This window comes from Pseudomonas sp. NPDC098740 (genome assembly GCF_044760065.1).
In the GTDB taxonomy this organism is placed as follows: domain Bacteria; phylum Pseudomonadota; class Gammaproteobacteria; order Pseudomonadales; family Pseudomonadaceae; genus Aquipseudomonas; species Aquipseudomonas rossensis.
This window is the reverse complement of the sequence record NZ_JBIWAM010000036.1, coordinates 1-44712: the sequence shown is the minus strand read 5'-3', so window position 1 is coordinate 44712 and position 44712 is coordinate 1. Positions and strand designations below refer to the sequence as shown.

Below are 44712 nucleotides of genomic sequence, written 5' to 3'. Positions count from 1 at the left end.
GTTTCCAGAATTTTTTCAGTTTCCCGCGGCGCGACAAATCGCACCGAACTCATCTGCATTCAGGGACGCTCCACCAATGAGCCCCCCATCGATATCCGGCATGCCGAACAGTTCGACCGCATTGGCCGCCTTCACGCTGCCGCCGTATAGAAGCCGCACACCTTGCGCGACCTCAGAATTCTCTGCCGCCAACTGAGCGCGAATGGCTGCATGCACATCCTGCGCCTGTTGCGGCGAAGCAGTCAGCCCGGTACCAATAGCCCAGACCGGCTCGTAAGCGATTACTGCCTTTGCAAAAGCACCAACACCGAGCTCCTCTATAATACTGCCTAGCTGACGCCCGACAACCTCAAGAGTTTTTCCAGCTTCGCGCTCTTCAAGGGTTTCCCCTACGCACAACACCGGAATCAAGCCACATGCCTGTGCAGCCGCGAACTTGCGAATCAGCATTCCGTCCTGCTCACCCATTATCTGGCGGCGCTCGGAGTGCCCGACAAGCACAAAAGAACAGCCTGCATCCACCAACTGACTCGGCGCAACTTCACCGGTCAACGCACCTTGCATGGATTCCACCGCAGAGTTCTGCGCGCCGACCGAAATCGACTTTTCCTTCAAGCCATCAATCACTTGATTGATATGCAAGCAAGACGGGAATACCGCTACATCAACATCGCTCGGCAAGGCCAGATGACGAAGGCCATTGATCAGCTCAGCGACGCTGGCGCGGGTACCGTGCATCTTCCAGTTACCAGCTACCATAGGGCGACGCATGCTGTACCTCGTCGGTCAAAGTGGGCGCAGATGTTACCCAACACAATCATGGCTGGCAAGCCGAAATCAGGCAGAAACTTCAGTAACCAGTTTTGCCAGCTCTTCGGCGTAGCCGCGAACCTGTGTTTCGTCCTCGCCTTCGACCATGACCCGCACCAGCGGCTCCGTCCCGGACTTGCGCAACAGCACGCGCCCACGACCAGCCATAGCCTTGGTAACGCGCTCGCTTGCCTCCTTGACGGATGGATGATCAAGAGGGCTCGCACCACCGCCGAATCGTACATTGATCAACACCTGAGGGCACTTGCGCAGCGCCTGACGCGATTGCGCCAGCCCCTCGGAGCGGGTCTTCAGCGCCATCAATACCTGCAATGCGGCAATGATCGCGTCACCGGTGGTGGTGTGGTTGAAGCAGACAATGTGCCCCGAATTTTCACCACCCACCAGCCAATCGCGCTCCAGCAACTCGGAGATTACGTACCGGTCGCCAACATTGGCCCGCACAAAAGGAATTGCCAGATCCGCCAGGGCCAATTCCAACCCCAGGTTACTCATCAGCGTACCAACCACACCGCCTTGCAACTTACCCTGCTCATGCAGGTCGCGAGCAATGATAAACAGCAACTCATCACCGTCGACAACAGCACCGGTATGATCAACCATCTGAACCCGGTCACCATCACCGTCAAAGGCGATACCCAAATCAGCATGCTCGGCCAATACAGCGGCTTGCAGTGGCTCCATATGGGTCGAACCGCAATTTTCATTGATGTTCAGGCCGTTAGGATGAGCAGAAAGCACAACGACATCGGCCCCCAGCTCACGGAATACACTAGGCGCCACCTTGTAGGTCGCGCCGTGGGCGCAGTCGATCACGATCTTCAGGCCCGCGAAGCTGGTGCCCGTCGGGACGCTGCTTTTGCAGAATTCGATATAGCGGCCTGAAGCATCGTTGATGCGCGATACCTTGCCGATCTTGCTCGACTCAACCACCGTCATCGGGGTGTCGAGCAACTCTTCGATCATATGCTCGACTTCATCAGGAAGCTTGGTGCCCTTCCCGGAGAAAAACTTGATGCCATTGTCATCGTGAGGGTTGTGCGAGGCACTGATCACGATGCCCGCTTCGGCCTGGAAGGTACGCGTCAGGTAGGCGATGGCCGGTGTCGGCATCGGGCCCAGGAGCATGACATCGGCACCTGCCGAAGTAAGTCCGGCCTCGAGCGCAGATTCGAACATATAGCCGGAGATCCGAGTGTCTTTGCCCACCAATACCTTGCAAGCGCCCATTTTGCGGAACGCCATACCAGCAGCCCAGCCGAGCTTGAGCATGAAGTCAGGAGTAATCGGATATTCGCCGACCCGACCACGAATGCCGTCGGTGCCAAAGTATTTTTTAGTCATAAGTGCTCCATCATTCTTATTCGGCTGATTCCACTGCGGCGATCATCCGCACTACATCGACGGTTTCGGCCACATCATGGACGCGCAATATACGCGCCCCCTTGACCGAAGCCAGCGCTGCAAGCGCCAGTCCACCATACAGACGCTCGCCAACTGGACGATTCAATGCCTGACCTATCATGCTCTTTCGCGAGACCCCGACCAACAGGGGCCGCCCCAAGGCATGCAGGGCCTCCATATGCTTGAACAAGCTTAGATTGTGCTGCAAGGTTTTTGCAAAGCCAAAGCCCGGATCAAGGATGATCCGGTCCGCTGTAATTCCTACCGACGCACACTGAGCCATGCGCTCGGCGAGAAACTCGCCCACCTCTTTCGTGACGTCCTGATACTGCGGATTGTCCTGCATGTCGCCCGGTTCACCGAGCATATGCATCAGACAGATCGGCAGGCCAGTGGCCGCAGCCGCATCCAGAGCGCCATCGCGCCGCAGAGAGCGCACGTCATTGATCAACCCCGCGCCAAGTCGTGCGGCTTCGCGCATGACAGCTGGGGTGGATGTGTCGACCGAGATAATTACATCCAGCTCGCGGTATATTCGCTCGACGATCGGAGCTACGCGTTCAAGCTCTTCCAGCGGTGAAACAACCCTGGCACCCGGCCGGGTCGATTCGCCACCGACATCAATCAACGTCGCGCCGGCCGCCACCATGGCCTCAGCGTGGCGCAAGGCCGCATCGAGCTGGCTATATTGGCCGCCATCAGAGAAGGAATCGGGAGTGACATTGAGAATACCCATGACCTGCGTCAGGGCCAAATCAAGAACCCGATTGCCGCAAGGCAACCGGGTCGAAGACTGAACAGAAGTCATTTCAAACCTTAAACGTCAGCAGCCGGACCGCCGATCGGTGTTTCCGGGCGCGGATCCTGCGCCACCGGAGGAGTTCCGGAGGTACCGGTGCCGCCTGACCAGTCGCGAGGTTCACGAGGCGTACGACCCGCCATGATGTCGTCGATCTGATCAGCGTCGATCGTTTCGTACTTCATCAAGGCATCAGCCATGGCGTCGAGCTTGTCACGGTTATCGGTGAGGATCTGCTTGGCCGTGCCGTAGCACTGATCGATGATGCTGCGCACTTCGGAGTCGATCAACTTGGCTGTTTCACCGGAGAAACTTGCACCCTGACCGCCACCGCCGCGGCCGAGGAACACTTCGCCCTCTTCTTCTGCGTACATCAACGGGCCGAGTTTTTCCGACAAGCCCCACTTGGTTACCATGTTCCGTGCAATCTGGCTGGCACGCATGATGTCGTTTGACGCACCGGTGGTGACGCCGTCGAAGCCCAAGGTCATTTCTTCAGCAATACGGCCGCCGTACAACGAGCAGATTTGACTGATCAATGCACGCTTGGACAGGCTGTAGCGATCTTCTTCCGGCAGAAACATGGTCACACCCAGCGCACGACCGCGCGGGATGATCGACACCTTGTAGACCGGATCATGCTCAGGCACGACGCGCCCAACAATAGCGTGACCTGCCTCGTGGTAAGCGGTGTTCTGCTTCTCTTTTTCGGACATGACCATGGATTTGCGCTCGGCGCCCATCATGATCTTGTCTTTGGCCAATTCGAACTCTTTCATTTCGACGATGCGCTTGCCGGCACGGGCCGCGAACAACGACGCTTCGTTCACCAGGTTAGCCAGGTCGGCACCGGAGAAACCAGGGGTACCACGAGCGATCACAGCCGGAGCGACGTCGTCACCCATTGGCACTTTTCGCATGTGAACCTTGAGAATCTGCTCGCGACCACGGATATCCGGCAGACCGACGACAACCTGACGGTCGAAACGGCCCGGACGCAGCAACGCAGGGTCCAGTACGTCCGGACGGTTGGTTGCAGCAATGACGATAATGCCGTCATTCATTTCAAAGCCGTCCATCTCTACCAGCAACTGGTTGAGAGTCTGCTCGCGCTCGTCGTGACCGCCACCCATGCCGGCGCCACGGTGGCGACCGACGGCGTCGATTTCATCGATGAAGATGATGCATGGCGCGTGTTTCTTGGCCTGTTCAAACATGTCGCGAACACGGCTGGCACCGACACCGACGAACATTTCGACGAAGTCGGAACCGGAAATGGTGAAGAACGGCACTTTGGCTTCGCCGGCAATCGCCTTGGCCAGCAAGGTTTTACCGGTACCAGGAGGACCCACCATCAGCACGCCGCGAGGAATGCGACCGCCCAGACGCTGGAATTTGCCCGGATCACGCAGGAACTCGACCAACTCACCGACTTCTTCCTTGGCTTCGTCACAACCGGCAACGTCACCCAAGGTGGTTTTCACCTGATCCTCGGAGAGCAGGCGCGCCTTGCTCTTGCCGAAGCTCATTGGCCCGCCCTTACCACCGGCGCCGCCCTGCATCTGCCGCATGAAGAACATGAACACGGCGATGATCACCAGGATCGGGAAGCTTGCGACCAGGAGTTGAGTCCAGATGCTTTGCTGCTCAGGCTGCTTGCCTTCGACTACGACGTGGTTGTCCACGAGGTCGCCGATCAGACCGTTGTCCTGAATTGCCGGACGAATGGTCTTGAAGCTGTCGCCATCGTTGCGTTTGCCGGTAATCACGTAGCCGTCAACCGCTACGCGCTCGACCTTTCCATCCTTGACCTGCTGGATGAAGTCGGAATAGTTGAGGGTCTGCGGCAAGATATGCAAGAAGAAGATGAACATCACTGTAACAATCACAGCCCCCATTATCAAACACATGATCAGATTCTTTGCCATATCGATCAATTAACTACCCTCTGAAGCAAGCTCCGCTAATGGCGCGCGCTTCGCATGATATTCACCGGCCTAACTTACTACATTACAGACGGCTCTGGCAGGCGCCGTCTGTAACCCTTTGTGAAACACTTTCTACACAATATTCGCTAATGCTCACGGGGCGAAATACGAAAAACCTATCGCCCCGCAAAAAAACCTCGATTTACTCACTACGGCCGCGGTAGCCCCAAGCCAGCATGTATTGCTCGCGAGAACTGCCACGGGAAGAGTCCGGCTTGATCATCTGGACCTTGTCGAATTTCTGACGAGCGTCCTTCACGTAAGCATCAAACCCTTCGCCCTGAAACACCTTGATCACGAAATTACCACCCGTCTTGAGTATCCGAGCCGCCAGATCAAGAGCCAGCTCACATAGAAACATGGCTTTTGGCATGTCCACCTCAGGCGTACCACTCATATTGGGGGCCATATCGGAAATCACAAGGTCCACCTGCGAATTACCCACGGCTTCAAGGATCTGAGCGAGCACTTCGTCCTGGGTGAAGTCACCCTGGATGAAAGTCACGTCCGGAATGCTGTCCATTTCCAAGATGTCCGAGGCGATCAGACGCCCCTGACCACCGATCAGCCGACTAGTGACCTGCGACCAGCCGCCGGGCGCCGCACCCAGGTCGACAACGCTCATACCCGGACGGATCAGCTTGTATTTCTCCTGGACCTCCAGAAGCTTGTAACTCGCACGCGAGCGGTAACCATCCTTCTGCGCCTGCTTCACATATGGATCATTGACATGTCTTTTCAGCCAACCAAGGCTTGTCTTGGAACGCGCCATTGGGCACCTCGATGATAAGGGTCGTGATTAATTGGGCGGATCCACGAACCCTCGGGTAAAATGGCCGCCATTTTACAGAATCCAGACTAAAGGGTCAGATTATGCCGCTCACTCAAGAGCAGAAGAAACAGTACAAATCCATTGGCCACCATCTGAAACCAGTTTTGACTGTGGCTGACAACGGTTTGACTGAAGGTGTGTTAGCCGAACTTGAACGCGCTTTGGCGGATCACGAGCTGATTAAAATCAAGCTCAACATCCTCGATCGCGAGTCGCGCCTGGCGAACATTGCAGAACTGTGCAAGGTCGGCAAAGCGGACCTGGTTCAGATCATCGGCAAGATGGCACTGATTTACCGCAAGAACTTCAGCGTCAACAAGCAGCTGTCGAACGTTCATCGCTTCAAGTGATGACAAGGGTCAAGGGTGTGCTTCGCGCACCCTGCCACTCCATCCAGGCACCGGCTGCAACACCAGCACCAGCCCGGAAAAGCCCAGAACAAGATAGCTGAACACCTGCCAACGCACGGCATCCGGCCAGCCGATACGCACCGCGACATACATCGCACACGCATACAGCGCCATCATCAGCAGTTGCCCGCGAATATCGCGCCATAGACTGGCAAGGCCCTCGGCCTGAACCAGCACCAAAGCCTGAAAAATCACACACGCTGCGGCGAACCCCACCATCAGCGCATCAAGCATGCCTGCGATTTCGTCGATCAGCAGCGGTGCCAGGCCAATTTTGCCCAGCACCGGCAGCAGACCGATGTGCAACAGCCACAGACCACCAACCCACAACATCTGAGTCAGTTGCCAAAGCATGGCGCCCGCACGTAGCGGGCGCCTGCGCTTAGATGTGGCGAACTTCGACAATCTCGTACTCGATAACGCCGCCAGGCGTTTTCACGGCAACCACATCACCCTCTTCCTTGGCAATCAAGGCGCGGGCCAATGGCGAGCCGACCGAAATCTTACCGAGCTTGAAGTCAGCCTCATCCTCACCAACGATGTGGTAAGTGACGCTTTCATCCGTCTCGACGTTGGCGATTTCGACGGTGGTGCCGAAGATCACTTTGCCAGTGTGAGGAATGGTCGTGACATCGATGATCACCGCGTTTTGCATGCGGCCTTCGATGTCGCGGATCCGCGCCTCGACCATACCCTGCTGCTCGCGAGCAGCGTGGTATTCGGCGTTTTCTTTCAAGTCACCCAACTCGCGGGCCGTACCGATGTCCTGGCTGAGCTTCGGACGGACGACCTTGGTCAGGTGAGCGTGTTCTTCTTCCAGGGCTTTAGCGCCCTTGACGGTCATTGGGTATTTGATCATGCCTTCAATCCTGCGTGTAGATCCTGCAAGCGGCGCACGGTCTTCTCGGGACCGAACTTCAGTGCTTCGCAGATAGCTTCGCCAGCAGCAATGGTAGTGGTGCAGTAAATCTTGTGCTGCAAGGCATTACGACGAATGGAGTACGAATCAGCGATCGACTGACGACCTTCGGTGGTGTTGATGATCAGGGTGACTTCGTCATTCTTGATCATGTCGACCACGTGCGGACGCCCCTCGGTCACCTTGTTCACACGACGCACTTTCAGGCCTGCGGCTTCGATCAGCTTGGCAGTACCGGCAGTGGCGACCACTTCGAAGCCCAAGTTGATCAGATCACGGGCCACGCCTGCAACCAGTGGCTTGTCGTCATCACGCACGCTGATGAACGCGGTGCCGCCAGTCGGCAGCACTTCGCTGGCGCCCATTTGGGCTTTGGCAAACGCTTCACCGAAGGTGTCACCCACGCCCATCACTTCACCGGTGGACTTCATCTCTGGGCCCAGGATCGGGTCCACGCCAGGGAATTTGGCGAATGGGAACACCGCCTCTTTCACACTGTAGAAGTTCGGAATGATTTCTTTGGTGAAGCCGATTTCCTTCAGGGTTTTACCGGCCATCACGCGAGCCGCAATCATTGCCAGGGAAACACCAATGCACTTCGACACGAACGGTACGGTACGGGAAGCGCGCGGGTTGACTTCGATGACGTAGATGTCTTCGCCTTGCAGCGCCAACTGAACGTTCATCAGGCCGACAACACCCAGTTCCAGGGCCATTTTCTTGACCTGTTCGCGCATCTCGTCCTGGATGTGCGCAGGCAGCGAGTACGGTGGCAGGGAGCACGCGGAGTCACCGGAGTGAACGCCGGCCTGCTCGATGTGCTGCATGATCGCGCCGATCACCACGTCGGTGCCGTCGCAGACCGCATCCACGTCCATTTCGATGGCGCAGTTGAGGAAGTGGTCGAGCAGCACCGGGCTGTCGTTGGACACTTTCACCGCATCACGCAGGTAGCGCTTGAGCTCTTCTTCTTCGTAAACGATTTCCATCGCGCGGCCGCCCAGAACGTAGGACGGACGAACCACCAGCGGATAACCGATCTTGGCAGCGGCACGAATCGCTTCGTCTTCGCTGCGCACGGTGGCGTTTGGCGGCTGACGCAGGTTCAGGCGCTCGACCATTTGCTGGAAGCGCTCACGGTCTTCGGCACGGTCGATGGCGTCAGGGCTGGTGCCGATGATCGGCACGCCTGCTTCTTCCAGGGCACGAGCCAGTTTCAACGGGGTTTGGCCGCCGTACTGGACGATCACGCCTTTCGGCTTCTCGACGCGGACGATTTCCAGTACGTCTTCCAGGGTCACTGGCTCGAAGTACAGGCGATCAGAGGTGTCGTAGTCGGTGGAAACGGTTTCCGGGTTGCAGTTGACCATGATGGTCTCGTAACCGTCGGCACGCAGAGCCAGCGCCGCGTGTACGCAGCAGTAGTCGAACTCGATGCCCTGGCCGATACGGTTAGGACCGCCGCCGAGAATCATGATTTTGTCGCGGCCCGACGGCGCAGCTTCGCACTCTTCCTCGTACGTCGAGTAGAGGTAAGCGGTGTCGGTGGCGAACTCGGCCGCGCAGGTGTCAACGCGCTTGTAGACCGGGAAAATCTCAAGCTTGTGACGGTGGCGACGCAGAGCCTTCTCGGTCACGCCCAGCAGCTTGGCCAGACGCATGTCGGAGAAGCCTTTGCGCTTGAGACGGAACATCAAGTTGCGGTCGATGCTGGCCAGACCCAGGGTCTTGACCTTCTCTTCTTCCTTGATCAGATCTTCGATCTGCACCAGGAACCACGGGTCGATCATGTTCATGCCGAAGATGTCTTCGACCGACAGACCGGCGCGGAACGCGTCAGCCACGTACCAGATACGCTCGGCGCCCGGCACGGTCAGTTCACGCTTGAGAATGCTCATGCTTTCCGGATTGCTCAGGTCGAGCTTCTCGTCCAGGCCGCAAACGCCCACTTCCAGACCACGCAGGGCTTTCTGCAGGGATTCCTGGAAAGTCCGGCCGATGGCCATGACTTCACCGACCGACTTCATTTGAGTGGTCAGGCGTGCGTCGGCTTTCGGGAATTTCTCGAAGGCGAAGCGTGGCAGCTTGGTCACGACGTAGTCGATGGACGGCTCGAAGGATGCAGGAGTAGCGCCGCCGGTGATTTCGTTCTGCAGCTCATCCAGGGTGTAGCCGATCGCCAGCTTGGCAGCGATACGCGCAATCGGGAAACCAGTGGCTTTCGAGGCCAGTGCCGAAGAGCGGGATACACGCGGGTTCATCTCGATCACGACCATGCGGCCAGTGTCCGGGCAGATGCCGAACTGGACATTGGAGCCGCCGGTTTCCACGCCAATCTCACGCAGTACCGCCAGGGAGGCGTTACGCATGATCTGGTATTCCTTGTCGGTCAGGGTCTGTGCTGGCGCAACAGTGATCGAGTCACCGGTGTGCACGCCCATCGGGTCAAAGTTTTCGATAGAGCAGACGATGATGCAGTTGTCCTTCTTATCACGGACAACCTCCATCTCGTATTCTTTCCAGCCGATCAGGGATTCGTCGATCAGCAGCTCTTTGGTCGGCGACAGGTCGAGGCCGCGGGCGCAGATTTCTTCGAACTCTTCACGGTTGTAAGCGATACCGCCACCAGTGCCGCCCATGGTGAAGGACGGACGGATGATGCACGGGAAGCCAAGCTTCTCAAGGACCACGTTGGCCTCTTCCATGCTGTGGGCGATACCCGAACGCGGGCAGTCCAGACCGATGGATTTCATCGCCTTGTCGAAGCGCGAACGGTCTTCTGCCTTGTCGATGGTGTCAGCGTTGGCACCGATCATCTCTACGCCGAACTTCTCCAGAACGCCTTCGCGCTCCAGATCCAGTGCGCAGTTCAGAGCGGTCTGGCCACCCATGGTCGGCAGCAACGCGTCCGGACGCTCTTTCTCGATGATCTTGGCAACGGTTTGCCACTTGATCGGCTCGATGTACGTGGCGTCAGCCATGTCCGGGTCGGTCATGATGGTCGCTGGGTTGGAGTTCACCAGGATGACGCGGTAACCCTCCTCGCGCAGGGCTTTACAGGCCTGGGCGCCGGAGTAGTCGAATTCGCAAGCCTGGCCGATCACGATCGGGCCAGCGCCGAGAATCAGGATGCTTTTAATGTCTGTACGTTTTGGCATGGGTTTGTCACTCAAATCCGCAGGTCAGTCGGCAAGCCGTCTTGTTCAATCTTTGAAGACCTGAGGGGGCCACCGTGTGTCGGGACCGCCCTCAAGCTTTGCTACATCAAGGCGAGCGATTAGCGTCGCTTGGCCATTTCGTTGATGAAGCGATCAAACAGAGGCGCTACGTCGTTCGGGCCAGGGCTGGCTTCAGGGTGACCCTGGAAGCTGAAGGCGCTCTTGTCGGTACGCTCGATCCCTTGCAGGGTGCCGTCGAACAGCGATTTGTGGATCGCCCGGACGTTGACTGGCAGGGTCGCTTCGTCTACCGCAAAACCGTGGTTCTGGCTGGTGATCATCACAACGCCGGTGTCCAGGTCCTGGACCGGGTGGTTGGCACCGTGGTGGCCGTGACCCATTTTCAGGGTCTTGGCGCCGGAGGCCAGGGCCAGCAGCTGGTGACCGAGGCAGATGCCGAATACCGGAATCTCGGTTTCGAGCACGTCCTTGATCGCCTGGATCGCGTAGTCGCAAGGCTCCGGGTCACCAGGACCGTTGGACAGGAACACGCCGTCCGGCTTCATGGCCAGAACGTCAGCGGCTGGGGTCTGGGCCGGCACCACGGTTACGCGGCAGCCGCGCTCGACCAGCATGCGCAGGATGTTCAGCTTGACGCCGTAGTCGTAGGCCACCACGTGGTGTGGCAGCTCGGACGCTTCGAGGGTCGCGTGGCTGTCGGTTTTCAGGTCCCAGACAGTCGAGCGCCACTCGTACTTCTCTTTGGTGCTGACGACTTTCGCCAGGTCCATGCCTTTGAGGCCAGGGAAACCCTGGGCAGCGGCGATGGCGGCTGCTTCGGAGATGTTGTCGCCGGCCATGATGCAGCCGTTCTGCGCGCCTTTCTCACGCAGGATGCGCGTCAGGCGGCGAGTGTCGATACCGGCGATTGCCACAACGTTGTTGGCTTTCAGGTAGTCGGACAGGGACATCGTGTTACGCCAGTTGCTCGCAACCAGTGGCAGGTCGCGAATCACCAGACCTGCAGACCATACGCGGTCGGACTCGGCGTCTTCCGGCGTGGTGCCGGTGTTGCCGATGTGCGGGTAAGTCAGGGTAACGATCTGTTGGGCGTAGGAAGGATCGGTAAGGATTTCCTGATAGCCGGTCATGGCAGTGTTAAACACCACCTCACCAACGGTTTGACCGTCGGCTCCAATGGCTTCGCCGCGAAAAATGCTGCCATCAGCAAGGGCGAGTATGGCTGGCTTAGTCAAGAAGACCTCCCGTAAATAAAGCCTGAAGGGGCAATCGCAGGTTGTAAAAAAGCGGAGTGACGTATGGACACGTCACCCCGCTTCTTCACCGAATAATTCTGCGCGCTTTTAGTGGACACACTAAAGCTGTAGCTTACAGAAAAAGGAATTTTTGGTCTACCGCCAATGAGCCTTAAAGGCCGGGGAATGCGACAGGACGTCGCTTGGCGTAATAAAACCGGGCCCAAACACTGTGTTGGAGCCCGATTTCGGGGGCATCTTAACGCAAGTCGAGCACGTCTTGCATGTCGTAAAGACCCGGCTCACGGCTATCCAGCCACAACGCAGCACGCACAGCGCCCTTGGCGAAGGTCATGCGACTGGACGCCTTGTGAGTGATCTCCAGTCGCTCACCCTCACAGGCGAACAGCACCGTATGATCGCCAACCACATCACCACCGCGAACAGTGGCAAAGCCGATCGTTTCACGCTCGCGAGCGCCGGTATGGCCTTCCCGACCATAGACCGCAACCTTCTGCAGATCACGATCCAAGGCGCTCGCGATGACTTCACCCATGCGCAGAGCCGTACCTGAAGGCGCATCGATCTTGTGCCGATGATGAGCCTCGATGATTTCGATATCCGCCTCATCACCCAGCACACGAGCAGCCATGTCGAGCAGCTTCAGCGACAGGTTTACACCGACACTGAAATTGGCTGCGAACACGATCGGAATATCCTTGCTGGCCTCGGCCAGCAGCTGCTTCTGCGCGGCGTCCAGCCCTGTCGTGCCGATCACCATGGCCTTGCCCGCCTTACGGCAGAACGCCAGGTTTTTCAGCATGACTTCCGGGAGCGTGAAGTCGATCAACACGTCGAACTCATCAGCCACCGCGTCCAGATTGCCGGACAGCGGCACACCGATACGCCCCAGCGAGGCCAGCTCACCGGCATCCACGCCAATCAGCGTGCTGCCGGGGCGTACGATGGCTGCCGTCAGCCCGGTCAGCGGCGCGCGTTGCTGCACCGCCTCGACCAGAATCTTGCCCATGCGCCCGGCAGCGCCCATCACAGCTATACGTCGCATGCCGACTCCTTACAAATCGCCGAAGAAGCGCTTCACGCCTTCGAACCAACCAGTGGTTTTAGGCGAATGGCTGTTGTCATCTGCCAGCGAGCTACGGAACTCTTCCAACAGTTCGCGCTGACGACGTCCCAGATTGACAGGGGTTTCGACCGCCACCCGGCACATCAAGTCACCAGCACCGCCGCCGCGCACTGGCGCAACGCCCTTGCCGCGAACACGGAACTGCTTGCCGGTCTGAGTTCCTTCAGGGATTTTCAGTTTGACTCGACCATCAAGGGTCGGAATCTCCAGCTCACCACCCAGCGCAGCATCGACAAAGCTGATTGGCACTTCGCAGAACAGGTGCTTGCCGTCGCGCTGGAAGATCGCGTGCTCACGCACGTTGATCACCACGTACAGGTCGCCAGTCGGGCCACCCTGAGCCCCCGCCTCGCCTTCGCCGGACAGACGAATGCGGTCACCGGTATCAACACCGGCCGGCACTTTCACCGAGAGGGTTTTGTACTCTTCGACACGACCTTGACCGTCGCACGAGTCGCACGGATCGGAAATGATCTTGCCCTGGCCATGGCAGCGCGGACATGTCTGCTGCACCGAGAAAAAGCCCTGCTGCATACGGACTTGACCGATACCACCACACGTCGGGCAAGTGATCGGTGAGGAACCTTTCTTGGCACCCGAACCGTCGCACGGCTTGCAGTTGACCAATGTCGGAACACGGATATTCACGGTCGTACCGCGCACCGCTTCTTCCAGATTCAGTTCCAGGGTGTAACGCAGGTCGCTGCCGCGCTGAGCGCCGCCACGAGAACCGCCGCGACCGCCGCCGAAGAAGTCACTGAAGACATCACCAAAGATGTCGGAGAAGTTCTGACCGCCAAACCCGGCACCGCCGCCGCCCATGCTTGGGTCGACACCGGCATGACCGTACTGGTCGTACGCCGCGCGCTTGCTGGAATCGGACAGCACCTCGTAGGCCTCGTTGGCCTCCTTGAACATATCTTCCGACGCTTTGTCATCGGGATTACGGTCCGGGTGGTGCTTCATTGCCAGGCGACGGTAGGCCTTTTTCAGGTCTGCTTCGCTTGAGCCACGCTCAACACCCAATACTTCGTAATAGTCACGCTTTGCCATAAGTCTTTGCACTCTTAAGGACGTTCGGCAAACCTCTCCTGAGCCTTGCCAAACTCGTTGAGCCCCAATACAGGCCCGGACCCAACTCACGTCAATTCAACGATCCTGGTCTTTGATTCGATGCGGTACTTTCGGCTCGAAAAGCAGGAGCATTTCCGGCCATACCGCCAACACACGAACCTTGTCGCATGCTGTAAAAATTCGCTAACTCCAGACACGCCAACGCGGGAGCAAGCCCCCGCGCGGCGACATCCTACCAGTCACTGCCTAAAGGCAGTCAACCGGCCGACCAACAACTTACTTGTGGTCTTTGACTTCTTCGAACTCAGCGTCGACGACGTCGTCAGCCTTCTCGGCCGATTCGCCTTGCGGTGCAGCACCTTCAGCAGGTTGAGCCTGCTCGGCGTACATCTTCTGGGCTACTGGAGCGGAGACTTTCGACAGCTCTTCAACCTTGGCTTCGATCGCGGCCTTGTCGTCGCCTTTGACAGCGGCTTCCAGCGCAACAACAGCAGCTTCGATTGCAGTCTTCTCTTCAGCAGTCACTTTATCGCCAGCATCTGCGACCATTTTGCGAGTCGAGTGAACCAGCGCATCGCCCTGGTTGCGAGCGGTTGCCAGCTCTTCGAACTGGCGATCTGCGTCGACGTTGGCTTCAGCATCGCGAATCATCTGCTGAATCTCTTCCTCGGACAGACCGGAGTTGGCCTTGATCACGATCGACTGAGTCTTGCCGGTAGCCTTGTCTTTGGCGCCCACGTGCAGAATGCCGTTGGCGTCGATGTCGAAGGTCACTTCAATTTGTGGCACGCCACGTGGTGCTGGTGGAATCTCGGCCAGGTCGAACTTGCCCAAAGACTTGTTCTGAGCGGCTTGCTTACGCTCACCTTGCAGCACGTGAATGGTCACAGCGCCCTGGTTGTCGTCGGCAGTCGAGAACACTTGCGATTTCTTGGTAGGAATCGTGGTGTTTTTCTCGATCAGCGCGGTCATCACGCCACCCATGGTTTCGATACCCAGAGTCAGCGGGCTAACGTCCAGCAGCAGAACGTCTTTCACGTCACCGGCCAATACTGCGCCCTGGATAGCAGCACCCATGGCAACCGCTTCGTCCGGGTTCACATCTTTACGCGCTTCTTTACCGAAGAACTCGGTCACCAGCTTCTGAACCAGTGGCATACGGGTCTGACCGCCGACCAGGATCACGTCGTTGATGGCGCCAATGTCGATGCCCGAGTCTTTCAGAGCGATGCGGCAAGGTTCGATGGTGCGTTGAACCAGGTCTTCTACCAGCGCTTCGAGCTTGGCGCGGGAGATTTTCACGTTCAAGTGCTTAGGACCGGTGGCGTCTGCAGTGATGTACGGCAGGTTCACGTCGGTCGAATTGCTCGAAGACAGTTCGATCTTGGCTTTTTCAGCGGCTTCTTTCAGGCGCTGCATGGCCAGCGGGTCACCTTTAAGGTTCATGCCGCTTTCTTTCTTGAATTCATCAACGAGGTAGTCGATCAGACGAATGTCAAAGTCTTCACCGCCCAGGAACGTGTCACCGTTGGTGGCCAGTACTTCGAACTGGTGCTCGCCATCGACTTCAGCGATTTCGATCACGGAAACGTCGAAAGTACCGCCGCCCAAGTCGTAAACGATCACGGTGTGATCGCCCTTCGCCTTGTCCATACCGTAAGCCAGAGCGGCTGCGGTTGGTTCGTTGATGATACGTTTTACGTCCAGGCCCGCAATGCGGCCGGCGTCTTTGGTGGCTTGACGCTGGCTGTCGTTGAAGTAAGCCGGAACAGTGATCACCGCTTCGGTCACTGGCTCGCCGAGGTAGTCTTCGGCGGTCTTCTTCATTTTCTTCAGAATTTCAGCCGAGATTTGTGGCGGCGACATTTTCTGGCCGTTCACTTCAACCCACGCATCGCCGTTATCAGCCTTGGCGATTTTGTACGGGACCATCTTGATGTCTTTCTGTACGACTTCTTCGTCGAACTTACGACCGATCAGACGCTTCACCGCATACAGGGTGTTGTGCGGATTGGTCACAGCCTGACGCTTGGCCGATTGACCAACGAGGATTTCACCATCGTTGGCGTAAGCGATGATCGACGGCGTGGTACGCGTGCCTTCAGCGTTTTCAATAACTTTGGCTACGCCGTTTTCAAGCACGGAGACGCAGGAGTTGGTAGTCCCCAGGTCGATACCGATAATTTTGCCCATGTTCACTCTCCCGAAACTTTGGATTTGGTTGCCGCAGCAGTGGTGGCTAACTGCGGTAGCACTTAAACGCTTGACTTCTAAATGGGGGCCTTGCGGCTAATTTCAAGCCTGCTCGTCAATCGAAGGCGAAACCGGTGCCGGTGCCTTGCTGACCACGACCATGGCCGGGCGCAGCAGGCGACCGTTGAGCTGATAGCCCTTCTGGAACACCTTGAGCACGCTGTTCGGCTCGACGTCGGCGCTTTCCTGCATGGCCATTGCCTGATGCTGAACGGCGTTGAACGGTTCGCCATGCGGATCGATCGCTTCCAGCTGATAACGTTTCAGGGTGTCCTGGAACATTTTCAGGGTCAGCTCGATGCCTTCGCGCATTGGACGAATGCTTTCGTCGTCCGGGCTGGACAACTCCAGACCACGCTCCAGGCTGTCGATGATCGGCAACAAGTCACCGGCGAATTTCTCCAGTGCGAACTTGTGAGCCTTTTCTACATCCTGCTCGGCGCGACGGCGGACGTTCTGCAGATCAGCCGCTACACGCAAAGCCTGATCATGAGCGCCAGCCAATTGCTCTTCGAGCACTTGAACACGAGCCGCCAGTTCATCACCCGAATCCTGGGCAGCCTGATCGGCGTCTAGATTTTGCGTATCCACTGTCTGTTCGTCAGCCATAGATTTCTCCTTTCAATATCGTCCGCGAGCTCAACTCGCGCTTCTGCCCAGCTATATGGGGCCGCAAAATTCAGCTTCAAGGGGCGCTTATTTATTAACCCTACAAAAAACAGATGCATTGTCATTCCCAGGCGCATCTAGGATTTCGTCGGATCAAGCAAATCGAGCTAAGGGAGGGCATTGTCAGCCAGAAACAAAACACTGTATAAATAACCAGACCTAAAGCCTGGGAGCGGCCTTTATGCTGGTGCACCTGTCCGTACATAACTACGCCATCGTTGAACATCTCGATCTCGAACTCGATCGCGGGATGAGCGTGATCACTGGGGAAACCGGCGCCGGCAAGTCGATCATGCTCGACGCCCTCGGCCTGACCCTGGGCGATCGCGCCGACAGCGGCGTGGTCCGTCCCGGCGCTGACAAGGCCGATATCCTGGCAACCTTCGATCTGGTCGATATTCCAGAAGCCAGTGCTTGGCTGGCCGAGCGTGACCTGGAGAGCGACGGCCCGTGCATTCTGCGCCGGGTGATCACCGCCGAAGGGCGCTCGCGTGGCTACATCAACGGCACGCCCTGTCCCCTCGGCGACCTCAAAGCCCTGGGTGAACTGCTGATCGATATCCACAGCCAGCATGAACATCAATCCCTGCTAAAGACCGACACGCACCGTCGTCTACTCGACGAGTACGCCGGTGCAACGGACCTTGCCCGCCAGGTACACCTGGCCGCCCAACGCTGGCGCCAGACACGCCAGGAGCTGGAACGCCTTTCCAATTCCGGCGATGAGCAGCGCGCTCGCCATCAATTGCTCAGTTATCAACTCGAAGAGCTGGAAAACCTCGGCCTCGGCGAAAGTGAACTAGAGCAGCTGGAACAGGAACACAAGAACCTGACCAACGCCGAAACCCTGCTGGGCATTTGCCGGCAAGTGGTCGAACAATGCAGCGAAAGTGATTCCGGGAATGTGCTGAACGCCCTCACCGCCAGCCTCAATCGCCTTTCGAGCGTCAACAATTCGATTGGGGCCCTGGGTGAAGCCAGCAGCCTGCTGACCAGTGCACAGATCCAGGTCGAAGAAGCCGTGGGAGAACTGAACCGCTTCCTTGATAACTTCGATGCCGATCCAGCGCGCCTTCAGTACCTGGAGGAACGCCTTGATGCGATCTATACCATGGCGCGCAAACACCGCATCCAGCCGACCGAAGTGGCCGAGATGCAGCAGCGCTTGCTGGATGAAATCGAAACCCTGAATGCCAACGACGAATCCATCGAGCGACTGAGCGATGAACTGGCCTCCTATGCCCGTCATTATCAGGAGAAGGCTCGTGAGCTGAGCGATTTGCGCCATCAGGCGTCGAACAGCCTGGCCCGCGCCGTGGAGCAGGAAATCCAGCGACTGGGCATGCCCGGCGGTCGTTTCACCATCGAACTGCGCCCGAACGGCAGCGATGAACTCCTGCCAAATGGACTTGAGCAGGTAGAACTGCTCGTGAGCGCCAACCCAGGGCAACCGCTGAAAGCCCTGGCAAAAGTAGCATCCGGCGGCGAATTGTCACGGATCAGCCTGGCGATTCAAGTGATCACCGCGCAGACCTCCCGCGTACCGACCCTGGTGTTCGACGAAGTGGACGTGGGCATCGGTGGTCCGACCGCCGAAATCGTGGGCCAATTGCTGCGTCGACTTGGGGAGCGCGGGCAGGTATTGACGGTAACTCACTTGCCGCAAGTAGCAGCGCAGGGACATCAACATCTATTCGTACACAAAGTGCGCGGCGAAGATGCCACTCACACAGCCGTCTCCAAGCTGAGCAAGAACGATCGTGTCGAAGAAGTGGCGCGAATGCTGGGAGGCATCGACCTTACAAAGGAATCTCTGGCTCATGCCAGGAAAATGGTCGTCACCGCGAAAATTTAAGACCGGCAGAAAGCACGAAGGCGACCCTGGGGTCGCCTTCGCTCGTTTCGCGAACCTTAAGTTCGCGCGACATGCTTACTTTTTCTTGCGTACGTACAGCACAAGGTTGTGATCAACCATCTCGAAGCCATACTTGTCGACGATTGCCTTCTGCAGTCGCTCGATTTCTTCGTCGAAGAATTCGATCACTTCACTGGTTTCGACGTTGACCATATGGTCGTGATGCTTGCCGTCGTCCAGTTCGAAGACCGCATGGCCCCCGTCGAAGTTGTGCCGCACCACAAGGCCAGCTGCCTCGAACTGAGTCAGGACACGGTAAACCGTGGCCAGACCGACGTCCTCACCAGCCTCCATCAGCGCCTTGTAGACATCCTCGGCACTCATGTGGCGTTGCTCGGCGGAATCGAGCATTTGCAGAATTTTGACCCGTGGAAGGGTCACTTTGAGGCCGGCTTTGCGTAGTTCGCTATTTTCAACCATGGTCAGCTTTCTCGCGATGCTGCTTCGCAGCTTCTCTTAATGCGGGTATGATCGGCGTTTACGTTGTCCCAGCCAAGATAGTGGAAGTCGCCCACCGATGCAAAACACCAAGCTCTTGCTAAACAGTTTCACCGTTTTGGGAATGCTCCCAATCGCCGGTTGTTCATTCCCCGGGGTTTACAAAATCGACATCCAGCAGGGCAATGTCGTCACGCAGGACATGATAGACCAGTTACGCCCGGGAATGACCCGCAAGCAAGTACGGTTTATCATGGGCAACCCTCTGTTGACCGACACGTTCCATGCCGATCGCTGGGATTATCTGTACAGCCTGCAACCGGGTGGCGGTGAACGCCAACAGGAACGCATTAGCGTTATCTTCAACCCAAATGACCAACTTGTCAGCCTCTCTGGTGATTTCATGCCAGGCGTGAGCCGCGATGAAGCCATTCTCGGCAAGGACAGCGGCACTACAGTTGCTGCACCAGCAGAAAACGTCGAGAAGCCGAAACCAGAAAAACCGGTCAAGCCAGGTTCGTTGCTGGACCAGATCCAGAAGGACGTCGACGGTGTAGAAACCGTTCCAGTCCCGACTCCAGAACCTCTGGAAACCTCGCCGCAATAATTTGCGACGCAATAAAAAACCCGGCATGTCCGGGTTTTTTATTGTCTGGCGTTTAGTGATTCACTGATTCCGGGCTTTGGCCTCAGCAGCCTTGGCTGCGCGCAACCGACGAACTTCTTTCGGATCAGCCAGCAATGGCCGGTATATCTCGATGCGATCTCCAGCCTGGACAGGATGTTTGCCCGGATCAGCGATCAATTTACCGAAGATCCCCACCGGACAACTGGCCAGATCCAGCTCGGAAAACGCCTCGCCGATGCCCGACTTCAGCAAAACCGCCCGCACGGTTGTTCCTGCCGGTACCGATACCGATAGGAGCACCTGACGATCAATGGCGGCATACACCACCTCAACGTCGATCACGGCCTCAACCATGCATCTGCTTGGCGCGCTGGCAGAAGGCATCCATCAACGTATTGGCCGCCTGATTGAACAACGGCCCCAGGGTCGCGCGGACAATCGGCCCGGCGTAATCGAACGACAGGTCCAGGCTGATCTTGCAGGCTTTCTCGCCCAACGGCTTGAACACCCAGACGCCATGCAATTGATTGAACGGGCCTTCCTCGAGGTTCATCTCGATCGAATGCCCAGGTACCAGCGTATTGCGCGTTACGAAATGCTGGCTGAGACCGCCCTTGGCCACGCCGACGCTAGCGCGCATATGCTCAGGAGAATTCTCCAGGACTTCGGCCGATGAGCACCACGGCAGAAATTCCGGGTAACGCGCCACGTCATTGACCAGGTCATACAGCGCTTGTGCCGGATACGGCAGCAGGGCCGAACGTTGAATGTGTGTCGTCATGTCAGCGTCACTTCCACAGCTGGGCGGCAAACACTACGAGAATGCCGATGGGCGCCACATAGCGCATCAAGAACAAGGACAGGGCGAACAACGCAGGGTTGCGGATCGACAACTCGTCGCGTACCGCTTCACGCCCCATCACCCAGCCTGCAAACACCACGAAACACAAACCACCGAGTGGCAACATGATCCGCGAGGTGAAGAAATCGATCACACCAAAGAAGTCCAGGCCTCCGGCCGCACCCCATTGATAGAGATGGAACATCCCGCCTTCGTTCACGAAAAATTTGGCTTCCTTCCAGATATTGAAGGAAAACACCGTGCCCAGACCGACAAACCAGCAGATAAATGCCAGCCAGAAGGTGACCCACGCGCGGCTGACTTTCGTGCGTTCAACCAGGTAAGCCACCATCGGTTCGAGCAGGGAAATCGCCGAACTCCAGGCTGCGATCGCTACCAGCACGAAGAACACTACGCCCATCAACTGGCCAAACGCTACGTTACCAAAGGCAAATGGCAGGCTTACGAACATCAGGCCAGGGCCTTCGCTCGGGTTCAGGCCCGCGGCAAACACAATCGGAAACAATGCCAGACCAGCGACCAGGGAAACGAAGGTATCGAGCAGTGCCACACCGACGATGGTGCCGGAAATCGATGAGTTCTTTGGCATGTAGGCGCCGTAGATCATGATCGAACCGACGCCCACGCTCAGGGAAAAAAACGCGTGCCCCATGGCGGGCAGCAAGCCGTCGAGTACTTTTTCCGGGTGGAAGTCGAACATAAAATGCACGCCCTCCATGAAATGGCCGGTGGTCATGCTGTAGCCCAGCAGAACAATCACCATCACGAACAGCAGCGGCATCATGATCCGCAGGCTGCGCTCCAGGCCGGCGACCACGCCCTTGGCGATGACCACGGCCGACAGCAGCATGAAAATCGTGTGCCAAAGTGTCAGGCGCCATGGATCGGCGATCACATTGCCAAAGTAGGCGCCAACCTGGTCAGCCGTCACCCCCTGGAAGTCGCCACGGCCCATGTCGATGATGTAATCCAGCGACCAGCCGCCGACCACACTATAGAAAGACAGAATCAACAACGCCGTGATCATCCCGGCGAATGCGCCCCAGGACCATTTACCCGAATGCCCGGCTTCCAGCGCCAATACCTTCAGGGCGTTGGCCGGGCTCTGCCGTGCACGGCGGCCGATCAGGGTTTCGGCCAGCATGACCGGCACACCGATCAGCGCGATACAGGCCAGGAACATCAGCACGAAGGCGCCGCCGCCGTAGACACCGACCATGTACGGGAATTTCCAGATACTACCCAGGCCCACGGCCGAACCGGTCGCGGCGAGTATGAAGACCCAGCGGCTAGCCCAACTGCCGTGGACAGAAACCTTGTCTGTCGACATCGTTATCACGCCCAAGCGTTCAAAAAAGAGGCCGCATTGTCCGGGATTCAATCAACCTGCTCAAGCACGTAGCGATACCGTAGCCGACTCGCGTGCAACTCCCTATAATGCCGCCCCTATGGCTAAACAGAAGAAACACCCAACAGGGACCATCGCGCAAAACAAAAAGGCGCGACACGATTACTTCATCGAGCACAAGTTCGAGGCTGGCCTGGTCCTGGCCGGCTGGGAAGTAAAAAGTCTGCGGGCAAGCAAGCTACAACTGGTTGACAGTTACGTACTGCTCAAGGATGGCGAAGCCTGGCTGCTCGGCAGCCACATTACGCCGCTGATGACCGCCAGCACCCACGTCATCGCTGACCCGACCCGCACCCGAAAATTGCTGCTCAACCGCCGCGAGCTGGAAAAGCTGGCCACTGCCGTGCAGCAAAAAGGTTACGCCTGCGTGTGCCTGTCCTGGTACTGGAGCAAGCATATGGTCAAGTGCGAGATCGCTCTGGGCAAGGGCAAGAAGGAATACGACAAGCGTGATACCGAACGCGAACGCGACGCCGGTCGCGAATTGCAGCGTGCGGTGCGCAACAAGGGCAAGGAAGATTAATCTTTCGGCCTGAGTGTTGTGGCGCTTGCGAAAAGATCGCAGCCTGCGGCAGCTCCTACATAGATCGCGTATCCATGGAGCTGCCGCAGGCTGCGATCTTTTGCTTTAAATAATCACATTCCTTTGCGCCGCTCCGCCCGAGCCATGCGCTGCACTTCCTGACGCACTTCTTCCAGCACTTCCTGCACATACAAAATGTGTCGGCTGGAGACTTCCCGCGCCTGCTCGGCCCTTCCTTCAATAATCGCCAGGTACAACTCCCGGTGCTGCGTGATAAGCATGTCGCGGGTCTCCGTACGCTGCTTGTACATCCCGCCGATATTCGTCACCACGTTGCGTTTGAGCAGATCGAACAACCCGCGAATGGTGTGCAGCAACACCGCGTTGTGACTGGCTTCAGCAATTGCCAGGTGGAATTTCGCATCCGCCGCCCCCTCTTCCGCCCGACTTACCTCGTCGTGACGCGTATAGCAGTCCTGCAATTCATTGAAGGCCGCGGTCAATCGCTCGCGATCAACGTCCGTAGCACGCATGGCTGCGTAATAGGCGCAGGAGGCTTCCAGGGTGTGACGAAATTCCAGCAGATCGCGCTGCGCTTCAGGGTTGCTTTCCAGCAGATGCAGCAGCGGATCGCTGAAGGTTGACCCCAGCGACTCCACCACATAATTGCCGCCACCCTGGCGGCTGACCAGCAAGCCCTTGGCCGCCAGCTTCTGAATCGCTTCGCGCAACGAAGGGCGTGACACGCCGAACTGCTCGGCCAACGCACGTTCGGCCGGCAAGCGCTCACCCGCCTTCAGCGTGCCCTCGAGAATCATCCCCTCGAGCTGCTCGACAATATCGTCAGACAAACGGCGCTGACGAATCTGATCAAACCCCATAACTCATTTCTCCACGATCCCGACGGCTCGCCGGGGTCTCCATTCTGGCCTATCAGGGCTGTGTCAGCACCTGCCAGATGGCATTTGATCGAGCGGACCAGATGACCTCTGCACCGCGTATTCGACAAAAGTTTTAGGGCGGCAAATTGACACGCCGCCTACAAGGCTTTTACCCTAGCCAACAGCGATTGTAAATTGGTATTACCAATTATCCAAGAACGCTGACCAGTGCCTGACCAACAACAATTAGGGGCCACCCCATATGCAAACCTGGCAACAGCTCTATTCTCCGCTCGGTAGTCTCGGCGTGTCCGCGCTCGCGGCCGTTATCCCCATCGTGTTTTTCTTCCTGGCATTGGCCGTGTTCCGACTCAAAGGACACGTGGCCGGCAGCATCACGCTGGCCTTGTCCATTGCCGTGGCGATCTTCGCCTTCCAGATGCCCGTCGACATGGCCTTCGCCGCCGCCGGCTATGGTTTCGCCTACGGTCTGTGGCCGATTGCCTGGATCATCGTGGCGGCGGTATTCCTCTACAAACTGACGGTCAAGAGTGGACAGTTCGAAGTGATCCGCAGCTCGGTGCTGTCGATCACCGACGACCAGCGCCTGCAAGTGCTGCTGATCGGCTTCTGCTTCGGCGCCTTCCTGGAAGGTGCCGCCGGTTTCGGTGCGCCGGTCGCGATTACCGCCGCACTGTTGGTAGGACTGGGCTTCAACCCGTTGTACGCCGCGGGCCTGTGCTTGATCGCCAACACCGCACCGGTTGCCTTCGGCGCCCTGGGGATTCCGATCATCGTTGCCGGGCAAGTCACCGGTATCGACGCGTTCAAGATCGGCGCCATGACGGGTCGCCAACTGCCGCTGCTGTCGCTGTTCGTGCCGTTCTGGCTGGTGTTCATGATGGATGGCCTGCGCGGCGTGCGGGAAACCTGGCCGGCAGCACTGGTAGCCGGTTTGAGCTTTGCCATCACCCAATACTTCACGTCGAACTTCATCGGCCCGGAACTGCCGGACATTACCTCGGCCCTGGCCAGCCTGATTTCCCTGACGCTGTTCCTGAAAGTCTGGCAACCGAAACGCGCCGCAGGCCAACACATCGTCGGTGCCGTCTCGGCTTCCGTGGTGAGCGCCAGCGCTGGCGGTTTCGGCCTGCCGCGCAGCACCGTGGCTTCGCCCTACAGCTTCGGTGAAATTCTCAAAGCCTGGTCACCGTTCCTGATCCTCACCGTGCTGGTGACCATCTGGACCTTGAAACCCTTCAAGGCGATGTTTGCCGCTGGCGGGTCGATGTACAGCTGGGTGTTCAACTTCGCGATCCCGCACCTGGACCAAATGGTGATCAAGGTCGCACCGATCGTGGCCGCCCCGACCGCTATTCCGGCGGTGTTCAAACTCGACCCGATTTCCGCGACCGGCACGGCGATTTTCTTCTCTGCGCTGATCTCGATGCTGGTACTGAAGATCCATGTCAAAACTGGTCTGACCACTTTGAAAGAGACCTTCTACGAGCTGCGCTGGCCGATTCTGTCCATCGGTATGGTGCTCGCCTTTGCCTTCGTCACTAACTACTCGGGCATGTCCTCGACCATGGCGCTGGTTCTGGCAGGCACCGGTGCAGCATTCCCGTTCTTCTCGCCGTTCCTCGGCTGGCTGGGTGTGTTCCTGACCGGTTCCGATACCTCGTCCAACGCACTGTTCAGTTCGCTGCAAGCGACCACCGCACACCAGATCGGCGTCAGTGACGTGTTGCTGGTAGCGGCGAACACCAGCGGCGGAGTGACCGGCAAGATGATCTCGCCACAATCGATCGCCGTGGCCTGCGCCGCGACCGGACTGGTGGGCAAGGAATCGGATCTGTTCCGTTTCACCCTCAAGCACAGCCTATTCTTTGCAACAATCGTCGGCTTGATCACCCTGGCTCAGGCCTACTGGTTCACCGGAATGCTGGTGCACTAAGTACTAAACGATAAAAAGCAAAAACCGACGCCGGACCACGATTCCGGCGTCAGCTATTCACAACCCGGTCTGTAAGGCTGCTGAAAGCTTGCCTCTCTATATTCAGCAGCCTCAGCGGACGGATAACCGGCCGAGAGACACGCCTGATGAGCGAGCTTTTTTACAACGCTGTGCCGAATGCGACCCGCGTCGCCCCGCCACTGCCCGAGCCTCGGCAATACCCCAGCGAGAAACCGTCACGGGTCTACCTGTTCGGAACCTGCGTGGTGGATTTGTTCTACCCTGAAGCCGGGATGGACGCGATTCACTTGCTGGAACGCGAAGGCATTCGTGTCGAGTATCCGCAGGGGCAAAGCTGCTGCGGGCAACCGGCCTACACCTCGGGTTACACCGAGCAGGCGAGGAGCGTGGCACGCTCGCAACTGGCGCTGTTTGCCGGGGACTATCCGGTGGTGGTGCCATCGGGATCGTGTGCCGGGATGTTGCGCGAACACTACGCCGACTTGTTCAAGGACGAGCCGGACACGCTGAAACAGGTTCAGGCGCTGGCTGCCCGGACTTATGAACTGGCCGAGTTTTTGTTGTTTGTCTGCAAGGTGCAGCTCAAGGACAGTGGCGAGCCAGTCAAAGTAGCGTTGCACACGTCGTGCTCGGCACGCCGTGAGATGAACACCCACTTGCATGGCCGCGAGTTGTTGGCGCAACTCCGTAACGTGGAGCGAGTCGACCACAACCATGAAAGTGAATGCTGTGGCTTCGGTGGGACTTTCAGCGTCCGTATGCCAGACATTTCCGGCGCGATGGTGGCTGACAAGACGCGCTCGTTGAAGGAATCCGGCGCGCACAAGGTACTGAGTGCCGACTGCGGTTGTCTGATGAACATCAACGGCTCGCTGGAGAAACAGAAGGAAGCGTTGCGCGGCCAACACCTGGCCAGCTTCCTTTGGCAGCGAACGGGAGGTGTTCTATGAACGCTTCCGCGATTATTCCTACGGTCGCCGTAGAAGAAGATTTCCGCACCCGGGCTCATAAGGCGTTGGGTGACAAGCAGCTGCGAAACAACTTTCGCACTGCGATGGATTCATTGATGTCAAAACGGGCAGCGTCCTTCAGCGATGCCCACGAAAGAGAACATTTGCGAGCGCTGGGCAATGCTGTCCGTGCCCGTGCTTTATCCAAGTTGCCCGACCTGCTCGAGCAGCTTGAACAGAACCTGACCCGCAACGGTGTGACAGTGCACTGGGCGGAAACGGTGGACGAGGCCAATGGCATCGTCCTCTCGATCATCCGCGCTCACGAGGGGCGGCAAGTGATCAAGGGCAAATCGATGGTCAGCGAAGAGATGGAAATGAATCACTTCCTCGCTGAACAGGGCATTGAATGTCTGGAATCGGACATGGGCGAGTACATCGTCCAGCTCGACCACGAGAAGCCTTCACACATTATTATGCCGGCGATCCACAAGAATGCCGGTCAGGTCGCGTCCTTGTTTCACGACAAACTTGGCGTGGAATACACCAAGGACGTTGACCAACTCATTCAGATCGGTCGCAAAGTCTTGCGACAGAAATTCTTCGAAGCGGACATCGGCGTCTCCGGCGTCAACTTCGCCGTGGCCGAAACCGGCACCTTGCTGCTGGTGGAAAACGAAGGCAACGGGCGCATGACCACCACGGTGCCACCGGTGCACATCGCCGTCACCGGCATCGAAAAAGTCGTGGAAAACCTGCGCGATGTGGTGCCGCTGCTATCACTGCTGACCCGTTCAGCCCTCGGCCAGCCGATCACCACCTACGTCAACATGATCTCCAGCCCGCGCAAGGAACATGAACTCGACGGCCCTCAGGAAGTGCACCTGGTATTGCTCGACAACGGTCGCAGCCAGGCCTTCGCCGACAGCGAATTGCGCCAGACCCTGAACTGCATCCGCTGCGGCGCCTGTATGAATCATTGCCCGGTCTACACCCGAATCGGCGGCCACGCCTATGGGGAGGTTTACCCTGGACCTATCGGAAAAATCATCACCCCGCACATGGTCGGTCTGGCGAAAGTCCCGGACCACCCGAGTGCCTCGTCGCTGTGTGGCGCCTGCGGTGAAGTCTGTCCGGTAAAAATTCCGATTCCGGCGCTGCTGCGTCGCCTACGGGAAGAGAACGTCAAAGCCCCGGACAGCCCTCATCAAGTGATGCGCGGCCAGGGCAGCAAGTACTCGCGTAAAGAACGGTTTATCTGGAATGCCTGGGCGAAGCTCAACAGTTCACCCACGCTTTATCGACTGTTCGGCTTCTTTGCCACTCGCTTGCGCACGCTGGCGCCTAGCAACGTCGGCCCCTGGACGCAAAACCACAGCGCACCGAAACCCGCTGCCCGCTCACTGCATGACATGGCCCGCGAGCATCTGGCCAAACAGGGAGATCGTTGATGAGCGCCAAGCAAAATATCCTCGCCAAGTTACGGAAAAGTCTGACGGGTACCACGCCGGTGCCTGACGAATTTGACGTCGAACTGGTGACAGCGCCCTACACGTACACCGCCCAGCAACGCATCCCGCAGCTGCGCAAACTGATGGAAGCGGTGCACACCGAAATCCATCTGACGTCCGGCGAAGGTTGGCCTTCGTTGCTTGCTCAGTTGTTGCGGGACCGTCAGTTGCCGAGTTTGTTGATTGCACCGACTACGCCTCACGGGCAACGCGTCACTCAGCACTGGGCGAAAAATCCTGATCTGCCAACGCTCAAATCCTACGAACGTCCGGCTGAAGAATGGAAGACCGAATTGTTCAATGACACGCCGGCCAGCCTGACCGGCACCCTCGGTGCAATCGCTGCCACAGGTAGTCTGATTCTCTGGCCGATGCGGGAAGAACCGCGCCTGATGAGCCTGGTGCCGCCAGTGCATTTCGCCCTGCTCAAGGCCAGTGAAATCCGCGACAACTTCTATCAAGTGCAGCAGGAATTCGAGTGGGCCCAAGGCATGCCGACCAACGCGTTGCTGGTGTCCGGCCCTTCAAAAACTGCTGACATCGAGCAGGTCCTGGCTTACGGCGCTCACGGCCCGAAAGACCTCGTGGTCATGATCCTGGAGGACCAATGAATCTACCCGAGGCTTTCCTGCGAGATGCGCAGCAACTGATCCCCCAGGAGCGACGTTTCGACGACCCGCTGTCGACCTTGGCCTTCGGCACCGACGCCAGTTTCTACCGGCTAATTCCGAAACTGGTGATTCGTGTCGAGTCGGAAGATGAAGTAGTCGCGCTGCTGAAACTGGCGCAACGGGATCTAGTCCCGGTGACCTTCCGCGCCGCCGGCACCAGCCTGTCCGGCCAGGCCATCAGTGACTCGGTGTTGATCGTCCTGGGGGATAACTGGAACGGTCGCGAGATCCGTGGCCAAGGCACGCAAATCCGTCTGCAACCGGGCGTGATTGGCGCGCAGGCCAACGCGTGGCTGGCGCCGTTCGGGCGCAAGATAGGCCCGGACCCGGCCTCGATCAATGCCTGTAAAATCGGTGGCATCGTCGCCAACAATGCCAGCGGCATGTGCTGCGGCACGGCGCAAAATACCTATCACACGTTGGCTGGCATTCGTCTGGTGCTGGCCGACGGCAGCCGTCTCGATACCGAAAATGCGGCGAGTGTTGCGGCGTTTCGTGAGAGCCACGCTTCGCTGCTTGAACGCCTGGCAACGTTAGGCCGCGAAACCCGTGCCAATGCCGAACTGGCGGCGAGAATTCGCCACAAATACCGTCTGAAAAATACCACCGGGCTATCACTTAATGCGCTGGTGGATTTCGACGAGCCTGTGGATATCTTGAGCCACTTGCTGGTGGGCTCCGAAGGCACCCTCGGCTTCATCAGCGCGGTGACTTACGACACGGTGATCGATCATCCGAACAAGGCCTCGGCGCTGATCGTGTTTCCGGACGTGGAGACCTGCTGCAACGCCGTCACCGTGCTGAAAAGCCAACCGGTGTCGGCCGTGGAACTGCTGGACCGACGCAGTCTGCGTTCGGTGCAGGACAAACCCGGCATGCCCGCTTTCGTACAAAAGCTGTCGAACAATGCCTGCGCGCTGCTGATCGAGTCCCGCGCCGCATCGTCCACATTGCTGCAGGAACAACTGGCGCACATCACGGCGTCGTTGACTTCTTTCCCGGTGGAAAAACAAGTCGACTTCACCGAAGACCCGGTGGAAAACGCCCGGCTCTGGGCAATCCGCAAAGACACCTTCCCCGCTGTCGGCGCGGTGCGCAAAACCGGCACCACGGTGATCATCGAAGACGTGACCTTCCCGGTTGAACAACTGGCCATCGGCGTAAACCGCTTGATCGAGCTGTTCGACAAACATCACTACGACGAAGCGATCCTTTTCGGACACGCGCTGGAAGGCAATCTGCACTTCGTCTTCACCCAAGGCTTCAACAACCCGGAAGAAGTCGCACGCTATCAGGCGTTCATGGACGACGTGGCGCAACTGGTAGCGGTGGAGTTCGGCGGCTCGCTGAAAGCTGAACACGGCACCGGGCGCAACATGGCGCCCTTTGTCGAACTGGAATGGGGCAGCGATGCCTACCAGTTGATGTGGCAGCTTAAACGTCTGCTCGACCCTAATGGCATTCTCAACCCGGACGTGGTGCTCAGCGAGGATCCGCAGATCCACCTCAAGCACCTGAAGCCGTTGCCGGCCGCCGATGAGATTGTGGATAAGTGCATCGAGTGCGGCTTCTGCGAACCGGTCTGCCCGTCGAAAGGCCTGACCCTGAGCCCGCGCCAGCGCATCGTGATCTGGCGTGACATTCAGGCGAAGAAACGCGCTGGCGTGGACACCACCGAACTCGAAGCCGCTTACGAATACCAAGGCATCGACACCTGCGCCGCCACCGGCCTCTGCGCGCAGCGTTGCCCTGTAGGAATCAACACCGGCGAGCTGGTGAAAAAGCTCCGCAGCCGGAAGGCAACTCATACAAAAACTGCCAATTGGCTGGAAGGCAATTTCGCCACCGCGCTGCAAGGTGCACGTTTCACCCTGCACGTGGCCAACGGCGCACGGATGCTGCTGGGGGCGCCACGATTGGCAAAGCTTTCGGCGACATTGACGCGCCTATCCAAAGGCCAGGTCCCGCAGTGGACCAACGCCATGCCGCAACCGGAAAAAGCCATTCGCTTCAGCCCGGCCGTGTCGGACGAACGCCCTCGAGTGGTGTACCTGGCGGCCTGCGTCTCGCGGGCAATGGGCCCGGCGGCGGGTGATAAAGAGCAAATGTCGCTGTACGACAAAACCCGTGGGCTGCTGGAAAAAGCCGGTTACCAAGTGGTCTTCCCGGACAACCTGGACAACCTCTGCTGCGGGCAACCGTTCGCCTCCAAGGGCTACGCCGAACAGGCCGAACACAAACGCCAGGAACTGATCGGCGCCTTGCTGCACGCCAGTCGCGGCGGGCTCGACCCGATCTATTGCGACACCAGCCCCTGCACCTTGCGACTGGCCCAGGACCTGGGTGATGTGCGTCTGGACCTGTACGACCCGGTGCGTTTCATTCGTACGCATCTGATGGATCGTCTGGATTTCACGCCGCAGGAAGCGCCAATCGCAGTGCACGTCACCTGTAGCACCCAGCACCTTGGGGAAAGTCAGGCGTTGATCGATCTGGCGCGCAAGTGCAGCAAAACGGTGGTCATCCCCGAAGGCATTCACTGTTGCGGATTTGCCGGGGACAAGGGTTTCACTACGCCGGAATTGAACGCTCATTCGCTAAGAACGCTCAAGAACGCGGTTCGGCAATGCAGCGAGGGGATTTCTACCAGCCGAACGTGTGAGATAGGTCTGACGCAACACGGCGGAATTGACTACCACGGGCTAGTCTATCTGGTGGATCGGGTAACGCAGGCGAGGGTTATGTACGAAAAATAGAACCCTGATGCGCTGCCGTAGTCCACAGAATAAGCCCGGAAATTACCGGGCTTTACCCAAACTCGGCAGCCCGTCCTGACGGCCAGCGATGCCTGGACCCTCAGTTCAAGGAGATACTCATGAAACGTTCTGTACTGTTAGGTCTGTTCGTTACTGTCTCGCTGATGGCGTCCACCTCGTTTGCCGCCGAAGACCTCTGTGCGGTCAACTTGAAAACCATCGAAAATGCCAAGACACAGACTCCTCCTGAGATGACTGATCAGGTAATGGAAAGCGTCACGAAAGCCAAAGCCGATCAGGCAAAAGGCACCAAGGAAGGGACGGATGACTGCATCGCCGAGACCGAACAAACTATCCAGCAAATCAAGAACGCGAATAAAGGTGGGAAGTAATCCAGTACAAGGCCAACCTTCGGGTTGGGCTGGTGGCCCCCGGAGCCACCCAATATGAAGCAAACCAAAACCCGCCAATTGCGGGTTTTGTTGCATCTGGGTTGCTCACGTGGAAGAGGCCACCAGCGAAAAGAAGCGATTGCGCCCGCGTTTAAAGCCATTGCTTCTATCAAACAATTTTTTCATAGCCTTTCTGAAAAAACCGAATTCCTGCGCTGCGTCGTAGTCTTTTAAGTAGGCCTCATTAATCGTGGCTTGTTTTTCGACCTCGGCCGAGCCGCCCGCTCATACGGCAGCACCGAGACCATCAGTTCAAGGAGATATCCATGAAACGTACCGCACTTGCTGGTTTGTTCATGTCTGCTGCAATGTTGGCCTCTCCCGTATTTGCAGCGGACAACGACCTTTGTACGAGCAAGCTTCAAGAGCTCAAAGCCAAAGTGACAGCACTGCCGGCGAGCTCCGATAACACCACAATGGAGATCAAAAGACTGCTGGCCAGCGCCGAAGCTTCAAAAGCCTCCGGGGACGACAAGAAATGCGCCACCGAGGCCATCCAGGCATTGGCGCTGACACACTGAGCAACGACCCATGATCACTCGCGGCCAACCTTCGGGTTGGCCTTCTGAGCCGCGTTGACGTACACTGCGCACGTCTGTTGCTCACTTGATTCACCGAGCAACAGGCTCGGGGCCGTTTAGGATTCGACGCCGGTTGCGAAACTTTAGGTGCATGCCGAGTTGGTAACAGAACTCGTAAATCCACTGTTGCAACTTTCTATAGTTGCCAATGACGAAACCTACGGGGAATACGCTCTCGCTGCGTAAGCAGCCTTAGCCCTTCCCTCCTGGTACCTTCGGGTCCAGCAATCATCAGGGGATGTCTGTAAACCCAAAGTGATTGTCATATAGAACAGAATCGCCGTGCAGTACGTTGTGGACGAAGCGGCTAAAACTTACACAACTCGCCCAAAGCAACCTGCCCGTCGGGTCGATGAGGGTTAACTTAATAGACACGGCTACGCATGTAGTACCGACAGCGGAGTACTGGCGGACGGGGGTTCAAATCCCCCCGGCTCCACCACTTCAACATCTAAAGACGTCCACGGACGTCTTTTTTTGTGCCTGAAATCCAGTGAAATCAAGGGTTTCCAGCTCTTCTGGGGGCCAACGAGGTTTTTGGAGTTCCAGACAGTTTGGTATCCCAGGTGGTATCCCGGGCTACCCGGTGCTATTTTTAGGATACCAAAACGGTGCCCGAGGTAGCTCCCATGCCTACTCAAGCAACCCGTCTCTCCGATCGCCAGCTCAAGGCGGTCAAGGCAACTGGTAAAGACTTCGTCCTTAGCGACGGCGACGGCCTACAGCTTCGAGTACGCGCCAGCGGCTCGATGATGTGGAATTTCAATTACCGCGAACCGTTGACCAGAAGCCGTATCAATATGGCACTCGGTCCATACCCCGACCTCTCGTTAGCCAACGCCCGGAAGAAAGCCGCAGAAGCGCGTGAGTTGCTCGCTCTGGGCATTGATCCCAAAGCTCAACGCGATGAGGTAAGGCAAGCCAAACTCGCTGAGACCGAGCACACCTTCGAGAAGGTGGCCACCGCCTGGTTCGAGCTAAAGAAGGACTCCGTGACGCCGGCATATGCCGAAGACATTTGGCGCTCGCTAACGCTGCATGTTTTTCCCGACTTGAAAACAACGCCTCTCTCGCAGATCAGCGCCCCGATGGTCATCAAGCTCCTTCGCCCCATCGAAGCCAAAGGCAGCCTCGAGACAGTGAAGCGATTGAGCCAACGGCTCAACGAGATCATGACCTACGGGGTGAACTCTGGGTTGATTTTCGCTAACCCCCTCAGTGGCATTCGGGCGGTATTCAAGAAACCCAAGAAACAGAACATGGCCGCGCTACGACCCGATGAGCTTTCCGAGCTCATGATCGAAATCGCGAACGCCAGCATCAAGCGGATCACCCGCTGCCTGATCGAATGGCAACTGCACACTATGACTCGTCCTGCCGAAGCGGCTACCGCCCGATGGGTAGACATCGACTTTGACAAACGCATCTGGACCATCCCGCCGGAGCGCATGAAAAAGCGTCGCCCGCATACCATCCCGCTGACCGAACAGGCACTCGCGTTACTGGAGGCGCTCAAGCCCCACAGCGGCCACAGGGAATACGTGTTCCCGGCAGATAGAAATCCGCGCACCCACGCCAACAGCCAGACCGCCAACATGGCGTTGAAGCGCATGGGCTTCCAGGACCGCTTGGTCAGCCACGGCATGCGCTCGATGGCCAGCACCATCCTGAACGAGCATGGGTGGGATCCGGAGCTGATCGAAGTCGCGCTGGCGCATGTCGACAAGGACGAAGTCCGAAGCGCGTACAACCGAGCTGACTACATCGAACGCCGGCGTCCGATGATGGCTTGGTGGAGTGAGCACATCCAGAAAGCGGCCACTGGCAACCTGTCGGCATCTGCGATCAATCAAACCAGGGACCACAACGTCGTGCCGATACGGTGAGCGCTCACCGGACGCCGCCGGTAACCGAAAATGACTCCTCAGATGGAGTGATGGTTGATTTGGCGACAGCGGCGACAGCGGCGACAACCCGCGTAATACCTAGTCTGCAGCATGGCGACAGAAGTGGCGACTGTCGCCGTTGCAAGCCTTGCTCTTGGAGCCTTTTGACTAAGTCCATGCGGGCGGGAAGGCTCCGCATTCCCACTCGCATGGGCTATGCGTTATGGCATCTCACTTGAACGCCTAATTGCATTTCCACTGACCAGTCGTTTGCATCCAACTTGACCAGTCATTTGCATTCGCGCTGACCAGCCGTTTGCAGTTGATGGGTGCCAGGGGGCGCCACTCAGCGCGATTGCGTCAGCCAAGCACTGAAGGACTGCAACCCAAAGCGGACGCTCACCTGAAGGTCCTTATCGATTGTGGCTATCTCCTTCAATTCATATCTACATGTTTTTGCAAACCACGACCGTGCAAGTATTCGCTCAGCACAGGCTCCGCATCAGTCCCAAGGCATCACAACATGCTCCAACTGTCTCGACCGTGCGATAGACTACGGACAGTATTCATTTGCCTTCGGGCAACAGCTCCTCCAGCAACGTTACCTTCCTCTGCAACTGATCCACATGCGCCCTCTCAGCACCTAGTGCCGAACGAAGCTCCTTGTTCTCTGACTCATGAATGCGCGCCCAGCGCAAAGTCGTACGGCAATTGACAATCGTGTCCCACACCTTTTGCAACCTCAGATAATGGGCCAGCAGCAGCACAGCAATCACCACCATCATCACCAGGGCCGCTGCCGAAATCACATCCATCGTAGTCATGTTCAATCCTTTCGCTAAGTCGCTTGTTCCGAAGACAGCCAAAGAATATGTAGTGATTTATTACACGTATAGATTGTAGACTTGTACAGGTAAACAAATCACGCACATGGTCGGGCCATGAAACGCACACAAGAGATCAACCAAGTCCGCTGGGACCTGGCACTTCGCTATCGTTTGATCGAAACCGTGGCCTGGTGGGAAGGCCGCCTTACCACGGGCCACCTGATGCAGAGCTTCGGCATCAGCCGCCAGCAGGCGTCCAAGGACATCAATACCTACATCACCGAACATGCGCCTAAAAACCTTACATATGACAAGCAACTGAAGGGTTATGTACCGAGCAAGCACTTCAAGCCGCTGTTCATCGATGACAGTGCCAATGCCTATCTGCAGCTGCTGAACCAGACCCACTCGCGGGCGCCGCATGTGGAGGGATTGGCACTGGCTTATGCGCATACCAAGGTACTGGAGGTGCCGGATCGCACGATTCGTCCGCAAGTACTGCGGCCACTGCTCAAGGCTTGCCGCAATGGCGAGGTGATCGCCATCGAGTATGTGTCGCTGTCCAACCCCGTGCCGGAGACGCGGCTGATATCACCGCATACCCTGGTCTACACGGGCATGCGCTGGCATGTGCGGGCTTATTGCGAGAAGAATCGGAAGTATCGGGATTTTGTGTTGAGCAGGTTCCGGGGGGAGCCAGAGTTCGAGCGGATGAGCGAGAACCTGATCAGCGAGGATGAGGTATGGAACACCCTTGTCGATGTGATCATCGAGCCGGACTCGCGTTTGAAACTCGAGCAAAAGGCGATCATTGAGGTCGACTTTGGGATGGAGCACGGTGAGCTGATGATACCGACGCGGTGTGCGCTGGTGGGTTATGTGTTGCAGCGGTACCAGATCGATCCAAAGAAGCTTGAGCCCAAGGCGTCGGCACAGCAGATTGTGGTGAAGAACTTGGAGGCGTTGAAGCCTTGGCTTTATGAGTAGATGCCAGGCAAATGACGGGCGGCCTTCGTATCGCATGAACAGAGGATATTCGAAAATGCCACTACAGGCATATTGACACCATGCGTGCGCTATGGAGAATCGCAGGCACTTTTGTCCACCATGGATGGCCTGCTCATGTATCGACGTATCTTCCTGCAATCGGCTCAAGGCTTCGGTGCCAACCTGGTTAGCCACGAGGGCGAATCGATGGCCCGCGACACATTGGGCTGCACCTTTATTTTCTCGTCCATCGGCGACGCCCTATCCCGAGCTTACGACTCGGCCAAGGAAACCGTCAGCGACGTGGCTGACAAAGTGGGCGATACCGTCTCCGATGCGTATGACGCCACCCGCGAAACGGTCGGCAATGTGGCCGACGCAGTGTCCGAAACTGCCTCCAATGTCTATAGCTCCACTGTCGAAACGCTGTCCGACGCGGCAGAAACAGTGGGTGACGTCGTGTCCGACGCCTACGACGCGACTCGCGAAACCGTATCCAACAGCTACGACGCCACTCGCGATTACGTGGGCGACGTGGTCTCCGGTGATAAGGAAATAGACTACCTGAAAGTGCTCGGCGGTGCCGCGATCGGCGTGGGGGCCATCGCGGCAGCACCCTTTACCGGCGGCGGATCGCTGGTCGGTGGCGCTAGCCTGCTTGGCTCACTGGCCGGGGCCGGCACCATCGCTGCTGCCGTGGGCGCTGGCGTTGCCGGTGCCGTGGTGGCAGCGAACCTGGACGGAGACGAGGAATCACGCAAGGCCGGGTTCGATGCTGGCGTCAAGAAAGCCAAAGCCGAGCAACTGGCTGAGATCTCGGTGCTGAAAGACCACCTCGAAAAAGCCATGGAAAGCCTCAAGGCAGCCGGCGAACACTTCAATGCAATCATCGCCCTGAACGCCGTGGCAGTCGCGACCGCCCAATGCGACGGCGATATCACACCATCCGAACGGGCAAACATCGAGCTTTTCATCAATGGCCTCGCCGCTGGCGCCATCCCAGAGGCGGTCAAAGCCAAAATCGAGTCGATCTACCAGCAACCGCCAACGGTGAAGGAAGCCTTCGAGCTGGCGAAAAAATCGGGCATGAGCCTGTCCATCTTCGACGAAATCATCAACTTGGTAGTGCTCTCGGACGATACCGTACACCCGCAGGAAGCGGCCTTCATGCAAGCCTGGAACAGCCTAAAAACCGCGTAAGGAAAGCGCCCGATGAGCAAGCTCGAACAGTTCAGAAAACAACAGGCCCTGCGCGAGCAACTAGCCAACCGCCCGCTGCTTTACGCCGCTGCCGCACCTGAAGATGTAGCGGCACTGCTGGCCAAGCAGGCCGACAGCGCACGTCTCGCCAGCCTGGACTACCACGCCTCGTTGAGCCTTACGCTACAGGCCGCCCCCAACGATGCTCGCGAACTGCTGAGAGAGCTCGAGCAGGAGTTCGACCAGGCTCGAATGAATGACCTGTTGGCCAAGGCACAGCGCGACATTATCGGCGCCATTGCCGGTCCACTGGGATTGGGTAAATTCCTTGCGGTGTACGACAAGCAAGGGGGTAATGTGACGACCGTTCACAATGCTCAGCAGGACATCTATGCCAATCCTGACGAAGAAAAATACTACCGCGATGACTATGACAGGGGTTTAAACAGCCAAGGTAAGAGATTCGCTGGAGCCAAGAAAAAATCGGTAGGAGCGACTTTTACCAGCGGCCAACTGGACGAAGAACAAATGCTCCGTGATGGCTACACCGGTGAAAAGGTCAAAGGAGATCAGACAAGCCCCGACCACATCATACCGCTGAAGAATTATCACCAGAATGGTGGCTTCATGCAGTCTAAAACCCAGCGCGCCGATTTTGGGACTGATACCGAGAACCTGGTCTCCACTCAGCGCCACATCAATCAGTCCATGAGTGACGATGAAAAGTTAGAGTGGCTGAAGAAAAAGTCTAGTGGTAGGCAGGAGACCAACGAGGAATACTACAAGGTTGATCGAAAGCTCGTTGAAAAAGCAGTGAAGCGTGGACAAGAAACTGCCGACCTCCACGCCCCTAGCACTTCGGAAAAGGCGGCATATTACACCGCCCACGCCGCCCAGACCGGCATGACCGAAGGCTTGAAGATGGGCACGCAGCAGGCCTTCGGCATGCTGATGGTCGAACTGTTCAGCAGCTCCTTGGACGAGATCAAGGACCTGTACCGCAACGGCCGCCAGAGCGACACCATCCTTGCCGAACTGGGCGAGCGCCTGAATCGCGTAGGCGTCAAAGTAGCGGGCCGATGGGAACAGATGCTGCACAGTTTCAGCGGCGGCTTCATTTCGGGCTTCGTGTCCAATGCCGTGACCGTGATGATCAACCTGTTCGTTACCACCGGCAAACGTGCCGTACGGATGATCCGCGAAGGGATCTTCTCGCTGCTCAAAGCACTGAAGACTTTCTTGTTCCCGCCGAAGGACATGACCTTCGCCCAGGCGGCACATGAAGCCTTGAAGTTGCTTGCTGCAGGCGGTGTCGTGGTTGGTGGCGTGGCCCTGGAAGAGGCTGCCGAGAAGCTTATTCTCGGGGTCCCGCTGTTTGCACCGTTTGCTGGTGTGCTGACGGCTGTGCTAGTGGGGGCGGTGACCGCGCTGAGCATGACTTTTGTCTGCTACCTGCTCGACAAGATCGATCTGTTTGGTGCGGTGCGTGCTGAGCGGGACAAGCAGATGATCGGGGCGCTGGATACGCGTATCGATGCGCAGATGACGCTGTCGATGAGCGTGATCGAAGAGTTGGACGGGTATCTGCTGACTGCGCCCTCCCCGGCTTGAGATACTACTGCGCAGGGGCGTGTTTATCGCTGCTCCAGCGCGGCTTGCTTCCTAGAACTGCCGATTACTCCGCCCATCCCCTAATTGCCCGCCCCACTGAAGTTTCGGGCAAGTCTCTTAGCCGAAAGCAGTCCTACGCGACCGTCTGCTTTGGGGTGTGCAGCCCTTCGCAACAGACTGCAATCGGCCCAGAGTGTGTAAAAACGTCAGATTGGGTTTTCTATACTGACGCTAGGAGACCGTGCTCACGTTTCGCAAACTGATCAAAGTCACAACGTTTTCAGGAACAGTTAAAACGGCTCAGTTGCCTCTTAAAGCCCTTTGAGTGGGGTAAAAAAGACCGGTTTTTTACGCCGTTAACGCTTTCATCAAGCTACTGGTACCGATGATTTTCATGACCCGTTTCAGGTTGTAGGCGAGCACGTTCAAGCTCATCTCGGCGCTAACCCCATTGAGCTTTCGGGTTAGGAAGTGTGTCGCGCCCATCCATTGCTTGAGCGTCCCGAAGGGATGCTCAACTGTCCGTTTTCGGATGCGCATCATCTCCGGGGCGTTACTCAGCCTGTTCTTCATTTCCTCCAATACGGCTTCATGCTCCCATCGCCGAACTCGCCGTTGCTTGCTCGGTGTGCACTTCGATTTCAGCTCGCATCCCTGGCAATTGGAACTCCAATATCGGTGTAACATCAGGCCTTTTTCAACGCTGGAAAAGCGCCAGATCAACGTCTCTCCAGCCGGACAAATGTATTCGTTTTTCGCGGTGTCATAGATGAAAGCATCGTTATTGAAACGCCCGTCCGCTTTGGCTCCAGAGGTCATCGGCTTGGGCACATAGGCGGTGATGCCGGCATCGTGACAAGCGAGGATTTCTTCGCTTTTGAAGTAACCTCGGTCAGCCACTACCGACAGCGTTTTTGACGCCATCGCCTCGCCGGCCTGCTTGGCCATCGAACTGAGTTGATCGCGGTCGGAACCGACGTTGGTCACCTCATGTGCAACGATCAAATGGTGCTGGGTATCGACCGCTGTCTGCACGTTGTAACCGACGATTCCCGTGCCGCGAGTCATCATGGAACGGGCGTCTGGATCGGTCAGTGAGACCTGTTTATCCGGCGATTCATTGAGTTTGATTTCGATCGCTTGAAGCTCCTTCATTTGAGTTTTGAGCCTGGCGATTTTCTCTTCCAGCCGCACGGCACTGGGCTCGGAAGCTGTGGGTTCTTGCTGGTCGGCTTCGTCGAGCGCAGTCAGATATCGATTAATACTCGATTCAATTTCTTCCATTCGCCGCTTCAGTTTGGCGCTGGTGAAACTGCGGTCACGGTTGTTGACGGCTTTGAATTTACTTCCGTCGATGGCGACCAGATTTTCTCCGAATAATCCCAACTGCTGGCACAGCACCACGAATTGGCGGCAGACGCCTCGGATGGCCTTGCTGTTGTCTTTTCGGAAGTTGGCAATGGTCTTGAAATCGGGCATCAAGCGGCCGGTCAGCCACATCAGTTCGACGTTACGCTGGGCTTCTCGCTCCAGGCGCCGGCTCGACTGAATGCGGTTCAGATAGCCGTAGATGTAGATCTTCAGGAGGATCGCGGGATGGTAAGCAGGCCGGCCAGTATCGGCTGGAATGGCACCTTCAAAACCCAGTTTGACCAGGTCGAGTTCGTCGACAAAGACGTCGACTACGCGCACCGGATTGGTATCGCTGACGTAGTCGTCGAGGCTCTCGGGAAGTAAGGTGCCTTGGCCTCGATGTTCACCTTGGATAAAGCGCTTCATGGGCGATCCCTGCGATGAAATCCTCAGAAATCATAGCAAGGGTTCGCAAAAGCGTTTACACACTCTGAGCCAACGCAGTCTCTTATGAGAGGCGACTATTGACCCAAGGCTGACCCTGCTCTCGCGAAACGCGGGGTCGGAGTTATCAGATTTGGAACAGGCGGGAGATCGCGGTCATGGCCTTGTCTCCGTCAGTTTCATAGAGACCGAACAGGCGCGTTTGGTCGCTCAGACGATGAAGCCGAAAATGGTTATAGAACGCTTGGCCTAAGCGCTGATTATCGAACGCTCCGCGTTCCCAAAGAGTTAAAAACTCTTGATACGCAACGCGCTCAATTTCCATTCTCGGCATGCTTTCCCATATACACATCCATTTATGTCAGTGATTACCGAATCCTACTGACGCCGGACAGATGCGGCAATGCGCAATTGGGGGCAATTTTTAATCATCCGAGCTGGTTTTGGAGTTTTTACACACTCTGGGCCAGAAGCGGACGAAGGCTGCCGTTGCTTAGGAGCTACAGTTAGTTCCCCCAGTCAAGGTGCTATAGGACATAAGCCTCCTTATGTGATATTGCTGACTACCAAGTTGAGCCTACATCACCCTCGTCAAATTACAAAATTGGGTAAGTCTGATTAGGGCAGTAAAACTTAGCAAGAACTCATAGCGATTGGAGCGAGTTAGCCAGCCGCAGGCGGGTGGCCTGCGGCGGGACTGACAGTCCTGACGAACAGTGTATTTCAGAAAACAAAGTTCAATACTAAACCTTATCTACAACAACCCCTGTAAGCAAGGATACCTTTGAAAGCCCGTAATGTTTCAGAAATCCTTCGTCAAGCTCATTAATTAGCTCATCATGATAATGCGAAAGCCACTTATACTTATCCAGCACTCTCTCTTGATCTGCATACTTATCTAGATTTCGCTTAATCAACGAACCGTGTCTTTCTAGGAACAGAATATATCCAGCCTCCGGATCATCAAGCTCACTTTGAATAGCTCGAATATAGTCGATAAAGTATAGGCCGTCATCGTCCTGCCTAATCAATTTATGAATGTGCTTTAACTCTTCATTCAGGGTATTACTTTTTGAGCGCATTAAGCGATCAGATTTCAGTACCTCCATCCATTTAGGGCTGATAACAATTCTAGGGAATATAGCTTCTTTTGATTCTAGTTCGTAAGCGTCGACCATTGCTGGCCCGAAAACGCGCTGATCTTCATGGAAGATATCGCCAAAAGCAACACCCCCGCGCACAATAACATCGTTATCTATCAATTCACTCTGTGCATGCACCAGCGCAAGTAGCTCATAAAACAGCAGGCCTATTTGATAATCAGAGTTTGCTTTGGAGTCTGTAAAACTTATACGCATTACACAGTCAGAAAATGTCGTAGTGACTGGGTGGTAAGGATCGTCATCGGGGTCAGCTGTAGGTGCGGCGTATTTGCTCATTTTCTCCAGAATAGAGTTGATGGCTTCTGCACTTTCATCCTTTATTAGGCTACGAAACCCCAATACATCCAAAAATGTAACAATTGCATTTCTATACATTACCTGCCCCCCCTGCATTGGGTTAATAGCACAATGACTTGGCATTTCCTAAGGGCTTATTAGGCAACCCCACATCCATTTTGCCATCTCTCGGCGCGTACTATCTATGCTTAAATAGAGATCGCCCCACGTCTCCGCACTTGGGCTGAAGGAGAGGACGAGGTTTCCCCCTTGCCCTCTGTTTAAAATTTAACCCCGGCCTTTCCCCCTACGGAGCTCATTCAGGGTCGATAGCATGAACACTCTGGGAGAGTTTCGTTTTCGCCTTTTTTCTATGTCGATGGCAATTTAGCTGTAGTCTCTTTCACAGACTGATCTGCATCAAATTTCTGAGCTGCATCGTTAGTTGCTGGAGGTTTTTCTTTCTTATACCAGTTGAAGACCTCAGCACTTGCCATAGTTACTCTGATGGATAAGGCCAGCGCTAAAAAAAACGGATACCAATAGACAATTATTTTTTCAAAGTTATTTTTACCAATACTACTACTTGCTTGTTCAAGTCGGCGGGAGTCGACTGCAATACTGGCATCAAGCTCTTTAAATTTACTTTCAATATCAAACGAATCGCTAGAAAGCTTCCCGCCTGATGATTTAGGCAAGCCATTGGACTTTTCGATAAATGCAAATGCTGCGAGACTATTGTAATCTGATCCCAAGACAAAGTATTTGATTTGATTTGCCTTCACTTCAGCAATGACACTTTCTGAAACAGCCTTTCGCAACTCGTAGCTACCGACGATAAGCGCGAAACACGCCATCGATAACCAAATGTAATCTCCTGCCTTCCAAAACGTTTTAGAGATAGCTCCGCGCGTCCGATATCCAAGCCAATGAAAAATCACAAGCGAGACCAAGAGCAAAATAAATGGCGCCAAAGCGAACAAGGTGAAAGCCTCTCAAAAAAATCCGGTGGGGAATACTATCGCGACATGTTCTGAGTTAGCTAGTGTTTGAGTGGCGTGTGGTTAAGAAACTATTCGCACGCTAAACTAGGGCACAAGACAAAAATCGCCGGCTTCGAATTTCCCTCGAATCTGCTGAATGTGTTCTTCTTGTAGCTAGAGATTGCCAAGGAATGTCGGCCGTGGCAAACCTTGTCTACAAGGCTGACCAACAGGGAACGAACATCCTCGCTGAAGGCGGCAACTGACCGTTCTCCGCCGGTCGTCACTACGGCGTTTGCTGGTCAAGTCGAATGCAATTGACTGGTCAGTGACAATGCAAATGGTCAAGTCCATGCAGTTATGCAGGCTCACATTAAAACCGACGAACGACCACCCGACCATGGAAAACCACCGACATCCAAGGTCTTCCAGCGCTACTGATTAGCGCAACAGTCGCCCCCAAAATACGGTTGACCGCGAGCAGAACGAGCGCTAAACAAGAACTGTACCAGCGCTGTCCTCGACAGCACTCAGGTAGCCAGAACCTTTGAGGCTACGCTACATCGTGGTGGTTCTCCCCTCAAGTGCGATTAGCGTCCGGCGGCTCGCACGGTCACAGGCGATGTGATGGATGCCCAATCTTCCAGAATGCCCACCGCGGCAACTCATGCCCCCTCCTGGCTGCTCTGCAGCAACTTATCCGCTTGGCAATTTCTTGCGCCAACCTGTTGCCCGTCTCTTTACCCCCGAAAGAGACGGGCGCATCTCACACTGCTGCAGCCCTGCTCGCACGGGGCTTTGCGGCTTTCCCCCACGTGACAATCGGCGTGACAAACACCGAATGCTCACTCGCCACAGCGATGCCGATGATGGTGCCGCAGTCCAGGGGATGGACTGCACCTGACTGACAGTCAGGCATGCCCCGGTCATCGCCTCACTGCCTTCACCTGACTCAGGATCTCGCGGCACTGGTTTCGTCAGCCAGTGCAGCCTCTACCCGCCCACCGCTATCGGTGTTCAGGAGGCCAGATCATGAGATGCCCTAGTTCCCGGTCGTAAGGAGCCGTCAGTCCCGCGTGAGTGGACAAACCTCACAGGTCGCAGGGGCCTTGATCCCTGATAACACTCAACAACCGTGGCGGGATGAGTGAGGACGAAGTCGATAATCTCAGGAGAATAGCGATGCAACTGTGCGAAGCGTTCGAGCCACCACAACCATTGCTGGACTACCAGCAGGCGCCACTGCTCTACCCGGTCGAAGCACTCGGGGAACTGTTGGGCCCTGCGGTCGAACGACTGGCCGAGGTGATCGGCGTGCCCTGCGCCATGGCTGCACAATCGGTGCTGGCCAGCGCTGCTCTGGTGAGCCAGGGTCATGCCAATGTCCAACTCGATGGCCGAACCTATCCGTTGTCCCTCTATCTACTGACAGTGGCGTCCTCGGGTGATCGCAAAAGCGCGGTGGATCATCTGGCACTGAAGGCGGCGCGCGACTGGGAACGACAGCAGTGGACCCTATATGCGGAAAAGCTCAAAACCTATCGCGCCGTTACCAACATCATGGCCAAACCCAAAACCTCAAAGAAACCCTCGGAGGCGGAAGGCGGCGAAGTATCCGAGCCGGTACCGCCGAGAGTGATCATTGCCGAGCCCACTATCGAGGGCCGGGTCTTATGTCTGTTCCATGG

40 protein-coding genes and 1 other RNA gene are annotated in these 44712 nt (G+C 56.8%); 18 read left to right on the top strand and 23 right to left on the bottom strand.

Features of this window, described 5'->3' with window-relative positions; all coding sequences use genetic code 11:
• Window positions 1-15: 15 nt before the first annotated feature.
• The 5 genes from tpiA to rlmE all read right to left on the bottom strand — a co-directional run bounded on the left by tpiA (window position 16) and on the right by rlmE (window position 5794).
• Window positions 16-771, bottom strand: coding sequence for a triose-phosphate isomerase (tpiA, locus tag ACIQU2_RS27355; protein ID WP_347802329.1), 756 nt, complete (start codon window positions 769-771; stop codon window positions 16-18).
• Window positions 772-837: 66 nt separating this feature from the next.
• Window positions 838-2175 (bottom strand): phosphoglucosamine mutase, encoded by a 1338-nt coding sequence (gene glmM / locus ACIQU2_RS27350; protein ID WP_403145413.1) that lies wholly within the window; start codon window positions 2173-2175, stop codon window positions 838-840.
• A gap of 16 nt (window positions 2176-2191) precedes the next feature.
• On the bottom strand, window positions 2192-3043 hold the full coding sequence (gene folP / locus ACIQU2_RS27345; RefSeq protein WP_403145410.1) for a dihydropteroate synthase: 852 nt from the start codon (window positions 3041-3043) through the stop codon (window positions 2192-2194).
• An 8-nt stretch (window positions 3044-3051) separates the two neighbouring features.
• Window positions 3052-4962 carry an ATP-dependent zinc metalloprotease FtsH gene (gene ftsH, locus ACIQU2_RS27340; protein WP_403145408.1) on the bottom strand — a complete coding sequence of 637 codons (1911 nt, stop codon included), beginning with the start codon at window positions 4960-4962 and terminating at the stop codon, window positions 3052-3054.
• 202 nt (window positions 4963-5164) lie between these two features.
• Window positions 5165-5794, bottom strand: a complete 630-nt coding sequence (gene rlmE, locus ACIQU2_RS27335; protein WP_403145407.1) for a 23S rRNA (uridine(2552)-2'-O)-methyltransferase RlmE — start codon at window positions 5792-5794, stop codon at window positions 5165-5167.
• 101 nt (window positions 5795-5895) lie between these two features.
• Between rlmE and ACIQU2_RS27330 the strand changes: the two genes are divergently transcribed.
• Window positions 5896-6204 carry a YhbY family RNA-binding protein gene (locus tag ACIQU2_RS27330; protein ID WP_347802332.1) on the top strand — a complete coding sequence of 103 codons (309 nt, stop codon included), beginning with the start codon at window positions 5896-5898 and terminating at the stop codon, window positions 6202-6204.
• A gap of 9 nt (window positions 6205-6213) precedes the next feature.
• Here ACIQU2_RS27330 and ACIQU2_RS27325 read toward each other — a convergent pair whose 3' ends face one another.
• From ACIQU2_RS27325 to grpE, 8 genes are all read right to left on the bottom strand, one after another.
• Complete coding sequence (locus tag ACIQU2_RS27325) at window positions 6214-6618, bottom strand: hypothetical protein (RefSeq protein ID WP_008149032.1); 405 nt, start codon at window positions 6616-6618, stop codon at window positions 6214-6216.
• 28 nt (window positions 6619-6646) lie between these two features.
• Window positions 6647-7123, bottom strand: a complete 477-nt coding sequence (gene greA, locus ACIQU2_RS27320) for a transcription elongation factor GreA (RefSeq protein WP_046045786.1) — start codon at window positions 7121-7123, stop codon at window positions 6647-6649.
• The gene (gene carB / locus ACIQU2_RS27315) at window positions 7120-10341 is read right to left on the bottom strand and encodes a carbamoyl-phosphate synthase large subunit (protein ID WP_347802333.1); all 3222 of its coding nucleotides are present in this window, start codon (window positions 10339-10341) and stop codon (window positions 7120-7122) included. The genes greA and carB overlap by 4 nt, the downstream gene beginning before the upstream one ends.
• A gap of 119 nt (window positions 10342-10460) precedes the next feature.
• On the bottom strand, window positions 10461-11597 hold the full coding sequence (gene carA, locus ACIQU2_RS27310; RefSeq protein WP_403145403.1) for a glutamine-hydrolyzing carbamoyl-phosphate synthase small subunit: 1137 nt from the start codon (window positions 11595-11597) through the stop codon (window positions 10461-10463).
• A gap of 259 nt (window positions 11598-11856) precedes the next feature.
• On the bottom strand, window positions 11857-12663 hold the full coding sequence (gene dapB / locus ACIQU2_RS27305; RefSeq protein ID WP_403145400.1) for a 4-hydroxy-tetrahydrodipicolinate reductase: 807 nt from the start codon (window positions 12661-12663) through the stop codon (window positions 11857-11859).
• Between the two features lie 9 nt (window positions 12664-12672).
• Entirely contained in the window at window positions 12673-13797 is a 1125-nt protein-coding gene (gene dnaJ / locus ACIQU2_RS27300) for a molecular chaperone DnaJ (protein WP_008149037.1), read from the bottom strand.
• A gap of 297 nt (window positions 13798-14094) precedes the next feature.
• A complete protein-coding gene (gene dnaK / locus ACIQU2_RS27295) occupies window positions 14095-16011 on the bottom strand; it encodes a molecular chaperone DnaK (protein ID WP_008149038.1) in 1917 nt (638 codons plus the stop codon).
• 102 nt (window positions 16012-16113) lie between these two features.
• Entirely contained in the window at window positions 16114-16680 is a 567-nt protein-coding gene (gene grpE / locus ACIQU2_RS27290) for a nucleotide exchange factor GrpE (RefSeq protein ID WP_033058135.1), read from the bottom strand.
• Window positions 16681-16921: 241 nt separating this feature from the next.
• Here grpE and recN point away from each other — a divergent pair, with 241 nt between their 5' ends.
• A complete protein-coding gene (gene recN, locus ACIQU2_RS27285; protein WP_403145395.1) occupies window positions 16922-18595 on the top strand; it encodes a DNA repair protein RecN in 1674 nt (557 codons plus the stop codon).
• 75 nt (window positions 18596-18670) lie between these two features.
• On the opposite strand, the gene fur is transcribed toward recN, so the two are convergent.
• Window positions 18671-19075: a ferric iron uptake transcriptional regulator gene (fur, locus tag ACIQU2_RS27280; protein WP_003197684.1), complete on the bottom strand. Its 405-nt coding sequence runs from the start codon at window positions 19073-19075 to the stop codon at window positions 18671-18673.
• 97 nt (window positions 19076-19172) lie between these two features.
• Between fur and ACIQU2_RS27275 the strand changes: the two genes are divergently transcribed.
• Window positions 19173-19700 carry an outer membrane protein assembly factor BamE gene (locus ACIQU2_RS27275; protein WP_403145392.1) on the top strand — a complete coding sequence of 176 codons (528 nt, stop codon included), beginning with the start codon at window positions 19173-19175 and terminating at the stop codon, window positions 19698-19700.
• A gap of 60 nt (window positions 19701-19760) precedes the next feature.
• On the opposite strand, the gene ACIQU2_RS27270 is transcribed toward ACIQU2_RS27275, so the two are convergent.
• From ACIQU2_RS27270 to ACIQU2_RS27260, 3 genes are read right to left on the bottom strand one after another with little or no spacing between them, the layout of a single operon-like run.
• Window positions 19761-20075, bottom strand: coding sequence for an RnfH family protein (locus tag ACIQU2_RS27270; protein ID WP_403145390.1), 315 nt, complete (start codon window positions 20073-20075; stop codon window positions 19761-19763).
• Window positions 20068-20502, bottom strand: coding sequence for a type II toxin-antitoxin system RatA family toxin (locus ACIQU2_RS27265; protein ID WP_403145387.1), 435 nt, complete (start codon window positions 20500-20502; stop codon window positions 20068-20070). Before ACIQU2_RS27265 ends, ACIQU2_RS27270 begins: the two co-directional genes overlap by 8 nt.
• A 7-nt stretch (window positions 20503-20509) precedes the next feature.
• Window positions 20510-21913 (bottom strand): sodium-dependent transporter, encoded by a 1404-nt coding sequence (locus ACIQU2_RS27260; protein ID WP_046045778.1) that lies wholly within the window; start codon window positions 21911-21913, stop codon window positions 20510-20512.
• 118 nt (window positions 21914-22031) lie between these two features.
• Between ACIQU2_RS27260 and smpB the strand changes: the two genes are divergently transcribed.
• Window positions 22032-22514 (top strand): SsrA-binding protein SmpB, encoded by a 483-nt coding sequence (smpB, locus tag ACIQU2_RS27255; RefSeq protein ID WP_008149046.1) that lies wholly within the window; start codon window positions 22032-22034, stop codon window positions 22512-22514.
• Window positions 22515-22627: 113 nt separating this feature from the next.
• On the opposite strand, the gene ACIQU2_RS27250 is transcribed toward smpB, so the two are convergent.
• Entirely contained in the window at window positions 22628-23395 is a 768-nt protein-coding gene (locus ACIQU2_RS27250; protein ID WP_008149047.1) for a GntR family transcriptional regulator, read from the bottom strand.
• A 262-nt stretch (window positions 23396-23657) separates the two neighbouring features.
• Between ACIQU2_RS27250 and ACIQU2_RS27245 the strand changes: the two genes are divergently transcribed.
• The 10 genes from ACIQU2_RS27245 to ACIQU2_RS27200 all read left to right on the top strand — a co-directional run bounded on the left by ACIQU2_RS27245 (window position 23658) and on the right by ACIQU2_RS27200 (window position 34180).
• Window positions 23658-25352, top strand: coding sequence for a lactate permease LctP family transporter (locus ACIQU2_RS27245; protein ID WP_403145383.1), 1695 nt, complete (start codon window positions 23658-23660; stop codon window positions 25350-25352).
• A 146-nt stretch (window positions 25353-25498) separates the two neighbouring features.
• Entirely contained in the window at window positions 25499-26323 is an 825-nt protein-coding gene (locus ACIQU2_RS27240; protein WP_347802340.1) for a (Fe-S)-binding protein, read from the top strand.
• Entirely contained in the window at window positions 26320-27774 is a 1455-nt protein-coding gene (locus tag ACIQU2_RS27235) for a LutB/LldF family L-lactate oxidation iron-sulfur protein (protein WP_347802341.1), read from the top strand. Before ACIQU2_RS27240 ends, ACIQU2_RS27235 begins: the two co-directional genes overlap by 4 nt.
• Entirely contained in the window at window positions 27774-28445 is a 672-nt protein-coding gene (locus tag ACIQU2_RS27230) for a lactate utilization protein C (RefSeq protein WP_403145380.1), read from the top strand. Before ACIQU2_RS27235 ends, ACIQU2_RS27230 begins: the two co-directional genes overlap by 1 nt.
• Entirely contained in the window at window positions 28442-31261 is a 2820-nt protein-coding gene (locus tag ACIQU2_RS27225) for an FAD-binding and (Fe-S)-binding domain-containing protein (RefSeq protein WP_403145377.1), read from the top strand. The genes ACIQU2_RS27230 and ACIQU2_RS27225 overlap by 4 nt, the downstream gene beginning before the upstream one ends.
• Before the next feature lie 119 nt (window positions 31262-31380).
• On the top strand, window positions 31381-31653 hold the full coding sequence (locus tag ACIQU2_RS27220; protein WP_347802344.1) for a hypothetical protein: 273 nt from the start codon (window positions 31381-31383) through the stop codon (window positions 31651-31653).
• 54 nt (window positions 31654-31707) lie between these two features.
• Window positions 31708-31887, top strand: a complete 180-nt coding sequence (locus ACIQU2_RS27215) for a hypothetical protein (RefSeq protein WP_347802345.1) — start codon at window positions 31708-31710, stop codon at window positions 31885-31887.
• Window positions 31888-31979: 92 nt separating this feature from the next.
• A complete protein-coding gene (locus ACIQU2_RS27210; protein WP_403145374.1) occupies window positions 31980-32234 on the top strand; it encodes a hypothetical protein in 255 nt (84 codons plus the stop codon).
• A 108-nt stretch (window positions 32235-32342) separates the two neighbouring features.
• Window positions 32343-32736: a transfer-messenger RNA gene (gene ssrA / locus ACIQU2_RS27205) on the top strand.
• Window positions 32737-32923: 187 nt separating this feature from the next.
• Window positions 32924-34180: an integrase domain-containing protein gene (locus ACIQU2_RS27200; RefSeq protein WP_403145371.1), complete on the top strand. Its 1257-nt coding sequence runs from the start codon at window positions 32924-32926 to the stop codon at window positions 34178-34180.
• A gap of 566 nt (window positions 34181-34746) precedes the next feature.
• On the opposite strand, the gene ACIQU2_RS27195 is transcribed toward ACIQU2_RS27200, so the two are convergent.
• On the bottom strand, window positions 34747-35004 hold the full coding sequence (locus ACIQU2_RS27195; RefSeq protein WP_403145370.1) for a hypothetical protein: 258 nt from the start codon (window positions 35002-35004) through the stop codon (window positions 34747-34749).
• Window positions 35005-35121: 117 nt separating this feature from the next.
• Between ACIQU2_RS27195 and ACIQU2_RS27190 the strand changes: the two genes are divergently transcribed.
• The 3 genes from ACIQU2_RS27190 (at window position 35122) to ACIQU2_RS27180 (ending at window position 38805) form a co-directional block, all read left to right on the top strand.
• On the top strand, window positions 35122-35994 hold the full coding sequence (locus ACIQU2_RS27190) for a helix-turn-helix transcriptional regulator (RefSeq protein WP_403145368.1): 873 nt from the start codon (window positions 35122-35124) through the stop codon (window positions 35992-35994).
• Between the two features lie 135 nt (window positions 35995-36129).
• On the top strand, window positions 36130-37194 hold the full coding sequence (locus ACIQU2_RS27185; protein WP_403145366.1) for a hypothetical protein: 1065 nt from the start codon (window positions 36130-36132) through the stop codon (window positions 37192-37194).
• A gap of 12 nt (window positions 37195-37206) precedes the next feature.
• Window positions 37207-38805 (top strand): hypothetical protein, encoded by a 1599-nt coding sequence (locus ACIQU2_RS27180; RefSeq protein ID WP_403145364.1) that lies wholly within the window; start codon window positions 37207-37209, stop codon window positions 38803-38805.
• 348 nt (window positions 38806-39153) lie between these two features.
• On the opposite strand, the gene ACIQU2_RS27175 is transcribed toward ACIQU2_RS27180, so the two are convergent.
• The 4 genes from ACIQU2_RS27175 to ACIQU2_RS27160 all read right to left on the bottom strand — a co-directional run bounded on the left by ACIQU2_RS27175 (window position 39154) and on the right by ACIQU2_RS27160 (window position 43024).
• A complete protein-coding gene (locus ACIQU2_RS27175) occupies window positions 39154-40584 on the bottom strand; it encodes an IS1182 family transposase (protein ID WP_403145363.1) in 1431 nt (476 codons plus the stop codon).
• 145 nt (window positions 40585-40729) lie between these two features.
• Complete coding sequence (locus tag ACIQU2_RS27170) at window positions 40730-40927, bottom strand: hypothetical protein (RefSeq protein ID WP_403145361.1); 198 nt, start codon at window positions 40925-40927, stop codon at window positions 40730-40732.
• Between the two features lie 418 nt (window positions 40928-41345).
• Window positions 41346-42140, bottom strand: a complete 795-nt coding sequence (locus ACIQU2_RS27165; protein WP_403145358.1) for a hypothetical protein — start codon at window positions 42138-42140, stop codon at window positions 41346-41348.
• Between the two features lie 272 nt (window positions 42141-42412).
• Window positions 42413-43024, bottom strand: coding sequence for a hypothetical protein (locus ACIQU2_RS27160; RefSeq protein WP_403145355.1), 612 nt, complete (start codon window positions 43022-43024; stop codon window positions 42413-42415).
• 1182 nt (window positions 43025-44206) lie between these two features.
• Between ACIQU2_RS27160 and ACIQU2_RS27155 the strand changes: the two genes are divergently transcribed.
• Window positions 44207-44712, top strand: a 506-nt coding sequence (locus ACIQU2_RS27155; protein ID WP_403145353.1) for a DUF3987 domain-containing protein, incomplete at its 3' end; no start/stop codon positions are given.

What these genes read in the sequence shown, in the direction of transcription:
- ACIQU2_RS27230 (WP_403145380.1), top strand. Translation starts at nt 27,774, where the DNA reads ATGAGCGCCAAGCAAAATATCCTCGCCAAGTTACGGAAAAGTCTGACG.
- ACIQU2_RS27180 (WP_403145364.1), top strand. Translation starts at nt 37,207, where the DNA reads ATGAGCAAGCTCGAACAGTTCAGAAAACAACAGGCCCTGCGCGAGCAA.
- ACIQU2_RS27325 (WP_008149032.1), bottom strand. Translation starts at nt 6,618, where the DNA reads ATGCTTTGGCAACTGACTCAGATGTTGTGGGTTGGTGGTCTGTGGCTG.
- dnaK (WP_008149038.1), bottom strand. Translation starts at nt 16,011, where the DNA reads ATGGGCAAAATTATCGGTATCGACCTGGGGACTACCAACTCCTGCGTC.
- ACIQU2_RS27215 (WP_347802345.1), top strand. Translation starts at nt 31,708, where the DNA reads ATGAAGCAAACCAAAACCCGCCAATTGCGGGTTTTGTTGCATCTGGGT.
- ACIQU2_RS27240 (WP_347802340.1), top strand. Translation starts at nt 25,499, where the DNA reads ATGAGCGAGCTTTTTTACAACGCTGTGCCGAATGCGACCCGCGTCGCC.
- ACIQU2_RS27270 (WP_403145390.1), bottom strand. Translation starts at nt 20,075, where the DNA reads ATGGTTGAGGCCGTGATCGACGTTGAGGTGGTGTATGCCGCCATTGAT.
- recN (WP_403145395.1), top strand. Translation starts at nt 16,922, where the DNA reads ATGCTGGTGCACCTGTCCGTACATAACTACGCCATCGTTGAACATCTC.
- folP (WP_403145410.1), bottom strand. Translation starts at nt 3,043, where the DNA reads ATGACTTCTGTTCAGTCTTCGACCCGGTTGCCTTGCGGCAATCGGGTT.
- grpE (WP_033058135.1), bottom strand. Translation starts at nt 16,680, where the DNA reads ATGGCTGACGAACAGACAGTGGATACGCAAAATCTAGACGCCGATCAG.
- ACIQU2_RS27330 (WP_347802332.1), top strand. Translation starts at nt 5,896, where the DNA reads ATGCCGCTCACTCAAGAGCAGAAGAAACAGTACAAATCCATTGGCCAC.
- ACIQU2_RS27275 (WP_403145392.1), top strand. Translation starts at nt 19,173, where the DNA reads ATGCAAAACACCAAGCTCTTGCTAAACAGTTTCACCGTTTTGGGAATG.
- tpiA (WP_347802329.1), bottom strand. Translation starts at nt 771, where the DNA reads ATGCGTCGCCCTATGGTAGCTGGTAACTGGAAGATGCACGGTACCCGC.
- ACIQU2_RS27260 (WP_046045778.1), bottom strand. Translation starts at nt 21,913, where the DNA reads ATGTCGACAGACAAGGTTTCTGTCCACGGCAGTTGGGCTAGCCGCTGG.
- carB (WP_347802333.1), bottom strand. Translation starts at nt 10,341, where the DNA reads ATGCCAAAACGTACAGACATTAAAAGCATCCTGATTCTCGGCGCTGGC.
- ACIQU2_RS27165 (WP_403145358.1), bottom strand. Translation starts at nt 42,140, where the DNA reads ATGTATAGAAATGCAATTGTTACATTTTTGGATGTATTGGGGTTTCGT.
- ACIQU2_RS27225 (WP_403145377.1), top strand. Translation starts at nt 28,442, where the DNA reads ATGAATCTACCCGAGGCTTTCCTGCGAGATGCGCAGCAACTGATCCCC.
- dapB (WP_403145400.1), bottom strand. Translation starts at nt 12,663, where the DNA reads ATGCGACGTATAGCTGTGATGGGCGCTGCCGGGCGCATGGGCAAGATT.
- rlmE (WP_403145407.1), bottom strand. Translation starts at nt 5,794, where the DNA reads ATGGCGCGTTCCAAGACAAGCCTTGGTTGGCTGAAAAGACATGTCAAT.
- ACIQU2_RS27210 (WP_403145374.1), top strand. Translation starts at nt 31,980, where the DNA reads ATGAAACGTACCGCACTTGCTGGTTTGTTCATGTCTGCTGCAATGTTG.
- ACIQU2_RS27220 (WP_347802344.1), top strand. Translation starts at nt 31,381, where the DNA reads ATGAAACGTTCTGTACTGTTAGGTCTGTTCGTTACTGTCTCGCTGATG.
- glmM (WP_403145413.1), bottom strand. Translation starts at nt 2,175, where the DNA reads ATGACTAAAAAATACTTTGGCACCGACGGCATTCGTGGTCGGGTCGGC.
- ACIQU2_RS27265 (WP_403145387.1), bottom strand. Translation starts at nt 20,502, where the DNA reads ATGACGACACACATTCAACGTTCGGCCCTGCTGCCGTATCCGGCACAA.
- ACIQU2_RS27195 (WP_403145370.1), bottom strand. Translation starts at nt 35,004, where the DNA reads ATGACTACGATGGATGTGATTTCGGCAGCGGCCCTGGTGATGATGGTG.
- greA (WP_046045786.1), bottom strand. Translation starts at nt 7,123, where the DNA reads ATGATCAAATACCCAATGACCGTCAAGGGCGCTAAAGCCCTGGAAGAA.
- ACIQU2_RS27185 (WP_403145366.1), top strand. Translation starts at nt 36,130, where the DNA reads ATGTATCGACGTATCTTCCTGCAATCGGCTCAAGGCTTCGGTGCCAAC.
- ACIQU2_RS27200 (WP_403145371.1), top strand. Translation starts at nt 32,924, where the DNA reads ATGCCTACTCAAGCAACCCGTCTCTCCGATCGCCAGCTCAAGGCGGTC.
- ACIQU2_RS27190 (WP_403145368.1), top strand. Translation starts at nt 35,122, where the DNA reads ATGAAACGCACACAAGAGATCAACCAAGTCCGCTGGGACCTGGCACTT.
- ftsH (WP_403145408.1), bottom strand. Translation starts at nt 4,962, where the DNA reads ATGGCAAAGAATCTGATCATGTGTTTGATAATGGGGGCTGTGATTGTT.
- ACIQU2_RS27245 (WP_403145383.1), top strand. Translation starts at nt 23,658, where the DNA reads ATGCAAACCTGGCAACAGCTCTATTCTCCGCTCGGTAGTCTCGGCGTG.
- ACIQU2_RS27250 (WP_008149047.1), bottom strand. Translation starts at nt 23,395, where the DNA reads ATGGGGTTTGATCAGATTCGTCAGCGCCGTTTGTCTGACGATATTGTC.
- fur (WP_003197684.1), bottom strand. Translation starts at nt 19,075, where the DNA reads ATGGTTGAAAATAGCGAACTACGCAAAGCCGGCCTCAAAGTGACCCTT.
- dnaJ (WP_008149037.1), bottom strand. Translation starts at nt 13,797, where the DNA reads ATGGCAAAGCGTGACTATTACGAAGTATTGGGTGTTGAGCGTGGCTCA.
- ACIQU2_RS27175 (WP_403145363.1), bottom strand. Translation starts at nt 40,584, where the DNA reads ATGAAGCGCTTTATCCAAGGTGAACATCGAGGCCAAGGCACCTTACTT.
- ACIQU2_RS27170 (WP_403145361.1), bottom strand. Translation starts at nt 40,927, where the DNA reads ATGGAAATTGAGCGCGTTGCGTATCAAGAGTTTTTAACTCTTTGGGAA.
- ACIQU2_RS27235 (WP_347802341.1), top strand. Translation starts at nt 26,320, where the DNA reads ATGAACGCTTCCGCGATTATTCCTACGGTCGCCGTAGAAGAAGATTTC.
- smpB (WP_008149046.1), top strand. Translation starts at nt 22,032, where the DNA reads ATGGCTAAACAGAAGAAACACCCAACAGGGACCATCGCGCAAAACAAA.